The sequence below is a fragment of the Phaeobacter sp. S60 genome (assembly GCF_000826845.1).
Taxonomy (GTDB): Bacteria; Pseudomonadota; Alphaproteobacteria; order Rhodobacterales; family Rhodobacteraceae; genus Phaeobacter; species Phaeobacter piscinae.
In genome coordinates this window covers 1-57671 of the sequence record NZ_JSWJ01000024.1, presented here as the reverse complement: position 1 = coordinate 57671, position 57671 = coordinate 1, and the positions used below count along the sequence as shown (strand labels likewise).

At 61.0% G+C, this 57671-nt stretch carries 45 protein-coding genes and 5 pseudogenes (1 of these 50 running past the window's edge); 25 read left to right on the top strand and 25 right to left on the bottom strand.

What is annotated here, in order from left to right:
• The 4 genes from OO25_RS19450 to OO25_RS19435 all read right to left on the bottom strand — a co-directional run.
• Positions 1-903: the 5' portion of an ABC transporter ATP-binding protein gene (locus OO25_RS19450; protein ID WP_082035369.1), read on the bottom strand. The gene continues 183 nt to the left of window position 1, outside the view; only the first 903 of its 1086 coding nucleotides appear in the window; it begins with the start codon at positions 901-903; its stop codon lies off the left edge, out of view.
• Between the two features lie 6 nt (positions 904-909).
• Positions 910-1839 carry a carbohydrate ABC transporter permease gene (locus tag OO25_RS19445; protein WP_040171888.1) on the bottom strand — a complete coding sequence of 310 codons (930 nt, stop codon included), beginning with the start codon at positions 1837-1839 and terminating at the stop codon, positions 910-912.
• The gene (locus OO25_RS19440; RefSeq protein WP_040182189.1) at positions 1832-2764 is read right to left on the bottom strand and encodes a carbohydrate ABC transporter permease; all 933 of its coding nucleotides are present in this window, start codon (positions 2762-2764) and stop codon (positions 1832-1834) included. The genes OO25_RS19445 and OO25_RS19440 overlap by 8 nt, the downstream gene beginning before the upstream one ends.
• A gap of 92 nt (positions 2765-2856) precedes the next feature.
• Positions 2857-4086 (bottom strand): ABC transporter substrate-binding protein, encoded by a 1230-nt coding sequence (locus OO25_RS19435; protein ID WP_175304847.1) that lies wholly within the window; start codon positions 4084-4086, stop codon positions 2857-2859.
• A 150-nt stretch (positions 4087-4236) separates the two neighbouring features.
• Here OO25_RS19435 and OO25_RS19430 point away from each other — a divergent pair, with 150 nt between their 5' ends.
• The 4 genes from OO25_RS19430 to OO25_RS19415 all read left to right on the top strand — a co-directional run bounded on the left by OO25_RS19430 (position 4237) and on the right by OO25_RS19415 (position 9047).
• Positions 4237-5277 carry a LacI family transcriptional regulator gene (locus OO25_RS19430; RefSeq protein WP_040182186.1) on the top strand — a complete coding sequence of 347 codons (1041 nt, stop codon included), beginning with the start codon at positions 4237-4239 and terminating at the stop codon, positions 5275-5277.
• A 23-nt stretch (positions 5278-5300) separates the two neighbouring features.
• Positions 5301-6356, top strand: a complete 1056-nt coding sequence (locus OO25_RS19425) for a sugar phosphate isomerase/epimerase (protein ID WP_040182184.1) — start codon at positions 5301-5303, stop codon at positions 6354-6356.
• Positions 6353-7477 (top strand): Gfo/Idh/MocA family protein, encoded by a 1125-nt coding sequence (locus tag OO25_RS19420; protein WP_040182180.1) that lies wholly within the window; start codon positions 6353-6355, stop codon positions 7475-7477. Before OO25_RS19425 ends, OO25_RS19420 begins: the two co-directional genes overlap by 4 nt.
• 130 nt (positions 7478-7607) lie before the next feature.
• Entirely contained in the window at positions 7608-9047 is a 1440-nt protein-coding gene (locus OO25_RS19415; protein WP_040182177.1) for an aldehyde dehydrogenase family protein, read from the top strand.
• A 290-nt stretch (positions 9048-9337) separates the two neighbouring features.
• Here OO25_RS19415 and OO25_RS19410 read toward each other — a convergent pair.
• Positions 9338-9792 (bottom strand): annotated as a pseudogene (locus OO25_RS19410) (recombinase family protein); the annotation flags it as partial.
• Between the two features lie 44 nt (positions 9793-9836).
• Here OO25_RS19410 and OO25_RS23480 point away from each other — a divergent pair.
• Positions 9837-10199 (top strand): annotated as a pseudogene (locus tag OO25_RS23480) (DUF4158 domain-containing protein); the annotation flags it as partial.
• Positions 10200-10424: 225 nt separating this feature from the next.
• On the top strand, positions 10425-10928 hold the full coding sequence (locus OO25_RS23475; protein WP_040182172.1) for a Tn3 family transposase: 504 nt from the start codon (positions 10425-10427) through the stop codon (positions 10926-10928).
• 270 nt (positions 10929-11198) lie between these two features.
• Here OO25_RS23475 and OO25_RS19395 read toward each other — a convergent pair whose 3' ends face one another.
• Positions 11199-12182, bottom strand: coding sequence for a GlxA family transcriptional regulator (locus tag OO25_RS19395; RefSeq protein ID WP_040182169.1), 984 nt, complete (start codon positions 12180-12182; stop codon positions 11199-11201).
• Between the two features lie 63 nt (positions 12183-12245).
• On the opposite strand from OO25_RS19395, the gene OO25_RS22635 reads away from it, so the two are divergent.
• Positions 12246-12515 (top strand): DUF1272 domain-containing protein, encoded by a 270-nt coding sequence (locus OO25_RS22635; RefSeq protein ID WP_082035370.1) that lies wholly within the window; start codon positions 12246-12248, stop codon positions 12513-12515.
• A gap of 160 nt (positions 12516-12675) precedes the next feature.
• Here the strand turns inward: OO25_RS22635 and OO25_RS19390 are convergent, their stop codons facing one another.
• The gene (locus OO25_RS19390; protein WP_040182166.1) at positions 12676-12897 is read right to left on the bottom strand and encodes a helix-turn-helix domain-containing protein; all 222 of its coding nucleotides are present in this window, start codon (positions 12895-12897) and stop codon (positions 12676-12678) included.
• A 139-nt stretch (positions 12898-13036) separates the two neighbouring features.
• Here OO25_RS19390 and OO25_RS19385 point away from each other — a divergent pair, with 139 nt between their 5' ends.
• The 3 genes from OO25_RS19385 to OO25_RS22855 all read left to right on the top strand — a co-directional run bounded on the left by OO25_RS19385 (position 13037) and on the right by OO25_RS22855 (position 15268).
• Positions 13037-13969, top strand: a complete 933-nt coding sequence (locus tag OO25_RS19385) for a DMT family transporter (protein WP_071233291.1) — start codon at positions 13037-13039, stop codon at positions 13967-13969.
• Between the two features lie 81 nt (positions 13970-14050).
• Complete coding sequence (locus OO25_RS19380) at positions 14051-14896, top strand: alpha/beta fold hydrolase (RefSeq protein WP_139044804.1); 846 nt, start codon at positions 14051-14053, stop codon at positions 14894-14896.
• 42 nt (positions 14897-14938) lie between these two features.
• Positions 14939-15268 (top strand): hypothetical protein, encoded by a 330-nt coding sequence (locus OO25_RS22855; RefSeq protein WP_139044803.1) that lies wholly within the window; start codon positions 14939-14941, stop codon positions 15266-15268.
• A gap of 374 nt (positions 15269-15642) precedes the next feature.
• On the opposite strand, the pseudogene OO25_RS19375 reads toward OO25_RS22855, so the two are convergent.
• A pseudogene (locus tag OO25_RS19375) lies at positions 15643-16825 on the bottom strand (IS91 family transposase).
• A 24-nt stretch (positions 16826-16849) separates the two neighbouring features.
• Positions 16850-17248 (bottom strand): annotated as a pseudogene (locus OO25_RS23285) (tyrosine-type recombinase/integrase).
• Positions 17249-17702: 454 nt separating this feature from the next.
• On the opposite strand from OO25_RS23285, the gene OO25_RS19365 reads away from it, so the two are divergent.
• Positions 17703-18920 (top strand): MFS transporter, encoded by a 1218-nt coding sequence (locus OO25_RS19365; protein WP_040182242.1) that lies wholly within the window; start codon positions 17703-17705, stop codon positions 18918-18920.
• A gap of 49 nt (positions 18921-18969) precedes the next feature.
• Here the strand turns inward: OO25_RS19365 and OO25_RS19360 are convergent, their stop codons facing one another.
• The 8 genes from OO25_RS19360 to hmpA all read right to left on the bottom strand — a co-directional run bounded on the left by OO25_RS19360 (position 18970) and on the right by hmpA (position 28859).
• A complete protein-coding gene (locus tag OO25_RS19360) occupies positions 18970-20229 on the bottom strand; it encodes an aminotransferase class I/II-fold pyridoxal phosphate-dependent enzyme (protein WP_052465727.1) in 1260 nt (419 codons plus the stop codon).
• A gap of 57 nt (positions 20230-20286) precedes the next feature.
• Positions 20287-21198, bottom strand: a complete 912-nt coding sequence (locus OO25_RS19355; RefSeq protein ID WP_052465726.1) for an acetaldehyde dehydrogenase (acetylating) — start codon at positions 21196-21198, stop codon at positions 20287-20289.
• Positions 21195-22235 (bottom strand): 4-hydroxy-2-oxovalerate aldolase, encoded by a 1041-nt coding sequence (gene dmpG, locus OO25_RS19350; RefSeq protein WP_040171852.1) that lies wholly within the window; start codon positions 22233-22235, stop codon positions 21195-21197. Before dmpG ends, OO25_RS19355 begins: the two co-directional genes overlap by 4 nt.
• Positions 22236-22306: 71 nt before the next feature.
• Entirely contained in the window at positions 22307-23494 is a 1188-nt protein-coding gene (locus OO25_RS19345; protein ID WP_175304845.1) for an ATP-grasp domain-containing protein, read from the bottom strand.
• Positions 23487-24569, bottom strand: coding sequence for an AbrB family transcriptional regulator (locus OO25_RS19340; RefSeq protein ID WP_071233290.1), 1083 nt, complete (start codon positions 24567-24569; stop codon positions 23487-23489). Before OO25_RS19340 ends, OO25_RS19345 begins: the two co-directional genes overlap by 8 nt.
• Positions 24569-25990: an FAD/NAD(P)-binding protein gene (locus OO25_RS19335; RefSeq protein WP_175304844.1), complete on the bottom strand. Its 1422-nt coding sequence runs from the start codon at positions 25988-25990 to the stop codon at positions 24569-24571. The genes OO25_RS19340 and OO25_RS19335 overlap by 1 nt, the downstream gene beginning before the upstream one ends.
• A gap of 46 nt (positions 25991-26036) precedes the next feature.
• Positions 26037-27164 carry an acetyl-CoA carboxylase biotin carboxylase subunit family protein gene (locus OO25_RS19330; protein WP_241770570.1) on the bottom strand — a complete coding sequence of 376 codons (1128 nt, stop codon included), beginning with the start codon at positions 27162-27164 and terminating at the stop codon, positions 26037-26039.
• Positions 27165-27668: 504 nt separating this feature from the next.
• Positions 27669-28859, bottom strand: coding sequence for an NO-inducible flavohemoprotein (hmpA, locus tag OO25_RS19320; RefSeq protein ID WP_040182154.1), 1191 nt, complete (start codon positions 28857-28859; stop codon positions 27669-27671).
• Positions 28860-29007: 148 nt separating this feature from the next.
• Between hmpA and OO25_RS19315 the strand changes: the two genes are divergently transcribed.
• Positions 29008-29457, top strand: a complete 450-nt coding sequence (locus OO25_RS19315; RefSeq protein WP_040182151.1) for an Rrf2 family transcriptional regulator — start codon at positions 29008-29010, stop codon at positions 29455-29457.
• A 211-nt stretch (positions 29458-29668) separates the two neighbouring features.
• Here OO25_RS19315 and katG read toward each other — a convergent pair whose 3' ends face one another.
• Positions 29669-31837, bottom strand: coding sequence for a catalase/peroxidase HPI (gene katG / locus OO25_RS19310; protein WP_040182149.1), 2169 nt, complete (start codon positions 31835-31837; stop codon positions 29669-29671).
• Positions 31838-32097: 260 nt separating this feature from the next.
• On the opposite strand from katG, the gene OO25_RS19305 reads away from it, so the two are divergent.
• Together OO25_RS19305 and OO25_RS19300 are read left to right on the top strand one after the other, a co-directional pair.
• Positions 32098-33033: a hydrogen peroxide-inducible genes activator gene (locus OO25_RS19305; protein WP_040182148.1), complete on the top strand. Its 936-nt coding sequence runs from the start codon at positions 32098-32100 to the stop codon at positions 33031-33033.
• 131 nt (positions 33034-33164) lie between these two features.
• A complete protein-coding gene (locus OO25_RS19300) occupies positions 33165-34628 on the top strand; it encodes a multicopper oxidase family protein (RefSeq protein ID WP_040182146.1) in 1464 nt (487 codons plus the stop codon).
• 72 nt (positions 34629-34700) lie between these two features.
• On the opposite strand, the gene OO25_RS19295 is transcribed toward OO25_RS19300, so the two are convergent.
• Positions 34701-35978, bottom strand: a complete 1278-nt coding sequence (locus tag OO25_RS19295; protein WP_040182230.1) for a replication initiation protein — start codon at positions 35976-35978, stop codon at positions 34701-34703.
• 807 nt (positions 35979-36785) lie between these two features.
• On the opposite strand from OO25_RS19295, the gene OO25_RS19290 reads away from it, so the two are divergent.
• The 5 genes from OO25_RS19290 to OO25_RS19270 all read left to right on the top strand — a co-directional run bounded on the left by OO25_RS19290 (position 36786) and on the right by OO25_RS19270 (position 43701).
• Complete coding sequence (locus tag OO25_RS19290) at positions 36786-38156, top strand: AAA family ATPase (protein WP_014876591.1); 1371 nt, start codon at positions 36786-36788, stop codon at positions 38154-38156.
• A gap of 1 nt (position 38157) precedes the next feature.
• Complete coding sequence (locus tag OO25_RS19285) at positions 38158-39240, top strand: ParB N-terminal domain-containing protein (protein WP_040182144.1); 1083 nt, start codon at positions 38158-38160, stop codon at positions 39238-39240.
• A 151-nt stretch (positions 39241-39391) separates the two neighbouring features.
• Positions 39392-40261, top strand: coding sequence for a PRC-barrel domain-containing protein (locus OO25_RS19280; protein WP_040171826.1), 870 nt, complete (start codon positions 39392-39394; stop codon positions 40259-40261).
• Positions 40262-40587: 326 nt separating this feature from the next.
• Positions 40588-42498: a transporter substrate-binding domain-containing protein gene (locus OO25_RS19275; protein WP_242407075.1), complete on the top strand. Its 1911-nt coding sequence runs from the start codon at positions 40588-40590 to the stop codon at positions 42496-42498.
• 279 nt (positions 42499-42777) lie between these two features.
• Positions 42778-43701, top strand: a complete 924-nt coding sequence (locus OO25_RS19270; protein ID WP_040171822.1) for a hypothetical protein — start codon at positions 42778-42780, stop codon at positions 43699-43701.
• A 60-nt stretch (positions 43702-43761) separates the two neighbouring features.
• On the opposite strand, the gene OO25_RS19265 is transcribed toward OO25_RS19270, so the two are convergent.
• Complete coding sequence (locus OO25_RS19265; RefSeq protein WP_040171820.1) at positions 43762-44175, bottom strand: SRPBCC domain-containing protein; 414 nt, start codon at positions 44173-44175, stop codon at positions 43762-43764.
• Positions 44172-44546 carry a helix-turn-helix transcriptional regulator gene (locus OO25_RS19260; RefSeq protein ID WP_052465725.1) on the bottom strand — a complete coding sequence of 125 codons (375 nt, stop codon included), beginning with the start codon at positions 44544-44546 and terminating at the stop codon, positions 44172-44174. Before OO25_RS19260 ends, OO25_RS19265 begins: the two co-directional genes overlap by 4 nt.
• Positions 44547-44840: 294 nt before the next feature.
• On the opposite strand from OO25_RS19260, the gene OO25_RS19255 reads away from it, so the two are divergent.
• The 4 genes from OO25_RS19255 to OO25_RS19240 all read left to right on the top strand — a co-directional run bounded on the left by OO25_RS19255 (position 44841) and on the right by OO25_RS19240 (position 50775).
• The gene (locus tag OO25_RS19255; RefSeq protein ID WP_242407074.1) at positions 44841-45407 is read left to right on the top strand and encodes a hypothetical protein; all 567 of its coding nucleotides are present in this window, start codon (positions 44841-44843) and stop codon (positions 45405-45407) included.
• A 209-nt stretch (positions 45408-45616) separates the two neighbouring features.
• Positions 45617-46369 carry a MipA/OmpV family protein gene (locus OO25_RS19250; protein ID WP_040182141.1) on the top strand — a complete coding sequence of 251 codons (753 nt, stop codon included), beginning with the start codon at positions 45617-45619 and terminating at the stop codon, positions 46367-46369.
• Positions 46370-46372: 3 nt separating this feature from the next.
• Positions 46373-47782 (top strand): efflux RND transporter periplasmic adaptor subunit, encoded by a 1410-nt coding sequence (locus tag OO25_RS19245; protein ID WP_040182140.1) that lies wholly within the window; start codon positions 46373-46375, stop codon positions 47780-47782.
• Positions 47779-50775, top strand: a complete 2997-nt coding sequence (locus OO25_RS19240; RefSeq protein WP_040182138.1) for an efflux RND transporter permease subunit — start codon at positions 47779-47781, stop codon at positions 50773-50775. The genes OO25_RS19245 and OO25_RS19240 overlap by 4 nt, the downstream gene beginning before the upstream one ends.
• A 66-nt stretch (positions 50776-50841) precedes the next feature.
• Here OO25_RS19240 and OO25_RS19235 read toward each other — a convergent pair whose 3' ends face one another.
• Together OO25_RS19235 and OO25_RS19230 are read right to left on the bottom strand one after the other, a co-directional pair.
• The gene (locus OO25_RS19235) at positions 50842-52044 is read right to left on the bottom strand and encodes an AraC family transcriptional regulator (RefSeq protein WP_040182135.1); all 1203 of its coding nucleotides are present in this window, start codon (positions 52042-52044) and stop codon (positions 50842-50844) included.
• A gap of 137 nt (positions 52045-52181) precedes the next feature.
• A complete protein-coding gene (locus tag OO25_RS19230; RefSeq protein WP_242407073.1) occupies positions 52182-52973 on the bottom strand; it encodes a LuxR family transcriptional regulator in 792 nt (263 codons plus the stop codon).
• Positions 52974-53451: 478 nt separating this feature from the next.
• On the opposite strand from OO25_RS19230, the gene OO25_RS19220 reads away from it, so the two are divergent.
• Entirely contained in the window at positions 53452-54558 is a 1107-nt protein-coding gene (locus tag OO25_RS19220) for a Fic family protein (RefSeq protein WP_040182128.1), read from the top strand.
• Between the two features lie 7 nt (positions 54559-54565).
• Here OO25_RS19220 and OO25_RS19215 read toward each other — a convergent pair whose 3' ends face one another.
• Positions 54566-54865: a DUF2218 domain-containing protein gene (locus OO25_RS19215; protein WP_040182125.1), complete on the bottom strand. Its 300-nt coding sequence runs from the start codon at positions 54863-54865 to the stop codon at positions 54566-54568.
• Positions 54866-55063: 198 nt separating this feature from the next.
• Positions 55064-57058, bottom strand: coding sequence for a TonB-dependent siderophore receptor (locus OO25_RS19210; protein ID WP_040182121.1), 1995 nt, complete (start codon positions 57056-57058; stop codon positions 55064-55066).
• Positions 57059-57327: 269 nt separating this feature from the next.
• Between OO25_RS19210 and OO25_RS19205 the strand changes: the two are divergent.
• Positions 57328-57671 (top strand): annotated as a pseudogene (locus OO25_RS19205) (iron ABC transporter substrate-binding protein); the annotation flags it as partial.

The window sequence follows — 57671 nt, the reverse complement described above, 5'->3', positions numbered from 1 at the left end:
CTCGGCGGTGGTATCCGCGCGGGTGATCTGCTCTCCAGTCAGGATATGTTCGGGGCGGATGCCGATCACGGCGGCGCCATGATGCGGCCCGTTCTGGTAGGCGTACCCCTGCATCGGCAGGGCGAGATCGCCGGCATGGAACACGCCGTCAATCAGCACCCCCTCAATCAGGTTCATGGCCGGGCTGCCGATAAACCCGGCGACATAGAGGTTCTGAGGCCGGTTATAAATCTCATCCGGGCTGCTCAGCTGCATGATCCGCCCGCCCTTCATGATGGCGATGCGGTCCGCCAGCGTCATCGCCTCGACCTGATCATGGGTCACGTAGATCATGGTATTCGCCAATTGCTGATGCAGCCGCTTCAGCTCCACCCGCAGATCGGCGCGCAGCTTGGCATCCAGATTGGACAGCGGTTCATCAAACAGGAACACATCCACATCGCGCACAAGCGCCCGCCCGATGGCGACGCGCTGGCGTTGCCCGCCCGACAACGCGGCGGGTTTGCGTTTCAGCAGCGGTTCGATCTGCAACACCTCGGCGGCGCGGGCCACGCGTTTGGCGATCTCCGGCTTTGGCAGGCGGGCGTTTTTCAGGCCAAAGGAAAGGTTCCCCTCCACCGTCATCTGCGGATAAAGCGCATAGGACTGGAACACCATGCCAATGCCGCGCTCCGACGGTTCCGCCCAGGTGACATTCTGGCCTTGAATGAAAATCTGCCCGTCGCTGATATCCAGCAGGCCCGCGATACAGTTCAGCAAGGTGGACTTGCCGCATCCGGATGAGCCGAGCAGCACCAGAAATTCGCCCTGTTCGATATCTAGGTTCAGCTGATGCAGCACCTGCAGCTCGCCGAAATGGAGGTCGAGGTCGCGGATCTCAACGGAGTGGGTCATAAGTGTCATGAGAGATCAGCCTTTCACGGCGCCAGCAGCAATGCCGCGCACAAACAGTTTGCCAGAGACGAGGTAGATCACCAGCGGCACCAACCCGGTGAGAAGGGTTGCGGCCATGTTGACGTTATATTCCTTCACCCCCTGGACGGAGTTGACGATATTGTTGAGCTGCACCGTCATCGGATAGGTTTCGGGCTTGGTGTAGATCACGCCAAACAGGAAATCGTTCCAGATTCCGGTGACTTGCAGGATCATGGCCACGACGAAGATCGGGATCGACATTGGCACCATGACCCGCAGATAGATGCCCCAGAACCCGGCGCCATCCACCCGCGCCGCCTTGAACAGCTCCTCCGGCAGGGAGGCAAAATAGTTGCGGAACAACAGTGTCAGGATCGGCATGCCAAAGATTGAATGCACCAGCACCAGCCCCCACAGCGATCCCATCAGCTTCAACTCGCGCAGGATGATCACAATCGGATAAAGCATGGTCTGATAAGGGATGAAGGCGCCGATGATCAGGATGGTGAAAAACGTCTCCGACCCTTTGAACCGCCAGTTTGCGAGCGCGTAGCCATTGACGCTGGCGATGGCGATGGACAGCGCCACTGACGGCACCAGGATCTTGATCGAATTGCCAAATCCCCGGCTCAGCCCGTCGCAATTGATGCCGGTGCAGGCCTCCGACCAGGCCTTGACCCAGGGCTGAAACGTGATCTCGACCGGCGGCGAAAAGATATTGCCGAGCCGGATTTCGGGCATCCCCTTGAGCGAGGTCACCACCATCACGTAGAGCGGCAGCAGATAGTAGAGCGCGATCAGCAGCAGCGTACCATAAAGCATGACATTTCGCCGCGAAACCTTCGCCTTTGGCTTGGTGCCGCGCGGGCCGTCCAGAATACGGACCGGGGTGGCCTTCGGGGTTTGTGGGGACAGATCAACCACGTTTCTTTCCTCCGAATTCCAGATAGGCCCAGGGCACAAGGATGATGATCACCGACAGCAGCATCATGGTGGAGGCGGCAAAGCCCTGACCCAGATTCTGGGCCTCAAACATGTAGTTGATCACGTATTTCGCAGGCACCTCGGATGAAATGCCGGGACCGCCATTGGTCTGGGCCACCACCAGATCGTAAAGCTTGATAATACCGCTAGCTATGATCACCAGCGCGGTGACAAACACCGGGCGCATCATCGGGATGATCACCCGGACATAGGTTTTGGTCACGCCGATCCCGTCAACGCGGGCGGCCTTCCAGATGTCCTCATCAATGCCGCGCAGCCCCGCCAGCATGATCACCATGACAAAGCCGCTGCCCTGCCACAGCCCGGCGATCAGCACGCCGAAAATCACCGTTTCCGGGTTGTTCAGCGGATCAAAGGCAAAGCTCTCCCAACCCCAGCTGCGCACCACATTCTGAATGCCGAAATCCGGGTTCAGGATCCATTGCCAGGCCAATCCGGTCACCACAAAAGACAGCGCAAACGGATAGAGAAAGATGGTGCGAAACGCGCCCTCAAAGCGGATCTTGCGATCCAGCAGCGCCGCCAGTGTGAAGCCGATCGCCATGGTCAGCACCAGCGAGCAGAGGCCATAGATCAGCAGGTTTTCGACCGAGATCAACCAACGATTGCTGGACCAGAGCCGCTCATATTGATCGAAACCGACGAATTTCCACTTCGGCAGCAGCCGCGATTTGGTGAAGGAATGCGCAACCGTCCAGGCGGTGCCGCCCATGAACACCACCAGCGCGGTGAGGATCATCGGCACGGAGGCGATTTTTGCATTGAGGTTGCGCAGCACGCGGGGCGGGCGCGGCCGGGCCGCGGGGTTGTGTCCGCTGCGGCCGGTTGGAGGGGTTAGTGTCATGATATGTCTCGTTCTGGATCAGCGCGCCGATCAGGGCAGACGGCAACGCCAACCGGGGCGCAAATCAAGGCGCGCCCCGACTGAAATGCGGCTCAGTCAGCGTCCGCGATAATCTCGGCATAGCGCGCCTGCGCATCCGCCGCCGCCATGTCAGAGGCCCAGAATTCCGCCATCAGATCCTGAATCTGCGCCTGGGTATCGGCGGAGAACGCCTGATCCATGCTGGGCAGCACATTGCCATCCGCCAGAATCGCGAGGCCTTTCTTCATGCAGTCATTGGCTGCTGACAGATCGACATCTCCGCGCACCGGCAGGGAGCCCTTGGTCAGGTTGAAATCGACCTGAACCTCCTTGGAGATCAGCACCGACGCCATATCCATCTGCGCCTGTTTGACCTCTGCATCTTCAATCACCGGGAAATAAAACGCATCACCGCTGGTGTCGATGATCTGGTTCAGCCCCATGCCGGGCAGGCAGCTGTAATCCTGTCCGGCCACCTGTTCGGCAAGGGTGAATTCCCCCTGCGCCCAATCGCCCATGATCTGCCCGCCGGCCTTGCCGGTGATGACCATATTGGTGGCCAGGTTCCAGTCCTGCACATTGCTGTTGCGCGCCAGTTCGCGGGCGTCGACCACCGCATCAAAAACCTTGGCATATTGCGGCCCGGCGGCGACCTCGGCGTTGCGCTCCAGCGAGACCTTGCGCCAGCTGTCCTGATCGACCAGCCCGACAGTCAGCGCCCCAAAGGCGATCCGCTGCTGCCAGCCCTGCTGCCCCATCGCCAGCGGCACGATACCGGCCTCGGCCAGCTTTGGCGCGGCGGCGACAAATTCATACCAATCCTGCGGCACGCTCATCCCCGCCTTGTCAAAGGCGTCATGGCTGAGCCAGAGCCACTGCGTGGAATGGATATTGACCGGCACACAGTAGATGCGCCCCTCGTAGGTGCAGCTGTCCAGCAGCGACGGCGGGTTGACGATATCGCGCCAGCCTTCCTTTTCCGCCAGTTCGGTGAGGTCGGTCATCAGCCCCGCCTCGATCAGCTCCTCGGCCTGACGACCATGGGTGAGCTGCGTTGCCGCCATCGGATCACCGCCCAGAATACGGCTGATAATGATCGGACGCGCAGTGGTACCGGATCCGGCGATGGCGCCATCAACCCAGTTATGCGCGGTCTGATCATTCACCGCATCGGCAAATTTCGTAACCGCCGCAGCCTCCCCGCCTGAGGTCCACCAATGGGTCACCTCCAGATCGGCGGACTGCGCGATGGTGGCGCTAACACTAAGGGCTGTCGTCATCAGCATAGATGTCAATTTCACGATTTATCCTCCCTGACTAAATCGTTATAGATCGACTTATAACGATTTAGATTGACCTCGCAAGATGTTTTCTGCAACACGAAGAACAGGACGTGGGGTCGCGGATCTGATAGAGATCCCAAACCCCGATATGAGCAACGCGAGGCGCCAATGGCCAAATCTACCCCCCCAAGCGACGGTCTGCCCCGCGATGGCAAGAAGCCGACGCTTAAAACCATCGCCAAGGCCAGCGGCATGGCCGTGCCCACGGTCTCGCGGGCGCTGTCCGATGCGCCCGATATCAGCGAGGCAACCAAGAAGAAGGTGCGCGAAATCGCCGATGCGCTTGGCTATGTGCCAAACCGCGCCGGCGTGCGGCTGCGCACCGGGCGCACCAATGTCATCAGTCTGGTGATGTCGGCAGAACGCGAGATGATGACCCAGACCGCCCGGTTGCTGACCTCGCTGGGGCTGGCGTTGCGCGAAACCCAGTATCACCTCAATGTCTCGCCGGTGTTTCCCGACGACGATCCGCTGCGCGCAGTGCGCTACATCGTGGAGAATCAGACCGCCGATTGCGTGATCTTCAATCAGGTCGAACCGGAGGATAAGCGCGCGGAATATCTGATTGAGCGGACGTTCCCATTTGCCACCCACGGGCGCACCAAATGGGCCGATCAGCACCCCTATTATGACTTCGATAATTTCGCCTTTTCCGAATTGTCGCTTGCCGAACTGGCGGCGCGTGGGCGCAGGAATATCGTGCTGCTGGCGCCGCCTCTGGCGCAGAACTATGCCAACGATATGGTGAACGGCGCCCGCCACGCCGCCAAGGCGCTGGGGATCCAGCTGCACGTGGCCCGTCAGGTCCAGAGCAACGGTCTCTATAAGGATCTGCGCAACTGGGCGGCGCAGAAACACCGCGAAGATCCAACAATCGACGGCTTTCTCTGCGCCTCGACCAACGCCACCATGTCCGTGGTTGCGGGTATGGAAAGCTGCGGCTGCACCGTCGGGCAGGAGTTCGACGTGGTCGCCAAGGAGGGGCTGCATATGCTGAAATTCGTGCGCCCCGAAATCATTGTCGTGCAGGAAGATATCGAAGCCACCGGCGTCTTCCTCGCCAAGGCAGCCCTTCAGGCGATCAAATCGCCGGAGCTGCCACCACAGCAGTTTCTGGAAGTACCAACCGAATTTGTCACCTGGGAATAACCCAGACCCGAGGGAGAGCAGACGTGACCACGCAGATCAAAGGCCCGGCCCTGTTCCTGGCGCAATTCGCCGGGGATGAGGCGCCGTTCAATTCACTGGAGGCAATCACAAAATGGGCCGCCAGCCTTGGCTATCGGGGGGTGCAGATCCCGACTTTCGACAGCCGCCTCTTTGATCTGGACCGCGCCGCCGAAAGCCAGACCTACTGCGACGAGGTAAAGGGCATCTGCGCCGATGCGGGCGTGGAGATCACCGAACTGTCGACGCATCTTCAGGGCCAGCTGGTGGCGGTGAACCCGGCCTATGATCTCGCGCTGGATGCTTTTGCCCCGGACCATTGCCGCGGAAATCCCGCCAAGCGGCAGGCTTGGGCGGTGGATCAGATGTACAAGGCCGCCACCGCCAGCCAGCGGCTGGGGCTGACGCATACGGTCAGCTTTACCGGCGCGCTCGCCTTTCCTTATCTCTATCCCTGGCCGCAGCGCCCGGAGGGGCTGATTGAGGAGACCTTCGCCGAGCTGGGCCGGCGCTGGACGCCGATCCTCAACCACTATGCCGACTGCGGGCAGGATATCGGCTTTGAACTCCACCCCGGCGAGGATGTCTTTGACGGGGCGACGTTTGAAATGTTTGTGGACGCCTGCGGTGGGCACGCGGCGGCGATGATCAACTACGATCCCAGCCATTTCCTGCTGCAACAGCTGGATTACCTCGCCTTCATCGACCTCTATCATGACCGGATCAACGCCTTTCATGTGAAGGACGCGGAGTTCAATCCCGACGGGCGGCAGGGGGTCTATTCCGGCTATCAGAGCTGGACCAACCGCGCCGGGCGCTTCCGATCACTGGGTGACGGGCAGGTTGATTTTTCAGCGATTTTTTCCAAGCTGACCCAATATGGCTATGACAGCTGGGCGGTGCTGGAATGGGAATGCTGCCTCAAATCACCCGCACAGGGCGCCGCCGAGGGCGCGCCCTTCATCAAACGCCACCTGATCGAGGTCACCGATAAGGCCTTTGACGATTTTGCCGGGGGCGAGCGCGACACTGACACAATCCGGGAGATGCTGGGACTATGACGACAGAGCGTAAGACACGCCTCAAACTGGGCATGGTCGGGGGTGGCCAGGGGGCCTTCATCGGGGCGGTGCATCGGATCGCCGCGCGGATGGACGACCGCTTTCAGCTGGTCGCCGGGGCGCTGTCCTCCGATCCCGCACGCGCCGCTGCCAGCGCCGCCGAACTGGGGATTGCCCCGGATCGCAGCTATGCCAGCTTTGAGGAGATGGCCCGGGCCGAGGCCGCCCGCGAAGATGGCATTGACGCGGTGGCAATCGTCACGCCCAACCATCTGCACGCCGGGCCCAGCATCGCCTTTCTCAATGCAGGCATTCATGTGATCTGCGACAAACCCCTTGCCGCCAGCGCGGCGGAGGCCGAGGCGATGAAACAGGCCGCCGCAACCAGCCGCGCGCGGTTTTTTCTGACCCATAACTACACCGGCTATCCGCTGCTGCGGCAGGCCCGTGCCATGGTTGCGCGCGGCGATCTGGGGCGGATCCGGCTGGTGCAGGCAGAATATGCGCAGGACTGGCTGACCGACGTGATCGAACAGGAAGGCCACAAACAGGCCGCCTGGCGCACCGACCCCGCACAATCCGGTGCCGGGGCGATTGGCGATATCGGCACCCATGCCTTCAATCTCGCTTGTTTTGTCAGCGGTCTGGCGCCACAGGCACTCTCGGCTGAGCTGCACAGTTTCGGGCCCGGACGTCAGGTCGATGACAACGCCCATATCCTGCTGCGCTATGCTGAGGGCGCGCGCGGTATGCTCTGGGCCAGCCAGATCGCGGTCGGCTGTGAAAACGACCTGCGCCTGCGCATCTATGGCGACAAGGGCGGTCTGGAGTGGGAGCATCAGGACCCCAATCAGATGCGCTTCACCCGTTTTGGGGAACCCAAACAGATCCTGACCCGCGGCGGCGCTGGTGTTGGTCCGGACTGGACCCGCGTTCCGCCTGGTCACCCGGAGGGATATCTGGAAGGCTTTGCAACGCTTTACACCGATATCGCCGAGGTGATCGAGACTGGCATCGACCATCCGATGCTGCCCGGTCTTCAGGCAGGGCTGGACGGGATGTGGTTCATCTCAGCCGCGCAGACCTCCTCTGCCGACGGGGGGGTCTGGATCCCTCGATAATCCCCAGGGCTCTCCTGATCCGATCAACCCGAAAAACCGCCATCCAAGGGGGACATCCCCTTGGATCCCGCGCCTGCGCGCGTCTGGCGCCCTGTCATCCCCCCATTCGCTCCAACCCGAGGTTTTTTCCATGAATTTTGCTCCCACCGACCTGACCCACAGCTATATTGATGGCCGCTGGACGCCCGTAACCGGCACCCGGCGCAGCCCTGTCATCAACCCCGCCACCGAGACCCCGGTGGCCATGTTGCATCACGCCGGTCCTGCGGATGTGGAGGCCGCCGTGGCAGCGGCGAAGCGCGCCCATCTGGCGGAAGCACTGGGTTGCAAGGACAACCGGATCGCCCTGCTGGAGCGGATCAGAGCCGGTTTCGGCAGCCGCCGGGACGACCTCGCGCAGGCGATCTCCATGGAGATGGGCGCGCCGATTGATCTGGCTCGCAACGCGCAGGCTGAAACCTTCCTGATCCAACTGGATGCCACCCTTGATGCCCTGCGTGGGTTTGACTTTGCCGAAACGCTGCACAACGGCGACCATCTGATCCGCCAGCCCACCGGCGTTGCCGGGCTGATCACCCCGTGGAACTGGCCGATCCACCAGATCAGCCTCAAGGTTTTTGCAGCCCTCGCAGCGGGCTGTCCTGTCGTGTTGAAACCCAGCGAGCATACACCGCTTAACGCCCGTATCTTTGCCGAGATTCTGGACGCCGCCGACCTGCCGCCCGGTGCCTTCAACCTGCTCAACGGCGATGGGGCCTCGGTCGGGGCGCAGCTCACCGATCATCCCGATGTGGCGGTGATGTCCTTCACCGGTTCCACCCGCGCCGGGCTTGAGATCGGCGCCAGCGCGGTCCGCCGTGGGGCCCGCTGCGCGCTGGAAATGGGCGGCAAATCCCCCTGTCTGGTGTTCGAAGATGCCGATCTGGATCAGGCAATGGAGAAAATCCTGGCCAAGACCTTTCCCAACTCCGGGCAGAACTGCAACGCGCCAACCCGCATCCTGATTGAGGCCAGCGCCTATCCCGCCGCCAAAGAGGCCGCACAGCGCGCCGCCGCCATCTGGACGCTGGGCGATCCCGCCCGGCCCGGCGATCACCTCGGGCCGGTCGCCAATGGCCGACAGTTCGACCATATCCAGACGCTGTTGCACAGCCCGATTGCCGCCGGGGCCACAGTGCTTTGCGGTGGGGCGGGGCGCCCCGACGACAGGGAAACCGGCTATTTCGTCAAACCGACGATTCTGGCGGATGTGGCGCGCAACGCCGAGGTTGTGCAGCAGGAAATCTTTGGCCCGGTGATCGTGCTGCAACCGTTTGAGGACCTCAACGACGCCATCGCCATGGCCAATGACAGTGAATTCGGGCTCGCCGGCTATGTCTATTCCAACACCCCCGCTATCCAGTCCGCAGTGATCCGGCGGCTGGACTGCGGCATGGTCTTCGTCAACGGCGCCGACCTCGCCCCCGGCAGCCCCTTCGGCGGCACCAAGAAATCCGGCATCGGCCGCGAGGGCGGCCCCTATGGCATCGAGGAATTTCTGGAACTGAAACTGGTGGCCCGCCCCGCATGACGCGGAGGGCCCGTGATGCAGCGCCGTACTGTAATGCGGATTATGTAAAAAAATTACAGCACGCGACACTTGCTTTGACCGCAGGCCGACCTCACCGAGGAATAACCATCAGGTGGGCGGCCTGCACGGGTGAGCCACTCACGCGCCAGCGAAATTTCTGGCGGCTGACGGGTACCGCATCACCGTTGCTCGTCTCACAGACATAGGCGCTGCCGCTGGACGAGATCTGACGGCAGTGTTTGAGACGCACCCAGTGGGGGGTCCATTGCGGTACGGGGTGAAATGACACTCTAAGCGTTTTCGCAATGCCGTTTGACGATGCTGAGCACGGTATTCTTGCTGATGCCGAGGTTGCGTGCAATCCAGCGAGAACTACGACTTTCTTCAACCGCGGCAAGAACATCCGGAGCAAGTAGGTCTGATTTTGGACGCCGTCCCGGCTAACGTCCAAGTTTTTTGCCACGCACTCTGGCGGCAGCCAGGCCGGATTTCACACGCTCGCTGATCAGGTCTCGCTCAAACTGCGTGATCCCAGCCAGCATCGTTGCCATCATGCGCCCGTGTGGCGTGTCCAGCGGGATAGTTCGGTGACCAGCACAGCGTCGACACTCCGGGCATGGGCCAGCTCCATGACTTTTGATCACTCCACGCGGTCCGACTTGGTGCCAGACGCGGTTTCCTTAAAAACGCCCATCACTGCATAACCGCCACGCTCCGCAAATCCGGCCAACTCGCGCAACTGGCGTGCCTATTGGCGCAAACAGACACTTGTTCAATGGGTACATTTTAATGCCCCGCCGCAATCTTCTGACCGAACGACAACGTGCATCGTTATTTGAGCTTCCCTCTGATGAACCCTCGCTTCTGCGGCTCTACACTTTGCCTGACGAAGACTTGGAGCAGATCAATCAGCGCCGCCGCCCGAAAAACAGACTGGGGATTGCGCTTCAGCTATGCGCGCTGAAATATCCAGGACGAGCGCTGACATCGGGCGAACTGATCTCTCATGATGTGCTTGCCTTCATGGGAGATCAGTTGGGTCTCACCGGTGAGGCGTTGCTTTTATATGCCGCACGACGGCAAACCCGGCAGGAACACATCGAAGCACTGCGTAGCTCGTACGGCTATCGGGCATTTTCAGGCCGCGGTGCCCGCGAATCGCCTTTGGGAAGTGACCACGTGTATTCATCTGCGGGATGCCTTTCGATCAGGCGATGTGTGGCCAAAGCAATCTCGACCCTATGGTGACCTGAAACAGGTTTTGATCCCAATAACGGTGGCAGCGAAGAATGGCGCGATTCCGGGCGACGCGATCAAGGATGGCGTTCTCAGCCTGAGCCGTTTGCCAACAAAGCACCTTCTGACGCAGCCGCTCCCTTGTTCGATCTATACAAGCGCTTTCCAGACACACGGATCACCGACATCATGCTGGCGGTGGATGAGGCGACCGGGATCACCGATGCGTTCACCCACCTGCGCACCGGTTCACCGCCGAAAGACAAGATCAGCCTGATGAATGTGCTCTTGGCCGAGAGGCTGAACCTCGGGTTGAGCAAGATGGCCGAAGAAGCGGTGATGGTCACTACCGACATACGCTGCACCACGCTTGAACGCGAAAGACGCGGGACTCACCCGCCTTTCGCTGGTGCGGACATTGCTTGTGCAGATAACCCTTGCGATTATGGCGAGGCCGTTTCGGCAACGCAGCGGACTTCCCCAAAACGGTGGTTCAACGCGCCGAACTCGGCGATTTTCAAATCTACCCTTTGTCGCAATCCGACTCCACAATTGAGGAGTGGTCAGTGCGGTTGTCCGCCGCGCTTGCACCAATGTTGGTCGCCACATACGCAGGTTATTGCAATTTTTGTCACGTCTATTTGAACTTTGCATCCATGTTGGGTTTTGGTCTTCGGTGAAATGCCCGACGGCCATAGGGTAGTCAGTATTGCTCCGACCATTCTGGCGGACGGTTGGTTGCAACGACGGGCAAAGGAAACGAAGCGCTTTAAACACGGTCAGGATCGTGGACAGTCGACCCAAGCGCAGCCAATATTGACCGCAAGGGGATACCGTTTGGCAAACCCAGGTCGAGGCGGATGTTGTCGTCGTCATTGAATAGCATCCGGGAAGCTTCGCCCGACTGGAACGATTTCAGTTGGAGGAATTGAACCTCTCACGATATTCATTTGGCGAAACATGCAGGCTTCTGTGCAAGGCGCGCCGCATACGTTCTTCATCACCAAATCCAGTCTTTAAGGCGATCGTTTTAACCGGCAATCCACTGCCCTCCAGTAGCCGGCGCGCGGCATCCACACGCATCGTCTCGACGGCTTTGGCGGGAGATTGACCGGTTTTCCGTTTGTAGACGCGTGAAAAATTTCTGGCGCTCATTTTTGCGATTGTCGCAAGTTTCTCAACACTGATCCGCGACGCAAGGTTGTTCTCGATCCAGGTATGCAACTCATCAAACTGACCCATCGTATCTTTCGACTGGTTGGTCAGAACCGCACTAAACTGAGACTGCCCTCCAGGTCGCACCATGTAGGCAACCAGTGACCGCGCCAGCGCCAGCGAAACGTGTTTTCCGCAATCCTCGGCAACCATCGCGAGCGCCATGTCGATGCCCGCTGTGACGCCAGCGGAGGACCAAAAACAGCCGTCGTTTATGTAGATCGGATCCATTTCAACGCATACATGCGGGAAATCGGATTGCAACTGCGCGCAGTCGTTCCAATGGGTCACAACCCTGCGGCCCTCCAACAATCCGGTCGCTGACAGAACATAGGCACCAGTGCAAACCGAACCCACTCGCCGGCTACGTGCGGCCAGATACCTGATGCAATCCAGTAAATCCGGATTTTGTGATGCAGCGTACGCACCTTCACCGCCTGAGATGATCAACGTATCGATGACAAGCGCACGGCAGTCTTCGAGTGCGCGGGTTGCGACCGGCAAGACCGTATCGGTAAGCGTGTCGCCGCCCCCCGATGAAGCGACAACAACTTCGTAGCAATTTTCTATCTCGTCGTTGGCATCCGAGAAGACCTGTAGCGGACCGGCGATATCGAGAAGTTTCACCTGTGGGAAAACGACAAACAGAACCGTCTTCGGAGTTTTGGCATTTTTAGAGGGCATATTGTCATTTATGCCAAGCTTCAGTTCGATAGTCTAGACATGCCCTACAGAAAGGTCGCTGGTATGCTGGCTCTCAAACCGAATTGTGAATGTTGCGGCGTAAACCTGCCGCCAGAGACCGAAAATGCCCGCATTTGCACCTTTGAATGCACATTTTGTGCCGAGTGCAGCGATACATTTTTTCAAGGGGTTTGCCCGAACTGTGGCGGTGATCAGGTGCAGCGGCCGATCCGGCCACCGAGATTCCTGAGAGACAACCCCCCGTCTGACAAGCGGTTCATTAACAGCAATGCGTCTTGGTATAAGACCCTTTTCCCGGACGCGACCAAATGATCAATTCATCAGCCCTTGGTCGCCTTGTCCGACTTTTTCTCCGATCATTCAGCGTGCCAACACACTACGCGATCCGAGCAAACGTCAGCGACACTTTCGCCATGCTTACATTTCAATTCCCTGATGTGCAAAAAAGACCGCAGTCATGCAGGAAAACCCGTCAATGATTGGTTCCAGTTTTCTTGCGCGAGCCCTGGATTTGCTTTCCGGGACGCTGCGCCGGGCGCGCGCGATATTCGCTAGGTGGGATGCCGCAAGCCGCAGAGAAAACCGAATTGAATTGACGAATGCTGCCGAACCCGGCCTGAAAGGCAATATCGGATGTCTTTGTAGCCCCGCCGTCCAGCAGCCGCGCGGCTTCACATTCGTCGAAACTCAACATGTTCCCAAGCCAACATCCGCCAGCAGGCTTGTCGAAGCTTGTCAGATTTCACGGTCCGGAATCCGCCAGTGTGCCTTGCCAGATTGTGGAATGAAGAAATGAGGATTTGTGGCCGCTTCAAGACAGGACTTCACTCAATATGAAACGGAATATCGAACATACCGCGATGGTGGCTGTTGCGGGGTCCGGCGTAGTCTGGGGGATTTATTGGATCCCTTTGCGTGCCCTGACCGACGCAGGTGTCTCGGGCGCCTGGGCCGTGTTTCTGTTCTATCTAATCCCCACACTGCTCCTGCTTCCGATCTACTTCTTGCGATGGCGGAACCTGATGCGAGGTGGGTTGCCACTGAATTTTTCCGGTATGCTGGCGGGAGCATCGCTGGTGCTCTATGCCGGGGCGCTTATCTTCACCGATGTGGTGCAGGCGCTGCTGCTGTATTACCTAACCCCCCTCTGGAGCACCTTGCTGGCACGCGTGACGATCGGCGAGACCATCTCAGCCACGCGATGGGTTACGATCGGGTTGGGCCTGGTTGGATTGATGATCGTTTTGGAACTTGATGCCGGGTTTTATTGGACCTTCAACGTCGGAGATGTGATGGGGTTGGCGGCAGGTATCGTCTGGGCCTTGGCTGCGGTACGAATGCGATCCGATGACAAGAACAACGGGCTGGATTTTACCCTGTCGTACTTTGCTTGGGGCAGTTTCGCCGCGCTTCTGCTGACATCCCTTCCGCAGGCAGGAACATATTCTGCCCCCGATTGGCAAACCGTTGTCAATGTACTGCCCTGGTTGGTGCCGGTAGTGGGCTTTCTTGTGGTCCCGCCGGCATTCGCTGTGATGTGGGGCGCAACCTTGCTCAGCCCCGGTTTGCTCGGGATTTTGTTCATGACCGAGATCAGCGCGGGTGTCGTGACTGCCGCCATCTGGGCGGGAGAACTTTTTGGGCTGCGCGAGATCACAGGCATAGGAGTAATATCATTAGCCGGATTGTGGGAACCAGTCATCGGGCTGGTCAAAGCAAGCCCCTGGACAAAGAACCTCACCGCTGGATGCGATAGGCGAAGTTGAAAGCGGAATACGAACCACGCCTGAAGAAAGAAAGATTGGTGCATCATTGATAAGACAGACTGGCAGCACGAATTTGCGGATGTGACCGGGATTAGCCTCCACTATGTCAGACAGGGGCATGGCCGCCCATTAGTTCTTCTGCACGGGTGGCCGGAGTTCTGGTACACATGGCATAAAATCATTCCCGGGCTAAGCACCGCGTTTGACGTGATCGCACCCGATCTGCGCGGCTTTGGCCAGAGTGAGAAACCCGCCGCGCCTGCTGACAAGGCTTATACGCTTGATTGCCACCTGACCGACTTCGTATGCCTGCTCGATGCACTTGGGCTGGAGAAAGTCGGTATTGTCAGCCACGATATTGGGGCGACCATAGCTCATTCGTTTGCGCGACAGTTTCCTGATCGTGTCGACGGGCTGTTTTTCTTCAACATCCCCTATGCCGGTATTGGCGCAAGGCAGATCGCACCAGAGAATTTCAACGAGATCTGGTACCAGGGCTTTCATCAGCAAAAATGGGCCGCTGAGCTTATCGGATCGAGGCGCGAAACGGTTCGTATCTACTTGAAAAATCTGCTTGCACACTGGGCTCAGGATCCGAACGTCTTTGACGATGACCTGGAAGTCTGGGTGGACAACTTCCTTCAGCCAGGCAATCTGCAAGGAGGCTTCAACTGGTACGCCGCATTCCACCCACTTCGCCTAGCCATGATGAAAGGCGAAGCACCGCCAGTTCCCTCAATCGATACACCGACATGTGTACGTTGGGGAGCAGACGAGCCATTCCTGAAAGTCGAATATGCAGACAAACTAGATGAGTATTTTTCGAACTTGGACTTTAAGCCAGTCCCAAATGCCGGCCACTTTGTGCACTATCAACGGCCATCCTATTCGGAACAGGAGATTAAACACTTTTTTGGCTCTCTATAGACCGATAAATTGATCCATGTCCTGTTGAAGTAATTTCGGTTCATGCCGATTGAAACCATTAGAATTGTAGGATCCCTAGCTCCGGTCTTTCTCGACCGCAAAGCAACGACAAAGAAAAATATCAAGACAATCGGGCGAGCTGCAGACAAAGGCGCACATCTGGTTGCGCTCGGTGAAACACTTTTACCCGCATATCCTTTGTGGTTGACGCGCGCTGATGCTGCTCGATTTGATTCCGGCATTCAAAAAGACTTGCATGCGCTTTATCTCGCGCAATCGGTCTCAATTCCGGACGGACACCTGTCGCCGATCTGCAGGACCGCAGACCAACGTAAGATCGCGGTTGTGCCAAATCGCAGAACGCACCGCTGACCGTGGCAATTACACGAATTGTTGCTCTTGCGTTTTCATTAACGCCGACGGTCAAATTGCGTCGGTTCATCACAAGCTGATGCCGACATACGAAGAACGACTCAGTTGGGGAATTGGTGGAAGCCGCGGGACGCCAGCGCCGTGCTATGGGGAAAGCGCGGGCTCCGGTCCCTGATACAGGTTGGAGTTCTGCGGGTTTTTCTGAGTTTGGAGGCTCAGCGTCGGGTTTTTTGACATAGGGTTGAGCATTCTCGTGTGCTGTGTCGCAATAGCCCTGCTCCCGCCGCGACGCATTGATGACATTGAGCCAAAGCTTGTATTTGACCGGCATGTTGCGTGTCGGATCAGAGGATGCTCAGAAGATTTGCGATTCATCATGCGGCCTGCTTTCTTGGTGGCGCTCGGGTTTGAGGTAACTGCCCACGCTGGAAGGTCTCGATGATGCGCATTGGCCCACCGCAGTCAGGGCATGACTCGCGCAACGTGAGGGGCGATGGCGGTTGGTATGGTTCAACGGATTTGATGTCCCCGAGCAACGCGCGGATCTGAGCGACGTTCTCGTTGCGCCCGCTGCCCGCGAGGAAGCCGTAGTGGCGGATGCGGTGGAAGCGGTCTGGCAGCACAGGCCTCAGAAAGCGGCGGATGAACTCGTCGGGCGGCAGGCGTATCACCTTCTTCCCGTCCCCGCGCTTGATCCGGTAGTCCTTCCATTTAAACGCCACGGTGTCGGCGTCAGCGCTGACGAGCCGATGGGTTGAGCTGGCGACGCGATGTGTGTACCGGCTCATGCAGGCAAGCACTGCCTCTGGCCCGCCGAAGAGTGGCCTGGCATAGACCACCCAATCCACTTTGCACAGCGGGGCCAGCCATTTAGCGAAAGCGTTGGCGTCCGTCAAATCGATGAGATCGCGGATTACCTTCAGCGGTCCGAAACTGTGCAAGGCCATCAGCCCTTCGACACACAACCGCCGGAACAGCCGCGACAGCACGGGTACATGCAGAAAGAACCCCGGCTTGCGCGCGACCCATCGGCGGCCGCCCCACGACAGCCTACCCCCTGGGACGATCAGGTGGATGTCGGGTGATGGGTCAACGCTGATCGCCAGATGTGCAGCCCGCTGGTCATGCCAACGCGGGCGCCGAGGCGTTTGGGGTCGGCAGCGATGGTCGCCACTGTCTCCGCCGACGCCTTGAACAGGAGGCCGTAGACCGCGCGCTTGTTCCAATGCGCAATGCGTGCAATCTCCGCCGGGAGCGTGAAGACCACGTGGAAATACGCGACGGGCAACAGGTCTTCGGCACGTGCTGCCATCCAGTCGCGGGCCGCAGGTGCCTGGCACTTTGGACAATGCCGACTCTTGCAGCTGGTATAAGCGATATGCGGATGGTTGCACTTGCTGCAGGCGGCTACATGCCCGCCGAGCGCTTCTGTGCGGCAGGCCTCAATCGCTGACATGACGCGCAGTTGGCTCAGGTTCAGAAGCCAGCATTGGCCCGCTGATAGGCAGGACCATGAGTGCGAAAGATGTCAGCAACCTCCAGCTTCGGGCGCGGCAACGTCTCAACCCGTCACTCCACCCTTCAGCCTTGAAGTTGCACCAGCAACTCGTAGGGGCTGGCGGTGTCGCGGATCAGCTTGGCTGCAGCATGGGTGAAGCGCGCCGTCGTGCTCAGTTTGGCGTGTGTGAGCAAAACCTGGATCACGCGGACGTCTGTCCCCGCTTCAAGAAGATCGGTCGCAAAGCTCTGACGCGCGACGCCCGGTGCCAGAGGAAATGCTGAGCGCAGCCCGACACGTCACGCGTTATAAGTCGATGGCGTGACGGGCGTGTCCATCATATGAAGTTGGTAGGCGCGCAAGTCTTCGAACACCGCAGCATCCGGCGCCCGCCCAAGGTACTCGGCAAGATACCGAACCGCACTGATATGCGCTTTCTGCAAGCCTTCGCCCAGCCCTTTGATACGCATATCTTCGATCATCCGCACACGCAGCGAGATTTTGACACCTCCGCTCAGGGCTCTCTCCTTGAGTCCGCCGCGCCGTGTGTGAGTGGAGGCTTTGCCAAAATCCCTTAGAGTGTCATTTCGCTCCGTCTCGCAATGGACCCCAAAAGGAGCGATGGCATTGGACCCCCTTCAGTGGCCCGAGTCTTTCGACGCGATCAGAAAATTTCAGCAGGACAATACCGCGATTGAGGCGATCCTGTTCGGACTTTATATCACCCCCAGGGTAACCCTGCTCGGTATGCTCTTTCCGTGGATCATGGTGCGCATCACCACCGTTGCTCAGCCATTGCCAGCCGGTCGGGCGCCTCAAGCAGCCGGATCATCCCGTGACCTTGCCGGGCCGCCAATGCTGGTCATGCGGCCCCGCCCCGTGACAGCCCGGCAAGCAGGCGCTAGCATCAGACCAACTGCACAACCGGAGGCACCGATGGCCGCCCCTCTTCTGCTCAGAAATCGCAATTATCGCCTGTTGTTCACGGCCGGGGCGCTGACCAATCTGGGCGATGGGTTCATCCTGTTGGCGCTGCCCTGGCTGGCCACGCTGATGACCCGTGATCCGGTGGCCATCGCCGCTGTGGCCGCCGCCGGGCGGCTGCCGTGGTTGTTCTTTGCGCTGCCTGCCGGGGTGATTGCGGATATGACCGACCGGCGCAAGCTGATCGCCCGCGCCGATTTGTTGCGCGCGGTGATCGTGCTGGCGATCCTGATGCTGGCACTCAGCGAGCCAGTGCCGGGGGCAATCTGGGCGCTGGCCGGGCTGGCCTTTGTCTTGGGGGCGGCGGAGGTGATCCGCGACAATGCCGCCCAGACCATCCTCCCCGATATTGTCGCCGCCACCGATCTTGAGGCGGCGAATGGCCAGATGTGGACGGCCGAGCAACTGACCGGCCAGTTCATCGGCCCGCCTCTGGCAGGTCTGCTGATTGCATCCGGCATTGCCATCCCCTTTGGGCTTGATGTGGTGGCGCTGGTGCTGGCGGCCGGCTTTGTCTGGTTGATCAGCCTGTCGCCCCGTGCCCCGGTCCAGCAAGGGTTTCGCACGGCGCTGATGCAGGGCATCCGCTTCATGCGCAGCGACACCCTGCTGCTGCGTCTTGCCATCGTGCTGGGCATCGCCAATTTCCTCGCCACTGCAACCATCACCGTTCAGGTGCTCTTTGCGCAGGAGGTGCTCGACCTCAGCGCGACGGAATACGGGTTTGTCCTGTCAGTTGCCGCTCTGGGGGCCGTGACGGGCAGCCTGATTGCACCGCGCCTCAGCCGTCTGATCGGGGTGCAGCCCTGTCTATATCTGTCAATTGCAGGCTGGGCGGTCGGCTATGCGCTGATCGGGATCAGCAGCAACGGTGTTGTCATGGCGCTGGCGATGTTTGGTGTGATGGCGGCAGCCATGGTCTGGAATGTGATCACCGTGTCCTGGCGCCAGCGGCGCATCCCCTCCGAGCTGCTGGGCCGGGTGAACAGCATCTACCGCTGCTTTGGCTGGGGGTCTATGCCATTGGGCGCGCTGGCCGGTGGCACTGTGGTGGCGCTGCTGGAGCATGACCTGGGCCGTGACATCGCCCTGCGCGCTCCGTTTGTACTATCGGCAACCTGCTGTCTTCTACTGTTGGCCTATGCCACCTTCCGGCTGCGGCTGGACTGACCAGGCGGGACGAGAGCGGGCAGGCAGAAACCTGCCCGCCACATCTCTGTCAGGACACCGTTTCCATCGCCGCAACCCCTGCCGTCGGCGGGGTAGGAGACGAGCGCGGAGCTTTGGGTCTTTCCTTCAGCTCAGCCAGGCACCGCAAGATCTGGCTCGCTCCCTGCCGCACCTGATCCACATCAATCGCATAAGACAGGCGGATATTGTCCGGTGCCCCAAAGTGGCGCCCGGGAACAGCTGCAACCCCATAGCTGTCCAGCAGCAGATTGCAAAGATCCTCATCGGTGCTGATCATCTGCGTCCCATGCATGGACCCGAACACCCGGGAGATGTCAGGAAAAAGGTAAAAGGCCCCCCCGGGGCGGGCGCAACGGATCTGCGGTGCGCTGTCAAAGGCAGTCAACAACAGGTCACGTCGAGCCCGGTAGCCAGACGTCATCCGCTGCGAAAACCCCTGGTCGCCACCCAGCGCCTCCGCTGCCGCGGCAGCAACCATGGGCGGCATATTTGAGATCGAATTGCTGTTCAGCACCGTCACAGCCTCCGCCACTTCTGGCGCCGCCGCCAGCAGCCCCGCGCGCCAGCCCGGCATCCCATACAGCTTTGAGATACTGTCCACCTTGATGATCCGCGGCGCCAGATCCGGGGCAATATCCAGCAGATGCGGACACTGCTCATCCGTATAGACAAATCGCTGATAGACATCATCGCTGATAATCCAGACATCGTGGCGGCGCAGCACTGCGGCCAAAGCCGCCAACTCTGCCCGGCTGTACAGTGCACCGGTGGGGTTGGATGGGTTGTTCAGCACCAGCGCCACGACCCGTCCACCCAACGCCGCCTCCAACGTTGCCGGATCCAACTTATAGCCCTGTTGCAACCCGCAGTATGGCGTGCGCACCGCCACTCCACTCAGCCGCGCGATGTCAAAATATGTCGGCCAGCAGGGCGCGGGAATAACCACGGTATCACCGGGTTCGAACAGCACCTGAAACAGAGAATAGAGCAAGTGTTTACCCCCCTGCCCCACGGCGATGCTCTCCGGACCGAATTGATCCTGCCCCAGCTGGGTTAAATAATGCAGATACGCGGCGATCAGTCCCGCCTCCCCGCGACTGGGGCCATACCGGCACTGATCCGCATGGATGGCCGCGATGGCGGCGTCATAGACCCGCTGCGGCGGCGTGAAATTGGGCACACCGATCGAGAAATCGACCACGGGCTTGCCGCGCGCCTGAATGCGGCCCGCCAACTCAAGGATCGGGCAAAAGGGTGTATTGCGATGGTCCGTGGCCAGGTCAGGCATGGTGGCCTCGCTCAACAAAGGGAAAGACCATAGCCGTGTTGGTATCCAGATGAGCCATCACGCCACGCTTTCCATCGCCAATGCCTCCGCCGGAGCTGGCCCCCGCTCGCCCCGATCACGGGCGACCGCTTCGGCCATCTTCGTGGCCGCAGCCGTGATGATGTCCAGATTGCCCGCAGACGGATCCAGATAATCCCCGGCCCCTGTCACCCGCACCATCGTGAACAGCCGATCCCCGGTGACATGTGGCTCGACAATCACGTCATAGCCTGGAACAGCTGCCCGCAGCCGCGCCACGGCCCTGGCGATGGCCGCCTCGGTCACTGCTAGATCATGCTGCGCCGCCAGTGCCGAAATCGCAGTCTGCATATAAACATTGGGCTTGGCCGGGTTGATGTTCAGGATCGCTTTGACGTTGCAGCAGCCAGTGAACTGTCTCAAAGCGCTCTCGGTGGTCTCGATGTAGTGATTGAGGTTCAGCCGTGTCGCTGGTCCAGCACTTTCCGCGCTGATTGAGGAGACCACCTCAAGGTAATGAATATCCGGGTTGGCCTCCGTCATCGCCTGCGCAATCGGGATCGAGGCCTGACCTCCACAGGTGATCATATTGATGTTGCGCGCCGCCAGCAGATCATCGCCATTCAGAGACGGCACGCAAAGCGCGCCATTGGGGGCCGGCGTCAGATTGATCACCACCTTCCCTGCCGCCTCCAGCATTGGCGCATGGGATTGATGCGCGGCCGAGGATGTGGCGTCGAACACCAGATCAAATGTGTCGAGTGCAGCAAACAGCCCCTCCGCGCCGCGATCCGTCACCGCAACACCCCGTTCACGGGCCAATGCCAGCCCCGGTGAGGCTGCATTGCGCCCTGCGAAAAGCGTACACTCCAGCAGCTCCGAGCGCTGTACTTTGCACAACACGTCGCAGCCAATGTTGCCGCTGCCGATAATGGCGGTTTTTAGGGTCATGTCGTCACTCCTTCACGGGGATGCGTCGGTGTTTGAGGTGCAGATTTCGACAGGCGCGCCGCTGCTGAGATGATCAGGTCTTCCTGCCCGGCAACAGCGTTGCAGCGCGACAGTTCCTCATAGATAAACCGGGGGGCGACGCCAAAATCCTGCGCCGCGCGGGTCACGTGTTTTTCAAATCCTGCGCAGACGCCGTAGATGCCACTGATCAGGTTGGAGGTTCCCACGATCGTACGGCGCTGCACCGGAGGCAGATCCGGCAGCGCCTCCACCGCTTCGCAGAGCGCAAACACATCGGTGCCGGTCTCAAACCCATAGCGTTCCAGCACAGCGCAGAGCACCTCCAGCTGGGTATTGCCGGCACCAGCCCCAAACCCGCGCAGGGTGCCATCCAATATGGTCGCCCCAGCTTCGGCGGCAGCAACGGAATTGGCAATCGCTAGACCCAGATTATTGTGCGCGTGAAAGCCAACTGGAACCCCCAGTTCAGCGGCCAGCAAACCAATCTTCACGCGGGTGTCACGCGGGTCGTAATTGCCTGCGGAATCCATCAGGACAATGGCGTTTGCACCATAGGAAACCTGACGCTGTGCCTGCGCCAGCAGCACGTCCGCAGGGGCCATATGCGTCATCATCAGCACCCCTTGCACATATTTGTCCTGACTGCGGGCGTATTCGATATAGCTCTGGGTCAGATCGCCCTCGGTACAATGTGAGGCGATGCGGAACACATCAACGCCGATATCAATCGCTGCCTTGATATCGGAAATCTTGGCAAAACCCGGGATCGCATGAATGCCCAGTTTGGTACGGGTCAAATTTGCGCGGGCGGTGTTCAGCATCTCGCGGTCCGCATGGCGCGCCATCCCGAGCTGTAAGGAGGACGCCCCCAGACCATTGCCATGTCCGACTTCAACCACATCCAGCCCGCAGTCATCAACGGTCTGGCAATAGGCGGCGATATCATCAAGGCTGAGCGTGTGGGCAATGGCGTGATTACCGTCGCGCAGAGTCGGGTCGTGGATGGCAATGGCCATGGTCTGGCTCCTTGTCATGGATCAGGGATGAATGATGAAAGTAAAAAGGGGGGCTGCGCGATCCTGCCGGATTACCTCAGCTCAATCTGGGCTACGGCTGCCTCGGTATGAGCGAGGGCCTGCTCCCGGCTGTCACCGCGGGCCAGCACATAGGCCACCCGCGATGCAGCAGACAACACGGTATCATAGCGGGTTCCGGGTTCGGCAGAGGAATGCACGCGCGTTACGCCTTCTGCTCGCGCGGCGAGGTCCAGTCCTGTGATCGCGTCCAACACCCGGTCCTGCGCGAATATATATCGGATCGCCATCGCCTGCGCGGCGGCGGGGGGCGCACTATAGTCCAGCCCCAAGATTGCGGCAAACGTCTCCTTGAAGACATCGGCACCGGTGGTCTCCAGGGTCAGCTCCCAGATCTGATCACCGCCATTGCGAGTCTGTGTCTCGATCACATAGACTTCCCCGTCACTCACCTTCACCTCGGTATGGGCAGGTCCGGTCCGGTAGCCGACCGCATCCAGCAATATGCGGACCCGCTCACCGATGCAGGCTGCGTCCTCGTCGCTCAATGCGGCGGGCTGAACATGGCCGCTTTCGATAAAGTAGGGCGCGCCGCTGGTGGATTTTTCGGTGATGGTCAGAATGCGGTGCTCGCCCTCCACCGACATAGTCTCGACGCTATATTCCGCGCCGGGAATAAAGGCTTCGGCCATCAGTTCCTCACGGCCCACCTGCAATGCATGGGACAGCGCAGTGCTGATATCCGTCGTGGCATCGACAAAATAGACGCCTTCGCTGCCTCCGCCCTCCGCTGGTTTGATGACACAGTCACCATGGCGGGCGGCGAAAGTGGCGATCTCTTCCGCAGTCCCTATTCGGGCAAAGGGCACATCCCCAATGCCGCAGGCGCGCAGCGCCTCCCGCATCCGCAACTTGTTGCGGGTCAGCTGTACCGTCGCCACCTGGCAGTTGCTGGGCAGATCCAGCGCCTCAGCGATATGCGCAGCCGTGAGAAAACCATATTCGGCAAAGGAGAATACCGCATCAAATGGCGTTTTACGGTGCAGCGCCTCTGCCAGTGCCACACTGCTGTCGATATCCTCATATTCTGTCACCACGACGGTTTCGGCATGATCCAGGAGGTGATCGGTCAGATGGGCACGGGTTTGAAGTGCGCTGTAGCGCAGCCCCATTTCGCCAATCCGGAAAAAGGTATGGTCACGCCCGCCGACCATCAGGATGTTCTGCATGGGCTTAGACATGACGCCCCCTCTCATCTGTAGTTTTTTCGATGCCCTGTGGGTCGGGGCGGAAGAAATCGCGGCTCATGAACATCGGCGCGATATGCAGAACCGACATGCGCAGCACATGGTTCAGCATTACAAAAGCAGGCTCCAATCCCAACGCGAGCGCTGTCGCAACCATGACCTCGACACCGCCGGGCACCCAGGACATGAACAACACCAGAAACGGCTGACCGGTCAGCAGGCTAAACCCGAACGCCATAGCGATTGTGATGCCAAAAGTGATTGAGGTGACGATCAGCCCGGCCCGCAGGTAGCTGGCAATATCGTGACGGGTGATATCTTTCAGCCGGATGCCGATTAGCCCGCCAAGGAGCGCCATAGCAAACAGCACCAGCGGCTCCGGTACCACAATTGGGTCGCCCCCGAGCCAGAGGTTCACCCCCGCCGCCAGCATCAACCCGGTCACCATATAGGGTGCCGGCATGGCAAAACGTTCCAGCACTCGTCCGGCGATATAGGCGCCTGCTGCCAGCAGCAAGAAAGAGACATACCCGGCCCAAATTGCGGTGTTATCAGGCCCATCAGGCACCGCGGCTATCTCCAGCGTCTCCTCCTGCGGCCCGGCAATCAAAAACACCGCAACCAGTAGCGCAATCATCCGCACCATATGGGCGAAAACCATCTTGGCCGATGTCTTGCCCTCCTCCCCGGTCAAGGTCATTACCGCTGCCATGGCACCAGGCACCGCCCCGAGAAGACTCTCGGTGCGGGTCCATTTCTCGACCCGATATAGCCAGGTGAAACCAACCGCCAACTGCGCTGACATACAGATCAGCAGCCCCGCAAGGATGGTCAGATCCGCCATCCCCTGAAGCATTTCGGCATTGAGCAGCGCACCAACGCTGGCCCCCAGAATGAGCTGGATCACCACGATTGCCGCGGGAGGCGTCGCCAGCGCCAATCCCATCCGGCAGGCTATCAGAACCAGCGCCGCCGCCCCTAGAAGCTGTCCCAAGGGCAGCCCGCTCAGATAGCCGAGAGCTGACCCGGCGCAGGCCAACAGAAGGGTGATAGCAAAATTCCGCAGCATCAACCCACGCTCCGCAGGGTGTCAACCGGGGCCAGCGCAGAGCGGGTGGCGATCCGGGCCTGATGATGAATCACATCAATATTGTTGACCATGTAAAACGTTCCGCAGGTCAGCTGACCCAGCGCAAACAATCCCGGCGAAGGGCGTCCGTCACGGGTGGTGACCCGGCAATCCTCAAGCTGAACCTTGATACCGCCGGTTGCATCCCGTTCGGCGAACCCCTGATCCAACAGGCTGCGGATCAGCGGGTTGGCCTCATCCAGCCCCCGTTGCAGACCCGTCGCATTGACCACAGCGTCCACCTCAACAGTGCCATCGGCAAACTCCATGTGATAACATCCCTTACAGAAGGTGACATCGCGCAGACCACTGCGATGGCTCAGCGCACCGCTGGCTTGCAAGCCCGCAATGCGATCCGCATTGGTGCGCGAAATCGGCACCCGCATATTCGACCAGAGCCGATGGAAGTGGCGCAGAAACGCTGACTTTGCACGGTCGCTCAGACTGGCCCAAAGCTGCGGGATCAGCATATTCGTTTCGGCCAGGACGCTCGACACCAGATCATTGTCGGCGCTGTCGACCCCGCGCAGCAGGTCGGCAAAACTAACATCCACCCCCTGATGCTGCATCTCAGCTTCAAAGACTTCCATCACCGCCGAAAGTGAAACGCGCCCGCCGTCTGAGCCCTCCCGCAAGGCCGCCAGCCCCTCTGTAGTCAGATGGCCCAGCGTCACCGGACGGTAGGCAGTGACCGCTTTGGGCAGCCCGGCCCGGCGCGACGTTATCAGCATCTTGCGGCCGTCCACACCAAGCGCCACGTCGTAGGCGGTCAGACGGCAGCCCAATATGCCCACCCGCAACTGCTGCAGCGCCTGGAGCCGCGCCGCAGGGTAGGGCGAACGAAAGTAACCGGGGGTGCCGCTGAGCCCATAGGGGTCCGCTTCAAGATTGGTGCCAAGGCACAGATACACCATGTCATAATCGGACCCGCTGCCGTTCCAGGACAGCTGATAGAGCGCATCCGGGCGGCGGCTGGGGGCAATCGCCTCCACTTCGGTTCCGATGATGCGGATCCGCCCACCGGCACCGCGCACCATCCCGCACAGCTCGTCGAACCGGCTTTGCAGGAACCGTCCGAACATCGCCCGCTGCAGGAACCCATCCTCATCCGCCGCTGCCTCCCGGGCACCGGTCTGCACAAGCCAATCACGAAAATCATTGCGGCGCGACAGATACATCAGTTTCAGAGGCCGGTTGAGAAGATTGGTCTCGGCATCCTCCTGATAGGCCACACCGGGCCCGAAACTGCGGCTCTTGTCGAACACATCCAGTGATAGCACCGACAGGTCGGGCAGCGTGGCAACCAGATTTTCCAGCACCGAGACACCGGCATAACCCGCGCCTAGAACGGCGATTTTCATAAGGGACATCCTTTTTTGGGCTTCGTGGATGGGGCGGGTGGGCTGATCAGGCTGCCGCAGCAGTCTGCCACTGGCAGGCACTGTGAAACCAATCCTCCAACTGCCGCAGACGCGCGCGCAACTCGGCCTCATCCCGGCCTTCGACGATGGCATTCAGAATTTCAGCATTGGTGAAGGCCATCTGACCATAATGTCGCCCGACGACGCCGCTCATCCGATAGGCCCGCACAAAGTCAAACGGACAATTTTCCGGCACGGTTTGCAGCACACCTTCTCGTGGCGGCACGCAAAGCTGACCAACCAGCCGCTCCGGCTCCGCCATCATCTGTGGCCTCAGTGTCCGTTGAAAACCGGGATCCCTCATCGCCTTGAGGTAGGTCATGCGCGGATCGATACCCCAGGCCTCGGTCATTTCCTGATTGAAGAACACACCGCCCAGGCGCGAGGCGATCTCCCCCAAAATAATCCGCCCCTCTGGGCTGACGAACACCTCCAGGTGAAACAACAGCGTTGGCGGCGAGGGCATCACTTCTTCGATCAGGCGACGGGAATAGGCGACCAGCCGGTCGCGCAGTGGTGTTGTCGCCTCCAGCATATGCAGGTCATGTGACCGCCCACCAAGGAAATCCAGCGCCGAAGTCATGACTCGAACCGGCGAGACCAGGATCGGCTGCCCGGCCACATAAAGCCCGTTGACGATATAGTGGTCCCCCGCAACAAAGCATTCGATCATCGTGTTGTAGAAGGTGGAACTGGATTGCGTCGCCAGCCAGTCCGCCAGAGCCGCATCATCCCGGATCACGCAGACACCGTTGGAGCCGCGCCCGTCCCGGGGCTTCAGGACAACCGGATAACCCAGCCTGTCGACAAAGTGACGGATGTCCAGAGCACTGCGAACCACCGCCATTTCGCTGACTGGCAGACCTGCGTCCCGCGCCCGGATCTTCATTGCATGTTTGTCGCGGAACAACTCTAGCTGCGCCGCAGCATTCTCGGACACTCCAAGGTAGTCATTCACCCGCGCCGCCCGCAGTACGTCGATCTCAGCGAGCGCGACACACAGCGGGTCCGGCAGCGATCGCGCAATATCAATCGCCGCCAGTTCAACCTCTGGACTATCGTTGAAATTTTGAAAGAAGCGGATATCCAGCCCATCCTGGACGCTGCGCGTCAATGCCTCCTTGGCGCTGGCACAGGTTAATATCACACTCTGCGTGCCGATAGCGTCAATCCAATCCGTAACTCCATGTTGTAGAAGGATTTTTGGCGGTAAAAATAGAATAATATTCATGGCAGGACGGAGCCTTTGGTAATGATTCAATAGGCTTTGATGGAAAGTTTCGTTCGCCTATTACGTGTTTTTACGCAACTTACAGGATGTTTATTATCCGTCAAGCGGCAGTTTTGTGAAACTTACACAACGTAAAGGTGAGCGTTTTTCCGCCACCACGTCAGGCGGATTTCCCTTTTTCTGGGGCGTTCTTGCGCGGCCAATAAAGCCCGCATCCCATTGCATACAGCGACAAGGTGACCAGATGCCGCAACTGCACAACCACCTCGACAACCCCATAAAGAGGGTCTTCAAAGCATGATGGCCGCAGCGGTTTTCCGCCACGGCCATCGATATCTTTGAGCGACAGAGTCACCCAAAATGATTCACCCGTGATTCGGGCAACCCTCAGGCAACGCCCAGATCCTCCGCCGGACCGAAAAACTCGAAATGGATCCGATCCATATCGACATTCGCCGCCCGCAGCCCTGCGATGGCCATCGCCATGAACCCTTTGGGGCCGCAGATGTAGTAATCGGACATTGCCGTATTGGTATTGGCCGCCAGCCAATCCGGGGTGATCCGCCCCTCGACATCATAGCGCGCCGCTGCACGGTCTGCGTCACTCGGCGTTTCAAGGAAGATCACACTGCGCTTGGCCAAGGATTTGCTGAGCCCCTCCATCGCCAGATTGTCACCATCCACCGCCGCATGCAGGTAGGTGGCGCTGCGATCATTGGCCGCCAGCGTTTCCAGCATGGCGACCATCGGCGTCAGCCCGACACCGGCAGACAGCAACACCACTTCGCCCTCTGGTCGGTCCTTCAGCACAAAATCCCCCGCCGGGGCGGCCACCCGCAGCACGGTGCCCTCGGTCGCCACCTCATGCAGCCAGCCACTGATCACACCGCCTGGCTCTCGCTTGACGGAGATCCGGTAGTATTCGCCATTGGGCGCACAGGAGATCGAATAGTTGCGCCGCGCCTTGCCAGTGTCCGGGTGATCAAAATCAAAGGCCAGATACTGTCCCGGTTGATGCCGCAGAACCGGCCCGCCATCCACCGGGCGCAACACGAAAGATTTGACCGAGGCGCTTTCGCGCACAATCCCGGTGATCGCAAATTCGCGCCAGCCCTCCCAACCGCCTTCGGCATTGGCGATATCATCATACATCTTGCGCTCTGCCTCGATCAGCAGGTTTGCCAGGAACCAATAGGCCTCGCCCCAAGCCTCCAGCACCTCTGGGCTTGCCGCCTGCCCCAGCACCGCCTCGATTGCGCCCAGCAGTGCGGTGGCCACATGGGTGTAGTGTTCAGGCTTGATCTGCAGGCTGACATGTTTGTTGACGATCCGCTCCACCACGCTGCTCAGCGCGCCCAGATTGTCGATATTGCGGGCATAGCCCAGGATCGCGCTGGCCAGCGCCGCATGCTGGCTGGAGTCACCCTGCTGGTGCGACTGGTTGAACAGCGCCCGGATGTCCTCATCCGCCATCAGGCGGGTATACATCTCCGCCACGATGGCGCCGCCGTGGGCCTCCAGTGCGGGAACGGTTGCGGTCACAATCGCCTTGCTCTGCTCTGACAGGGGCTGTGCCATTGGTCTGATCCTTCTCTGCATTTGCCAAATCCGGGACGTCCGGGCGGCTTTAAAACATTCAACTAAAGTGAATGTATATTTGTGCTATACAAACATTCAACCAGAATGAATATTAAACCCCCGCAGACCCCGCCATCCGGAGCCAGAGATGAAGCTCAATCTGAAAACAGACTATGCCCTCAGGCTCCTTATTTTATTGGCTACACGGCCCGATCAGCAGTTTGAAATTGAGACATTGAGCCGCATGCACCAGCTGCCTGCCAGCTCGGTCATGAAGATCATCAGCGAGCTGGTCCGTCACGGCTATGTCCATAGCATTCGCGGCCGTTCCGGCGGGGTCCAAATCGGTCGGAAGCCGTCGGAGATTCGCGTCGGGGACGTTGTCCAAGCCATGAATGAACCGATGGAGATCGTCGATTGCAGCAGCTGCCTTCTGGTCGGAAACTGCCGTCTGAAAGGGGTCTTATGCGAGGCGGCGCAAGCGTTTACCGATGTGTTGATGGCCTATCATCTCAGTGACCTGATCGCCGCCCCTGCCCCGGTACTGACCCCGCTATTGGACGGTGGTGACGGCGCCGATCCAACGCCTCAGGTGTAACGAGGTGTACAGGGAGAGGCAGCGCGGGTTGCCTGTCATCAGATTGCGCCTCGCGGTGTCGCCGCCAGACCGGGCTGCCCATGCCGGGCCGCTCACCTAAGGGTTACGCGTCAGGGTCTCAGTCTATTCTCGGTGCCCGTGCTTTTTATTCCGGAATAAAAACCCCGCCCGGCATCAACTGCCGGACGGGGTTGCGTTGTGTCTGCGGCGATCAGTGCAGATCGAAGCGGTCGGCGGTCATCACCTTGGTCCAGGCGTCGATGAAATCCTCGACGAATTTCTCGCGGTTGTCGTCCTGGGCGTAGACCTCGGCATAGGCGCGCAGGATGGAATTGGAGCCGAACACCAGGTCCACATTGGTGGCGGTCCATTTCACATCGCCGCTCTGCCGGTCGGCCACCTCATAGACCTCATCGCCCGCCGCGCGCCAGACATTGCCCATGTCCAGCAGGTTGACGAAGAAATCGGTGCTCAGCGCGCCTTCGCGGTTGGTGAAAACCCCGTGCTTGCTGCCGCCATGGTTGACGCCCAGTACCCGCAATCCGCCCAGCAACACGGTCATCTCCTGCGCCGTCAGCCCCATCAAATGGGCCCGGTCCAGCATCATCTCCACCGCTGAGGCGGCGAAATCACCCTGCAACCAGTTGCGGAAGGCATCATGCACCGGTTCCAGCACCGCAAAGGAGGCGGCATCCGTCGCCTCGGCGCTGGCATCGCCACGACCGGGGGCAAAGGGCACCTCGCGGGCCACGCCTGCGGCCTCGGCCGCCGCTTCGATCGCCACGGCACCGCCCAGCACGATCACATCGGCAAGGCTGGCGCCGGTCTGCTCGGCAATCACCTCATAGGTTTTCAGCACCCGCTCCAGACGCGCCGGTTCATTGCCGACCCAGTCCTTCTGCGGCGCCAGGCGAATGCGCGCCCCATTGGCGCCACCGCGCAGATCCGAGCCACGGAAGGTGCGCGCACTGTCCCAGGCGGTCGCGATCATCTCAGCCTGCGGCAGGCCACAATCGCGCAGCAGCTGCTTGGTCGCGGCCACATCATAGGCTGTGCTGCCCGCAGGCACATTGTCCTGCCAGATCAGATCTTCCTGCGGTGATTCCGGGCCGATGTAACGCTCGCGCGGGCCCATATCGCGGTGCAGCAGCTTGAACCAGGCGCGGGCGAACACATCGGCGAAATAGGCCGGATCCTTGTAGAACCGTTCAGAAATCTTGCGATACTCCGGGTCCTTGATCATCGCCATATCCGCATCGGTCATGATCGGGTTGAGACGGATCGAGGGATCTTCCACATCAACCGGCTTGTCCTCTTCCTTGATGTTGACCGGCTCCCACTGCCAGGCGCCCGCCGGGCTTTTCTTCAGCTCCCAGTCATAGGTGAACAGCAGGTAGAAATAGCCGTTGTCCCATTTGGTCGGATTGGTGGTCCAGGCCCCTTCGATACCGCTGGACATGGTGTCACGCCCATGGCCGGTGCCGTTGCTGTTGCTCCAGCCAAGCCCCTGTTCGGCCAGACCGCCGCCTTCGGGATCAGCGCCAATCGCGTCGGCGCGGCCATTGCCATGCGCCTTGCCGATGGTGTGACCGCCTGCGGTCAATGCGACGGTTTCCTCGTCGTTCATCGCCATGCGTTCAAAGGTGATCCGCACATCCTGCGCCGTGCGCAGCGGATCCGGTTCCCCACCGACCCCTTCCGGGTTCACATAGATCAGGCCCATCTGCACCGCCGCCAACGGATTGGCGAGCGAGTCGCGATCCGCGCCGTCCTCATACCGCCCGGCAGCCAGCCATTCCTTTTCCGCGCCCCAATAGACGTCCTTCTCCGGCGACCAGATATCCTCGCGACCAAAGGAGAACCCATAGGTTGGCAGGCCAACGGATTCATAGGCAATATTGCCTGCCAGTGCGATCAGATCCGCCCATGACAGCGCGTTGCCGTATTTCTGCTTGATCGGCCACAACAGGCGGCGCGCCTTGTCGAGGTTGACGTTATCGGGCCAGGAATTCAGCGGTGCAAAGCGCTGGTTGCCGGTGGTCGCCCCACCCCGGCCATCCGCCGCGCGATAGGTGCCGGCCGAATGCCAGGCCATCCGCACCATCAGGCCGGCATAGGTGCCCCAATCCGCAGGCCACCAGCTCTGACTGTCGGTCATCAATGCGGTCAAATCGGCCTTAAGCGCCTCAACATCCAGCGATTTCACCGCCTCACGGTAATCAAACCCCTCTGCCATCGGATCGGTCATCCGGTCGTGCTGGTGCAGAATGTCGAGGTTCAGCGTATTGGGCCACCAATCCGCCACACCGGCGCTGGTATTGGTGTTGCTTCCGTGCAGAACCGGGCATTTTCCGCCTGTGTGTCCGTCACCTTGCTGCATGTTGTCTCTCCTGGGTCTTGGGTCATGATGAGCCGGTGGTCCCCCCTTTGCAGAGCGCTGGGACCGGATCTCTCGGGCAAAGGCTAACAGGGGGGTGTGATTATCAGAAATGATAAATCAGGATTTCTTATATAGAAAATAGCTATCACAGGTCTCGTCCTCAGCTGCGGATCATTCTGACACATGCCACCTCAGCCGGGGTGGAACCCTACGTGGGCACCGCTTGCCCGCCCCCGTAAAAACGGATTAAAAACCGCCCCATGATAGACGCACCCTATAACACCAGCCTCACATTACGGCAGCTGCGCTTCCTTGTGGCCGTTGCGGATGAGCTGAATTTCTCCCGCGCAGCGGAGAGATGCTATGTCAGCCAGCCCACCCTCAGCGTTGGTCTGCGGGAGCTGGAGGAGCGACTGGGCGTCACCCTGGCAGAGCGCACCAAACGCTCGGTCATCCTGACGCCGGTTGGCGCCCAGATCGCCGAACGCGCCCGCAAGCTGTTGCAGGACAGCCGCGAGATTGAGGAACTGGCCGCCGCCCAGGCCAGCCCGGAGGGCGGCACCCTGCGCATGGGGGCCATCCCCACAATCGGCCCCTTCCTGATCCCGCGCGCCATGCCTGCGCTGAAATCCAGCTTTCCCGATCTGCAACTCTATCTGCGCGAGGAAATGACCGGCCAGCTGCTGGAGGGGGTCCAAAGCGGGCGGCTGGATCTGGCGATCTATGCCGAACCCTATGCGCCCGCCGGGCTGGACACGCTGCACCTGTTTGACGATGGCTACCATCTGGCGGCCCCGCCAACCGATCCCGCACCACCACAGATCCCCGGCGCCACCATTCGCGGCGCGGATCTGGACGGGCGCCAGCTGATGCTGCTGGAACAGGGGCATTGCCTGCACCGCCACGCGCTCAGCGCCTTTCCCGAACGGGATATTCAACAGGATGAGAGCTTTGCCGCCACCTCGCTCTCTACCCTGATTTCGATGGTGAGCGAGGGGCTGGGCATCACCCTGCTGCCCGATCTGGCCATTGATGCCGGGGTGGCAGCAGGTCAGGACGTGGTGATGACGCCGCTGGCCGATGCCTGCCCGCGCCGGGTCACCCTGGCCTGGCGGCCGACCAGCGTGCGCGCCGATCTGTTCCGCAAAATCGGGGCGGTTCTGCGCACCGCCCGCGGATCGCTCGTGGCCCCTTAGAAACCGGGGTATTCCGTCGCAGCCTGCGCGCCGGATCTTACCCCCGCCGGGCAAAGCCGCTAGCCTGCGCCCGACAGCCACGGCAGCCAATCCCCTGCCCCGCCAACACCCAAGCAACACCCGGTGATCTCATGACCTCAGCCCGTCGTTCCCCGCGCCTCAACCGTCGCCGCGCCCTGCAACTGGGCACCGCCGCCGGGGTGCTGGCCCCGCTTGGCCTCGCTGGGGCGCAGATCACCGCCTCGGCCCAGGCAAAGGCGCGCGCCAACACCAACCCCACGACCGCCCCCCTGCCCCTACCTATCCAGCAGGCCCGCTACACCATTGCCGACGCCCCGACGGAGGGGCTGATCTCCACCCGCCCTGATGGCCCGCCGCCGGTCATTCGCCTCAAACAAGGCCAGCCCTTTGCCGCGCGGGTCACCAATACGCTGCCCGATTACACGGCAATGCACTGGCATGGCATCCGGCTCGACAATGCCATGGACGGGGTGCCTTATCTGACCCAGTTTCCCATCGGACCGGGAGAGAGCTTTGACTACCACTTCACCCCGATGGACGCGGGCACATATTGGTATCATCCGCACTGCATGACCATGGATCAGATGGCCATGGGACTGACCGGCGTGCTGGTGGTGGAAGAGGCGGAAAACCCCGGATTTGACGCCGATGTCGCCCTGAACCTGCGGGATTTTCGCCTGCGCCCCAACGGCGACTGGCTGAAACTCTGGACCGCGCGGGGGGCGGCGCGCTCCGGCACCTTTGGCACCGTGATCACCGCCAATTGGGACAGTGACCCGATCTATGAGGCGCCCACCGGCGGGTTGCTGCGGTTGCGACTGGCGGCCACCGATACGGCGCGGATTTACAAACCCTATGTGACAGGCGCCAACGGTCAGGTGATCGCCGCTGATGGTCACCCGCTGCGCGAGGTCATTGACTGGCCCACCGATCAGGCCCCTGCCCTGCTGTCACCCGGCCAACGTCTGGATATCGCGCTGCAGATGCCCCGCATTGAGGGCGCCTATGTCGACGTCATGACCGCCTTTCCCGGCGGACCGCGACGGCTCGCCCGGATCCGCGCCACCGGGACAAACCTTGGTCGCGATCTGGCTGAGCTGCCCCCCCTGCCCGCCAATGATGTGCCGGAACCCGATCTGGCCAATGCACGGGTTGAGGATCTGATCTTTGGCTGGACGCCCGAAGGCGGCGCACCGCAAAACGGCTACTGCGGTTCGCTGGGCTATACGTTCTGGTCGATCAACCGCAAACCCTGGCCCGGCGATGCCGCCGATCCGGAGACCCCCGGTGCCGACCCGCTGGCGGTGTTCAATCGCGGCGAAAGCGTCATTTTGCGACTGCGCAATGAAAGCCCGAACGCCCATCCGATCCATCTGCATGGTCTGGTGTTCCGCCCGCTGCGCTCCAACAAGCGGACGCTGCCGTCGAACTGGACCGATACCGCGCTGCTGCTGAAGGACGAAATCATTGAGGTCGCGCTGGTCGCCGACAATCCCGGCGACTGGGCGTTCCATTGCCATGTGATCGAACATCAGAAAACCGGGCTGGCGGGCTATATCCGGGTGCTGGCCTGATTGGCCCTGTCAGCCGTCCTCCAGATAGGGGGACAGCAGCGGCTGCAGGTCGAAGCACCCACGACAGCCGGTCTAGCCGTCAAAAGCCTCCGGCTCCAACTCCTGCCAGAAGGCGATGATCGCACCGGCATTCAGCGCCGAACGCCAGCCGTGCTGGCGGAAATGCTCACGGTCCAGATCGCTGTCCAGCCCCGACAGGAACAGCCGCTTGTCCGCATCGCGCTGGGTCGGGTTTCGCCGCGAAACCAATGTTTCGACGATATCCAGATGGCGGGCGCGATCACGGCGGGCGGCGACGCGCGCGTCAAAGGCGGCGGCCTCGGCTGCGGCGTCGGCGTCACGGCGCGCCTGTGCCTCACGAATGCGGGCCTCTTCCTCGGCTGAAACCGGCGGCGTCACTGTGCCCTCCGGCGACAGGCTGTAATCGCCGTCAATCGCGGCGCGCAGATAGCCCAGCGGTGATTTCACCGCACCCTGCCCCGCCACATAGTCCAGCTTTTGCTGCACATAGTCGGCCCCGTGTTCGGTGATCCATTGCCGCGCCAGCCGGTCAGAGACCCCCTGCCCGCGCAGTGCCTTATAGACCGGTTGCTGGCGCAGCCCCTCGCTGTCGTCGATCTGGAACATCGCCATCTGCGGGTTTTCGCGGATCAGAAAGCGGATTTCGCTGACCGCGCGGCCCTTCTTGCGGGTCTGCGGTTCGATAATGATGTCGGAGGATTTATTGACCTCGGCCACCGCCGGTTTGATGATCTTGGCATTGAGATGTTTGAAACTCTCGTAATAGGCGGAGCCATCCACCCCCATCAGCTTGCGAAAGATGTCCAGCCCCCACCAGCCGGTGGAGCCAGTGCGCACAAACCGGTAGCAATTCTCATAGAGCGCCAGCCCGTGGCCGGAACTGAAGTTGCGCTGAATCTTGACGTTGATCAGGGCAAAGATTTTCGGGTCATGCAGTTTCTTGGCCAGCTCCGGCGAATAGGCGTATTCGCAAACACCGTTTTTCAGCTTGGCAAAGCTGAGCAGCGAAGAGACGCCCCATTCCTGATGGCCCTGCTCATCCAGCATATCCCACTCCGCGACGGTTTCCGCCAGTGCCCGCAGGCTGGCGCGCAGGCTGTCGATATCGTTGGAATTGTACCCCACCATCATCGCCAAAGTGCGCGCGTCGATGGTATGGCTGCGCGCGGAGGTCAGCGTGTCATAGGCGTTGAGCAGCAGCACATTTGACAGCTTGCGCTGCAGCAGCGTCAGCTTGCCGCTGATATGGATCGCAGCCACGTTTTTCTTCACCGTTTCGCGGGTCAACGCGCCGGTCAGCCGCTCTTCGTCAAAGCTGGGCTCTGCCATGGAATCACTGCCTGTCATCATCGCTCTCTTTTGCGCCATACCCTGCCACAAAAGGAACCCATACGACAACCGCGCATGGGTTCCTTTTGCGGGCAGCCTAGCCCGGCCTCAGCGCCCCCACTAAGCTGGCCCCTGTGGCAGGTGTCGTCTAAAAGGTACCCGTTCACGGGACGCCCGCTGATTGAGGCGCCGATCTTGCGAATCGCGGCACCGGCCCAGCATCGCATGATTCCGCCGGGTGTTGCGCCGCAGAGGCACAGAGCGCGCGCCCAGTGCGCACCACATATTTTGCCCGATCAGTGTCAAAAATAGCGCATCAGGCTCTGTATCACGACCGTATGGCGATCTATCATGGGACGTCATCAGGGTGGTTTGCGCGGCAGGACGGGCCCAATCGACAAAGATCACTATCCTGAGAATCGGCGCCTTTTGCCCCGCGTTCAGGCCCCTTTTATCCTGCTGATGGGTCCCTTTGATCCTGTATCTGGGTGCCCTTGAACCCGAAGCCGGGTCCCCATACTGGGGTAAGTGACTGTAATCAGGTATATAATCCATACCAAAGACTCTAAAGATTCTAAAAAATATAAACGTTTAGCTGTGATCTATTTTTGAGTTTTTGAGGGAAAACAGGAACGTTTCGCCGCGAAACCTCCCTTTGCGCGGATAAGGCACCCGGAAAAATCCCCGTGATGGGTCCATACCACCTATGCAGCACCGGAGATGTTCCCTATTCTCTGGCATATAAGCGAAAACAGAAAACACGCGCATAGACCCAGCATAAATTATGCACAGAGATCGAGCAGCTTCATGACCTCTCCCACCTTGCCTCCCTATTTCAATCTGGACCCGGAGCAGGCCGCCGCCAAGCTGCCGGATCCGATCCAGACCACCCGTTTTGCCAAGGCGGCTGCCATGTGCAGCAAGGGCCGCGAAGATCTGGCCCGGCGCGGATATGCCCCCGATGGCGAAAAGCGGTTGCGCAAATTTTCCACCTGGGAGATCACCCGCTATCTGATCCCGGTGGCGCCACAGCATCTGCGCCGGGTGTTGAAGAACCATCCCGACCTGCCGCAGGGCGAAGGCGAAGGCGGTTCCAAATGGTTCACGCTGGAGGAGGTTCTGGCGCTGCGACAGCATTTCGCCTCCGAAGGGATCTCAACCAAGGAATACCTGCCCTACCGCCCCAAAGGCGTGCCTGCCAAGGTAACGGCGGTCGCCAACTTCAAAGGCGGCGTTGGCAAAACCTCCACCGCTGCGCATCTGGCGATGTCCGCCGCGCTGGATGGTTACAAGGTGCTGGTGATTGATCTGGATTCCCAAGGCTCGATGACCTCCATCCTCGGCGGCACGGTGGAGGATGAATGGTCCACCGTCTTTCCGCTGATCGCCAAGGACTATGCCAAATCGGTGGTGGCGGAAAACGCCGTGCGCGCAGCCGCCGGGGAGCCGGAACTGCCGCTGGATGAGACATTGAATGAGGCGCTGCGGGTTTCGTCGCGAAACGTCATTCAGAAAACCCATTGGTCCAACATTGATCTGATTGGTGCGCAGCTCAATCTCTATTGGGCGGAATTTCAGATTCCGGTGTGGCGGATGGGTCTGCGCAGTTGGCCGCTGTGGGATGCGCTGAGCAACTTTTTGGAGCAGGAGGGCATTCTGGATGACTACGATATCGTCTTCCTCGACACGCCCCCGGCGCTTGGCTATCTGACCATCAATGCGTTGGCGGCGGCGGATATTCTGCTGGTGCCGCTGGGCGCGTCGTTCCTTGAGTTCGACTCCACCGGGCGGTTTTTCGATATGCTCTATTCCACCTTTGCCTCCATCGAGGAGGGGGAGAATATGGCACAGCGCGCGGCTGGTTTGCCGGAAATTAAATTTGAATGGGATGTAGTAAGGGCGCTGATCACGCGCTTTGACGCCAGTCAGCAGACGGATATGGCGAATGTGATCCAGGCCTATTTCGGAGATTTCATGAACGCCTACCGTCAGGATGTCACCGCCCTTGTTGGGCAGGCGGGAGAACAGGTGAATGGGATCTACGAAGCAGACTATCGCGACTTCAACCGCGATACCTATGTCCGCGGTCGCGAGACCTTTGATCGGACCTATGCGGAATTCAAAGAGCTGCTCATCGGCAGCTGGTGGCGCGACACCCAGATGGAAGAGGCGGAGTAATATGGCAAAACGCAGACGGCTGAGCGCCCCCGACGCATCCGAGATCGAAGCCATCGAGGAGGGTTTCGCGACGAAACCCGGCATCAATCCTTTTGATCCGGCGCCCGGTGGTGTCGCGGCCAGCGCGCCGCCCATCGCCAAAGTCTCGGCTGAGGCGGCGCAGTTGCATGGCATGGCATCGGTTGCGGACCGGGTGGAAATGGCCCGCGACAAGGCGGACGCCGAGCGCTGGCGCGCCGCCGAGGATGCGGGCGAAACCGTGCTGCGCATCCCGCTGGCGGAGATCGACCGCGACTATCTGCGCCGGGATCGAATGCAGATGGACGAGGAGGAGCTGGACGAGCTGACCGCGTCGATCCGCACCCATGGTTTGCGCAGCCCGGTTGAGGTGATCGCGCTGGAGGAGGGCTACGGTCTGGTCTCCGGCTTCCGCCGTCTGGAGGCCTATGCGCGGCTGAACCGGAGCGAGGACGGCTTTGCCGCGATCCCGGCCTTCCTGCGGCGCGGGGCTGACAGTGCTGGCGCCTATGTGGCGATGATCGAAGAAAACGAGCTGCGCGCCAATCTGACGCCCTATGAACGCGGGCGCATCGCGGTGCTGGTGGCGGGGCAGGGGGTGTTTGCCTCGGTCGAGGCGGCGGTGGATGCGTTGTTCGGCGCGGCCTCCAAGGCGAAACGCTCCAAGGTGCGCAGCTTTGCTGCCGTGCATGAGGGGCTGGGCGATCTGTTGCGCTACCCCAATGCGCTGTCGGAGAAGGCCGGGCTGAAACTGGCGGCGGCGCTGCGCTCGGGCGGGCAGGGGGCGTTGCGCTCTGCTTTGGCCGGGGCGGATCCCACGGATGAGCGGGCCGAGTGGCGGTTGCTGGAGGCGGTACTGGCAGATGCGGGGCCGACATCTGAGGTTAAACCCCGTGGTGGACGCCCGCGTCAGGTCACCCGTCTGGCGGCGCGGAAGCTGTCTTCTGGCGGCGATCTATCGGCAGAAGTGGCCCCCGCGGCGGTACGGATCGATCTCAAAGGGCGCAGCCTTGATCCCGATGAGGTGGAGGCGCTGCTGGTGCTGATTGAGGATCGGCTGGGGTAGGAGATTGAATTTCCGGGCATCGCCAGACCACGTGGAAAAATCACAATGCCCCCCAGAAAAAATTTGAAACCATGGAACCATATTTGAACTGGTCGAGTTATCCCACCAGTAACAGCAAGCATTACGCTGACAGAACAAGAGGATGAAAAAAATGAAGAATCTGCTTCTCTCTACCGCGATTGCCCTGACACCTGCGACTGCCGTTCTGGCTGACGGTCACGGCGATATGTTCCGCGCTGAGGTTGATCCGATGGCGATCCATGCGTCCGAATTCATTGGTATGCGCGTTTACCGCGCCGAAAATGGTCAGGAAGCGACCGAATACGCTGGCGTACAGAAAGAGTGGGACGACATTGGTGAAATCAACGATGTGGTGCTGAATCGCGACGGCACCGTGGATTCCGTTCTGGTTGATATCGGCGGCTTCCTCGGCATGGGCGAAAATCAAGTCGCCGTGGATATGAAATCGGTGAAATTTGTCGCCGACAGTTCCACTGCCGAAGACCTGAACGACTTCTTCCTGGTGATGGAGGCTTCGGCCGATGCGCTGAAAGAGGCGCCGACCTATGATTGGACCCGCCAGGTGAGCGCGGACGTCGAGGAGATGAAGCAGGAGACCACTGCGGCTGCCGGCGAAATCAAGGACGACGCGGATGCATTGGTAGACGATGCCGAGCAGACAGCTGAATCCGCTTTTGACGCGACCAAGGATCCCTTCACCCGAGAGGGCTTCGTGACGGCATCCACAACAGATCTGACCAGCGAGCAGCTGACCGGTGCACCGCTCTATGACAGCAAGGATGAGTGGATCGGTGAGGTTTCGCAAATCAATCTGACCAGCGACGGCAAGGTGAAGTCGGTTGTTGCGGACATCGGTGGCTTCTTGGGGCTGGGTGAAAAACCCGTAGAGCTGGAGCTGAGCAAGATGGACATTCTGCGCGCCGATGACGGCGACGACCTGCGCGCCTATGTGTCGATGAGCAAGGACGAGCTGGAACAGCTGCCTGATTACGAGAAGTAATCCCAATATGAACCATCGTCAGCGGCGATCTGCCGCTGGCGGTCACTCTTTCGGGGCGTGGTGCTGATGCATCGCGCCCATTATTTCGTCAAGTTCTTCCATATCGACCACTTTTTTTGCGCTAATTAATGACTAAAACTATACCGAACGCCCAACTTTAACGGTCAGTTCAGCATTTCTTGGCCAGATGGGCGTCACTTTCGGCACCGACGACTGGACGGAATTTGCAGGCTCTTTACATCTCCATGATCAGGCAGATCTTGCCAGTGATACTATCAGGCATCTTTTTGTCCCTCGCGAGTACGGCGACAGCGGAGCCGATCCGAATGACCTACGAGGAATTCCACCCGTATTCCTTTACTGACGCGGCGGGGCAGCCGCAGGGTATGTCCATTGATATCATGCGCCGGATTGCCGATACGGCCGGGCGCAAGGTGGTGTTCCTGCCCAATCGCAACCCGGCAGGCATGCTGGAGGAACTGCGCAGCGGGGCAGCGGAAGTGACCTCGTTGCTGGCGCTGACCCCGGAACGGCTGGCGGCGGGACTGGCAACACAGAAGTTGGGCGCCTTTGAATTACAGGTGTTTGTGCGGGGTAGTGGCTCCATTCAAAATCTTGGCGATCTGACCGGAACCACTGTCGGCGTGGTGCGAGGCAGTTTCGCGATTTCCGGTGCGCGATTGATCCCCTTCGCAAATCTGGTGGAATTTGAGACGACTGACGATCTGATCCTGCCCTTGCTGACGGGCGAGATTGACGCCGTGGTGTCGGCGCATAATAGCTTTCTGATGCGGCTGCGCATGGCCGAAGTTGAAGATCGGATTGCGCCGCTGTCACCCCCGCTGGTGACCAGCGCATACGGGTTTGTGGTCGCGGCGGACAATGAGCCGCTGCGCGCGCAGCTGAATGCGGCGATCGATAGCAGCATATCGGCTGAGTTCCTGGCCAAGCTGGAGCAGACTTGGTTTGGCCGGTCGCGCACGCTTTGGGATAATGTGCTGGTGCGTTGGGGATTGCTGATTTCGGCGGCAATGCTGGCTGCGATCCTGGTGCTGGGCTACTGGTTTTTCTACTATAGAAACCAATCGGCTGAGCTGACGCGGGACCGGGCCAGTGATCAGCTGTTGATCGGTGCATTGGATGAGGTGGCGGCGGCGATCGTTATCTTTGATAGCGATCTCAAGGCGATCCATTGGAACCACGGGTTCGAAGTTATCTTTCCCAGCATGGTACCATCGTTAAAAAAAGGCGCAACGATGCGCCAGATGATCCTTCAATCCTATTTTGATGGCACTATTCAGAATGATCTGAGCGACGCTGAGATCCTGAAAAAGGTGGACGGCATCATTGAAGCGCTGCACCGCGGCCAGAGTGAAATGCGCAAAGTGAGGACCCAGGATGGACGGGTGTTTCAGGCGCGCGATGTCAGATTGGGCGCGGGACATTTCGCGTCTTTGCGGGTGGATGTGACCCAGTTGCAGCACCAGCAGGACACCATTGCGCAGCAGGCGGTTTCGCTCGAGGTGGCGAATGAAGAGCTGCGCACCTTTTCCGCCATCGCGGCGCATGATCTGAAGGCGCCGCTGTTCAGCCTGCTCAATCTGATCGAGTTCATGGCCGAAGATATGGAGGAGGCAGGCATCACCCTGCCGCAGGATGTTGAGGCCAATTGGTTGCAGATGGAACGGCTGTCCCATCGGATGATGCGGCTGGTTCAGGATCTTCTGGTCTATACAACCACCCAAAGCGAAAGCCACCGGTCCGAAGTGATCGAGCCGTCGCCGCGCCTCCAGGAGGTGCTGGATCTGGCGGGCCCGCGCGAAGGGATCGAGGTGATCATCGAGGCCAACATGCCCCATCTGCGGGTCAATCCCATCGCCTTTGACATGGTGATGCGCAATCTGATCGTGAATGCGTTGCAGCACCATGACCGGAACCGCGGCACCATTATTCTCAGCGCGCAGAGCGACGGTGACGTGGTAACACTGTCGCTGCAGGATGACGGCCCGGGCATCCCGGAAGAGCATCGTGAGCAGATTTTTGCACCGTTCCACCGGTTGTCTGCCTCGACCGAGGGCAGCGGGCTTGGGCTCGCCTTTGTTAAGAAAACGGTGGAGAGCTGGGGTGGCAATGTGCAGGTCCGGCCGGCACAGCCACGCGGGGCGGTATTCGAGGTGAGTTTTCCGCGCTCTGCGATGCAAAGTGAAACTGTAGACCTGCGGCAAACAGCGGGCTAGGGCGATACGGCACTGCGGCGCTCGCCGGCGGGGGCTGCGATCGGCCAGGGATCGCCGATCCTGTGAGCGGGGCGTGCGGGGGTCGGGTCGGTGCATTGACTCTTCTTCCGGGCGCTCGCTACAGAAAGGACAAAATTGGGACAAAACTAAGACAAACACCGCGGCAATTCTGCGGGGTGGGTCTCCCGGTTTGGGGATCGGGATCGCCGGTTACAGTTTCGGCTGTGGCGACGGATCCGGTGCCACCTATCACGCAACATCCCCGGGGCGGAGTTGGATATGACAGAACAGCAGAGCTTCTCGACCGCGCCCGCGCAAGGGTCGGAAGAGCTGACCGTTGCGCTGCATATCGGCGCGCCGTTCACCGATGAGGATCAGCTGGTCTGGTCCCTGCGCAAGGATGCAGGGCGGCTGCTGAAGGAGGGTGTGCTGGTGCGGCGTCCGGGCACCTATCTGAAGGAGCTGACCGATCTGAAAGGGCGTGCTGCAAAGGAAGGTGTGGGCGAACTGGAATGTGAGGCATTTCTCGATGGGGTGCTGCGCGAGGCGGATGTGTCGCGGGTGGTGTTGTCGATGTCGAGCGTTCTGGGCGTACCGGCCTGGATGCTGAACGGCGGGCGCCTGTACAAGAACGCCGGGGCCAATACCGCCGCGCTGCGCGCGGTGTTTCCGCAGACACGCTGTGAGTTTTTCCTGGGCCTGTGCAATCCGGCGACACTGGTGCCCACCGCCTTTGGTGCGCAGTCGCAGAAGGACTGGTACGGGTTTGCCGGGGATACGGATCTGATGGAGCTGCGCTGGTCCGAGGTGGTCGGCGATATCCTGAGCGCCAATCCCGATTGCGGCATCACCGTCTGGTGCAACGAAGAAACCCCGGTGGTGTGGCCGCGGGTGTTGGGGCAGATCACCGGGCAGGGGGCGGGCTACCGCTTTGCCGGTGAGACGGATATTCTGCGGCAGGCGATGACCGAAGAAGGCACCCGGCGGCTGGAGGCCTATCTGACCGCACGCCCGCAGCTGAGCGAGGCACAGCGCGATCAGGTTCGGGAGCTGTTCCTGTCCTATTTTCACTCCGAAGATGCGGTAGAGGAAGAAATCGACCTGCCCGGCTGGTCGCAGGGTTTTGTCGATACGATGACGGATCGCTACTTCGAGGATGTCGAGTTGATCCGCAACATTCCCGGTGTCACGGTGATCGGCTGATCCACCCCCGGCGCCGCTGATCCGCGTGCCGGGAGCAGAGCGCCCTATGTCACTCTCTGGTCAGTCTTCGTGGGCGGAGGTCCGCATGCGGGCCAGATGTTCGTCCCATCCCTTATCCAGCGCCAGCAACAGATCGAAGGCCTCAACCCCCTGCGGCAGCCCGGTGTGGCTAAGCGATAGATTGGTGCCGCCGGGCACCTCTGTCAGGGTCCAGGAGACGGTGCTGGTCTGATCGCCCATTGGCGCGATGGTGAAACTATACTCAAGCCGGGTGTACGGCTCGGCCAGATGCACCTCACCCCACATCAGCCTCTTGCCGCTTTCGGTGCCGAACATTTCATAGGGGCCTTCGACCAGCGGGGTCTTGGGCTTGTGAAACCAGATCGCCAGTTTCTCCGGTTCGGTCAGATAGGCCCAGACCTGGGCCGGGGCGGCCCGCAGATAGATGGATTTGCGCAGGATCGTATCGGTCATTGGATGTCCTTTTCGATTTCGGATTTCAGCGTCGCAAGGCGGTCGTCCCAGAAGGCATCGAAGAAGCCGAACCAGTCGAACACCTGTCGCAGCCCGTCCGTATTGAGGCGATTGAGGCGGGCGCGCCCTTCGGTACGGACCGAGATCAGATTGCCCTCGTCCAGAATGGTGAGATGTTTTTTCACTGCTGCACGGGTCATCTGAAAATTCTCGGCCACCTCGGCGATGGTCAGACTGTCCTGTGCCAGAAGCCGCAGAATCTGGCGACGGGTCGGATCGGCGAGAGCGCGAAAGGCCATCTGCTCAGTCAATTGTTCTGGCGGCTTATCGGGCGGGTGTGTCGGCGATGGGTGCGGTGGCGCCTGGGTCATAGCGGTCTTTGCTCCCTTTTGTGATACCTAATGGTATCTTTTTATATGAAACCGTTTGGTTCTATGTCAAGCGAGTCGGTAGCGGATCTGCGCTGAGATGGCCGATCTGAAGGCGAAAATTCCCTGTCCGGCGTCCTGTCCTGCCGGGACGGGCAGGGTTCACGTCCTGTCCGGCCCGGTTGGACGACAGGGGCGCGAGGGTCTGTCACAGCTGTGTCCAAGGTGGCCGATGCGCTGCCCCGATGACCCGCTGTTGTCGCCCACCCCGATATCTGGCCAGAGAGAGACCGCGCCATGCTCAGACCTTCTTTTCATCCCCGTCACCTGACCGCAGCCCTGCGACAGTATCGGCGCACTGTGCCCCTGCTGCCGGTGGTGGTCTGCATCGCGCTGGGGCTTGCCATCGGGGTGTCACCCGCGACCCGTGCCGGCGCCGGTGCTGATGATATCCAGCCGCGCGATGGTCATTGGCTGGCGCTGATGCAGTTCCGCTCGGTCAGTGGCTGTTCAGCCACCCTGCGGCGCGAGATTGAGGCCGATGCCGAGGATGAGGTGCTGTATTCCAAGCCGCTGGCCTTTTCCACGCCGTTGGACCTCAACCATCTTAATGCGGCCTGGGAGGTCGATATCGACTGGACCCGCACCAGCCCCAACCGCTGGGAAGGGGTGATGACAGAGGTTGAGCGCACCCTGTTTGGCAAGGTCACAACGGTGACCGCGCTGAAGACACGGGTGATTTCGGAGGGGCTGATTGATCAGAAGGCGGTGGCCACGATCACCTTTCCGCCGCGCATCGCCCGGCAGATCGGCTCTGCGGAGCCCTGTGTGGTGCACGCCGATATCACCCATCGGCGGCGCTGATCCGCGCCGGAACGGCTGTCCGTTGTCCGGATGTGTCCGCACGGACAGGGATCTGCGCCCGCGCCTGACGGTTGAGACGATCCCTATCTGGCGCCTGATCTAAAGACGCCGAATACCATGCTTTCATTCGCCCCGACGCTTGCTGCGGAACACGCGCAGCGGGGGGCAAATCACAGATACCCAACCAAGACCTGAAAAAGGATACGACAATGAAACTTCAACGCAGCGCCGCTCTCGTGACCGCGTGTTTTCTGGCGGGCGCATCAGGCGCCGCCGCTGAGGGGCTGTTTGCCAACGGGCAGTTCACCCTTGGGCTGGGGGCGTTTGCGGCCTCCGATCAGTATAAAGGCGAAGGCACAGAGGCCGCCGCGCTGCCGTTTGTGTCTTATGACAGTGATCGGTTGCATATCGGCTGGGACGGGGTCGCCTATCATTTCCTGAACAGTGAGGATCTGGAGGTCTCGGTGCGTGTGGGCGCAGGTGAGAAACCGGATTTCCCGGAGAACAAGCCGCTGTTTGCCGGGTTGAAGCGCAGCACCCCGATTGAGGCCGGGTTTGATGTCACCTATCGGTTTGACGGTTTCTATGTGGCCGGTAGCGCGATGGCAGATGTCTCCAACGAGCATGACGGCTATCACGTCGAGGCCAAGTTCGGGACCGAGTTCCAGATGGGCCAGCTGGGGGTCGATATCGGCGCTGGGGCGCGGATGCGGGACGGCAAGCTGAACAACTTCCTTTACGGAGTGTCCGCGAGCGAGGCAAACGCGCAGCGCGCCGCCTATGATGTCGGCTCCACCACTGAACCCTTTGTCGATATGACCGTGATCTATCCAATCAGCGACACAGTCTCGGTGCTGGGTACGGTGGATTATCAACTGGTCGACAAGAAGGTGCACGACAGCCCGCTGACCAACAACAAGGATCGCTATTCGGTTGGGCTTGGCCTGATCTACAGCTTCTGATCCATGGCCACCCCGCGTTATGCGAACCAGCAGGGTAGGGCAGAGGGGGCGCGGCGTGACACCGCGTCTCCGGCAGGCTCTGCTGCCGCTGTGCCACCGATCTCTGCCGTGAACGAGACGTCCCCAACGTCGCAGGCTGCTGCTGAGACGCCCGCCCCGACTGTACCCCCAGCGGCGCCGGACCCTCAGGTGATCCGGCCTGCAACGGCATCTGTGGCACAGCCCGCCTCAGCCCCGCAGCTCCCCGGCTGCGCGGGCGGGGCGGATCCTGCGGGGTTGGAATTTGTCAGCGACCCGGAGGCCAAATGGCCGCCGCGCCTGGCGGCGCTGATTTGCGCCGGGCTGGTGATCTGGATGGCGGCGGGTCTGGTTTGGCCCGCCGCCCCTGTGGCAGGCGGCGGTGAGACGAAAACTCCCACAATAGAACCTGTTTCGGTTGCGGTGCGCCTGTCACAGGCCGCCCCGGTGATCCGGATGCTGCGTGTCGAAGGGGTCAGCAAACCCGACCGGGACGCGACCCTGAGGGCGGAGATGTCCGGCCATGTGGCCCGCGTTGCGGTGACCAAGGGCGCGCGGGTAGAGGCGGGGCAGCTCCTGGCCAGCTTGCAGCCTGCGCAGCGCACAGCGTCGCTGGCGCGGGCGGAGGCGTCGGTGCTGCGGGCCGAACGCGATCATACCCGCGCCGCCGCGCTGCATCAGCGCGGGTCCAGCACGGAACAGCGGCTGAGCGAGGCGCGCGAGGCGCTGGCCGTGGCCAAGGCGGATCTGGCCGCCGCCCGTCAGAGCCTTGCAGAGACGCGCATCACCGCACCCTTTGCCGGTCATCTGGAGGCGTTCGACCTCACCCCCGGTGCCTATGTGCAGGAGGGGGCGGCAGTGGCGCGGGTGGTGGCGCTGGATCCGCTAAGGGTGAGTTTTCAGGTGCCGCAACACCAGCGGGGATCCTTGCGTGCGGGGGCCGTGGCGCAGGTGCGGTTTTTGAACGGGAACAGCGCCGAGGGGCGTCTGAGTTTTCTGGGGCAAAGCGCGCAGGCCGATACCCGCAGCTTCGCCGCTGAGGTGGTGCTGAACAATCCGCCCCAATCCAATGCGCCCCCGATCCCGGCGGGGATCAGCGCCCGGATTGCGGTGCCGCTGGACGTTGTGCAGGCGCATTTTCTGTCTCCCGCGCTGCTCTCTCTGGATATGGCCGGGGTGCTGGGCATCAAGAGCGTCGATGACGCGGATCGCGTGGTCTTTACCCCGGTGGAGATCGTCCAGTCCGAACGGGATGGCGTCTGGGTCAGCGGGCTGCCGGATCAGCTGCGGCTGATCACGGTGGGGCAGGGATTTGTCACCGCAGGCGAGGTGGTGCGCCCCCGAGAGGCGGCGGCCACCACGGGACAGGCTGCAAGCGCGGAGGCGCGGCGATGAGGGGGTGTCTCGCGGTGATATTTGCCCGCAGCCGGGCGGTGATCCTGATCTTTGCGGCGCTGCTGTGCGGTGGCGCCTATGCCTACGTCAGTATTCCGAAGGAAAGCAATCCGGATATTCCGATCCCCTTTGTCTATGTCAGCACCAGCCTGTCGGGCATCTCGCCGGAGGACAGCGAGCGGCTGCTGGTGAAGCCGCTGGAAACCGGGCTGAGCGGGCTGGCGGATCTGAAGGAGATGAAGGGCCATGCCTATGAGGGCTATGCCAGCGTGACGCTGGAATTTGAGGCGGGCGCCGATGTGGCCGAGGCGCTGGACCGGGTGCGCGTGGCGGTGGATCAGGCCCGCCCCGACCTGCCGGAGGCCGCGACCGAGCCGGTGGTGGTGGAGATCAACACGGCGCTGTTTCCGGTGCTGACCACGGTGCTGTCCGGTCCGGTACCGGAGCGCAGCCTGAACCGCATGGCGCGGGAGCTGGAAACCCGGCTGGAGGCGCTGACCGGCGTGCTGGAGGTTGATATCGGTGGCGGGCGGTCGGATCTGCTGGAGGTGCTGATCGATCCGGTTGCCTTTGCCACCTATGGGCTGTCGTTTGAGGCGCTGGTGGGTCAGATCAACCGCAACAATGCGATGATTGCTGCCGGGGCCATCGACGGGGCCGCCGGGCGCTTTGTGCTGAAGGTGCCGGGGCTGGTTGATGGGGCGGCAGATCTGATGCAGATGCCGGTGAAGGTGGAGGGCGGCGCGGTGGTGACGCTTGGCGATATCGCGGTGGTGCGGCGCCGGTTTGAGGACCCCCGCAGCTTTGCCCGGATCAACGGTCAGCCCGCGCTGACGCTGGATATCACCAAACGCAGCGGCGCCAATATCATCGAGACTGTGGCGGCGGCAAAGGCGGTGATTGCCGCCGCGCAGCAGGACTGGCCGCAGAGCGTCCATATCGATTATCTGCTGGATGAGAGCCGCGAGGTGGAGACCATGCTGGGCGATCTGGAGGCCAATGTGGTGGCGGCCATCGTGCTGGTGATGCTGGTGGTGATCTATGCGTTGGGGTTACGGCCGGCGCTGCTGGTCGGGCTGTCGATCCCCGGTGCGTTTCTGGCCGGTGTGGCGCTGCTTTGGGCGATGGGGATCACCATGAACATCGTGGTGCTGTTTTCGCTGATTCTGGTGGTCGGAATGCTGGTGGATGGCGCCATTGTCACCACGGAGCTGGCCGACCGCTACCTGCAGGAGGGCCGGACAGCGGCCGAGGCCTACCGCGCGGCGGCGGGGCGTATGGCGGGGCCGTTGCTGTCCTCCACCGCAACCACGCTCAGCGTGTTTGTGCCGCTGCTGTTCTGGACCGGTACCACCGGTGAGTTCATGAAATTCCTGCCGATCACCGTGATCGTGACACTTGCCGCATCGCTGTTGATGGCGCTGGTGTTCATTCCGGTGCTGGGCGGGGTGATCGCGCGTCGGTCCCCGCAAACTGCGGCGGCAAAACAGGCACTCCATGCGGCGGAACATGGCGATCCGCGTCTGGGGCGCGGGATGGCCGGGATCTATGCGCGGATGTTGCAGCGGGCGCTGCTGTTTCCCGGCACCACCGTGCTGTTGAGCCTTGCGCTGTTGCTGGGGACGTTTGGGCTTTATGGGAAATACGGGGCGGGGCTGACGTTTTTCCCCGAAATAGAGCCTGATTTCATGCAGGTGCAGCTGCGCGCGCGGGACAATTTTTCAATCCATGAGCGTGATGCGCTGGTGCGCGTGGTGGAGGATCAGCTGTTGCAGACCGAGGGCATCACCAGCGTTTACGCGGTGGCCTCGCTTGGCGGGGGCGATGATCTGGACCTGATCGGCACCATCCAGCTGGAGCTGGACCCCTGGGACCAGCGCCCGCCCGCCGCTGAAATTGGCGCGGGGATCCGTGCCGAGGTGGCGGATCTGCCGGGGGTAGAGGTACGAGTGGAGACCGAGGACGACGGGCCAAGCGGCGACAAGCCACTGGATCTGCACATCACTGCCCGTGACCCCTCCGTGGCGGAGGCTGCGGTGGCACAGATCCGCGAGATCATGACCGGGATCGGTGGTTTCACCGATGTGGCCGACAGTCGGGCGCTGCCGGGGGTGGAATGGCGGATCGAGATCGACCGCGCCGAGGCCGCGCGCTATGGCGCCGACCTCAATCTTCTGGGCCAGACGGTGCAATTGCTGACCCATGGCGTCATGGTGACCAGTTTTCGTCCCGACGATGTGGCGGAGTCGGTGGATGTGCGGGTGCTGACGCTGTCGGCCAATGTGGCGCCGGGGCTGCTGGCGGATGCGCAGATCGAACGGCTGCGCCAGGCGATGGCGGTGGCGGATCTGCCCGACGGGGCCAGCTGGCGGTTCAAGGGCGAGGCAGAGGAACAGGATGCGGCGATGCGGTTTCTCATCCTTGCGTTTGTGACGGCGGTTGTGCTGATGGCGGTGATCCTGATTGCGCAGTTCAACAGCTTCTATCAGGCGGCGGTGGTGATGTCGGCGATCATCTTCTCCATCGCGGGGGTGCTGTTGGGGCTGCTGGTGGCAGGGCGGCCGTTTGGTGTGGTGATGGGGGGCATCGGGGTGATTGCGCTGGCGGGCATCGTGGTGAACACCAATATCGTGCTGATCGACACCTATAACGCACAGCGCCGCGCCGGGCAGTCCCCTTGTGAGGCGGCGCTGCGGGCGGGGGCGCTGCGGCTCAGGCCGGTGGTGCTGACCTCGCTGACAACGGTGCTGGGGCTGATGCCGATGGTGCTGGGGATGAAGCTGGATCTGCTGACCGGCAGCATGGTGTTTGGCGCGCCCTCCAGCCAGTGGTGGACCGAACTGTCGACGACCATTGCGGGCGGGCTGGTGGCGGCGACGCTGCTGACGCTGCTGGTCACCCCGGCGATGCTGGTGCTGGGCGCGCGCGGTCAGCAACGGCGGGCACGTCGTCGGGCGGCACGGCGAGGACTTGGTGCTGAGGCCACGGCATGAACGGGCCTGTCTGCACCGCACCACCGGCGGGGCGGGGCGCTTATGGTACCGCCCCGGCGCGCGCCATCACCGCCCCGGATCTGCGGCGGCGCGGCTGGCTCTGAGGGCAGAGGGGGTGGTGTTCATCTCGCGTTTGAAGGCGTTGTAGAAGGACGAGCGAGAATTGAAGCCGACATCATGCGCAATCACCAGAATGGTTTCATCGGTGTCATGCAGCTGCGTCACCGCGTCCTGAATGCGCCATTTGTTGACGTAGTCGAAGAAATTCGACTGCAGCGTCATATTCAGCGTCTGCGACACGTAGTTCGAGGTCACGCTGATATGTTTGGCCAGATCCCAGAGCGACAGGTTGGGATCACGGTAGAGCATATCCCTGGTCATGGCGCGTTCGATCTTGGTGGCGATGCGGGCCGCGTGATCATCGGTGAGGGCGGAGCGCTCGTATTTTGCGGCGGCCAGCTCCCGGTCGGTGGCGGGCGGCGTGTCGCCACCGGGTTTGGGCATCAGACCTGGCTGTTGCCGCACCCCCCAGATGCCGATCACCCAGGTGATGGCAAGGCTGGTCAGCCCATTGGTCAGGTCGGAGGCGTCGCTGAACAGCTGGAACATCTCAATTTCGAAGAGGTCGGCGAGGATCTCGGCGATGCTGATCAGAAGATAGGCGCCGACGGTGGTGGTGATCCACCAGACCCAGGTCAGCTCGCGATCCTCGGTGGTGGCAAACAGATCCTTCAGCCGTGCGCGATATCGCGACAGCATTTTCATGATCAATATCAGATAGAGCGTCACCTGAATGTAGAACAAGATCTCGACCAGTTGGAAGTAGATCAGGATCGCTTGGATGTATTGGCTGAGGTCGGCGAACTCCAGATCGTTCTGGGCGAACAGGGATTTCGGAATGGTCCAGAACAGCACCACCATGCTGATCGCCAGTAGGATGGGCACCGCATGCCAGAGTCTTTGGCGGATCGGCGGGCCGTCATCCTCCGATGTGAGGGCGCGGACATAAAGCCACAGCAACAGCGGCTGAGCAAAGACAGCGGGCACATGCAGGCTGTTGAACCGAGAAATCAGATAATCATAGGCCTCATCGGCGACCACCAAATCCACGATGACAAGTATTTCGCTGACCGATTGGGTCACGAAGAACAGCGCCAGCGGTACATAGACGCGCTGGTGGCGTTGATGCAGCAGCAGTTGATTGGTGCAGAACAGCGCCATGCCAAGGTGAAACGCCGACAAGGCCAGCAGATATTTATCGTCGACCATCGCGCGCCCGATCCTCAAAATCCCTCTCAGGGCTTTAGCAGTGGGCGGCGGCAAGGGACAGATCTGCGGGCGGTATCCCTGTCCTTGCCAGCAGGGAAGAACGCCGGACAGGGGCGAAGATGGGTCTTGGCGGCGGGCTAGAGCGGGGCGTCGTGGTCCGGGGTACGCTCTGCCGCAGCGAGCACGCGGATCGCCTCGACCCGGTTGCGGACGTTCAGTTTGCGGTAGATGGAATTGGCGTATTCCGACACGGTATGCGGTGAAATCTTGCAGACCGCCGCGCATTCCTTGGAGGTGAGGCCCTGGCTGAACAGATATAGCACCTCCCGTTCTCGCGGGCTGAGCCGGGTTAGGGCGGCCGGGGGCGGCGCGATCAAGGATCGGTCAAATCCGGCGGCCTCCGCATCCGGTTCGGCTGGATGAGGGGTGGGGGTGCTCTGGCGCAGCTCCTCCATACGGCGGTGAATGATCAGGCAGAGAAACCGCAGGCTGTCAGTCTTGCCCGCCACATGCGCGATGAAGCTGTCGCGCGTCCGCGCGGTGCCGAGGTTGAAACCGCCAAACCGATCTGACCCCTGCAGCCGCACCGGGATGGCAATGCCGGCGCGAAACCCGGTCTTGACCGAGGCCTCTTGGATGAAGGCCCTTTCCTCGGACCCCAGATAGGGGTGGTCGGAGAGGAATTCCGTGCCGGTGAACTGTGGCTCATAGCTGTTGCAGCAATGATCCAGAAACGGATCCTGATGGCTCGGCAGCTGTTCATAGATCTGTGGCAGGTTGGTGTGGATATGGGGATGGCTGCGATCGCCCTCCACGGTGAGGTAGATGGCATAGTCAAAGCCCATGGTGGCAAAGATCCGCAAGGCCTGCGCCCACAGCGCATCGGTGCTGTTGCAGCGTTCCAGACTGTCGATGTCGGTCCAATCCACAGAGATACCCCCTAATGTTAAGGGATAACACCTGCCCCGCGCCATTGCTAGCTTGGCCAAGGTGTTGCGTGTACCTCGCGCCGATTCTCGGACTGCTTCGGCTGAGGGCGCACGCGGTTCTGGTGACCTGCTGTGAGTGGCGGGGCATCCTTTTGTTTTTGTTAGACCGTGCTTTTGGTGTGAGGCCGGTGCGCGGCGGGGCAAAGACAGCAAAGCCTGATGGGCCTGTCCAGACGTCGCATTTCCGCATGGCGTATGGTCGGGGGAGGCGCAGGGGAGGGGCGAATTTAGCGGCCTTCACCACTGCCAGGGCCGTGGCATCGCTCGCCGGGGGGCAGGCCACGGCCAATTGGCGGCAGTTTTCCAGTGTTGGCAGTCTCCCCGCGTGCCCCCTTCCTCGCTACGGTGACTTGATTAGAGAGCGTATTCAGATCATATTGATGTCAATATTGATTTGAATAAGGGCGCCAATCTCCTCATGTCACAGATCTGGCAAACGTCGTCCTGGCCGCGATTTGGCTATGACCACGCACGTATTGAACCGGAACTGGCCCGCGCCGCCGAAGCGGTGGGCGAGGTGACGGGCCTTGTGCATGGGCTTGCGCCGCAGGAACAAGAGGATCTGCTGTTGCGCCAGATCGTGCAGGAGGCGATGGCCTCCTTCGGGATCGAAGGGGTGGCGCTGGATGCCAGCGAGATCGAGGCCTCGGTTGTGGCCTCGCTGCGCCATCGCGACCGGGCGGCGATCTCGCGGCGCTCGGATGCGGTGGCTGAACTGATGCTGACGGCGCGCAAGGCCGATCAGCCGCTGGACGGCGCCCGGATTCTGACCTGGCACCGTCTGTTGTTCACCGGCCTGGAGGTGGAGGATCTGGGCCGCTGGCGGCGGTTCGAAATGGAGATCGTGCGGTCCGCCACGGCGGGGCCGGGCGACGTTCTCTATAAGGCACCACCGCCGGAGCGGCTGGAGGCAGAGATGGCGCAGTTCCTTGATTGGCTGAATGCCGATCAGGGGGTGCCGGTGGCGGTGAAGGCGGCGCTGGCGCATCTGTGGTTTGAATCCATTCACCCGCTGTCAGATGGCAATGGCCGCATTGGGCGCGCCCTGATCGAACATGTGTTTGCCCGCAACCGCGCATTGCCGTTTTCGCTGTCGCGGCAGGTGGAGCGGGACAAGAAGGCCTATTACGAGGCGTTGCAGGCTGGGCGCAGAGAGCGGGCCGGGGGCAATCCGGACACTGGCGCGGCTGAAATTGACGCCACCGAATTTGTGCTGTGGTTTCTGCGTACGCTGACGCGGGCCGCGGCCTCAGCGCGGCAGGAGGCGGCGTTCATCCTGCGCCGCAACCAGTTCTTTCTGCGTTATGCACCGGTGCTGAACGAACGTCAGGCCCATGCGCTGCGCCTGCTGTTTGAGCAGGGGCCGGAGCGGCTGGCGGTCGGCTTAAGCGCCAAATCCTATCGCAAGATCACCAAGACCTCTCCGGCCACCGCCACCCGCGATCTGCGCGCGCTGGAAGCGGCCGGTGTGGTGACGCGGATGGAGGCCGGCGGGCGCTCCACCGCGTATGCGGTTCAGTTCTGATCTGTGGTCAGGCAGGGGCAACAGCAGAGGCCCAGGTCATCGCCTCAAAATCTTCGCGAAAGGCGAAGCGCTTCAGGTGGTTGTCGATGATCTGACGGGCATGATCCAGCTCTTCGGCAGTGGGGGCGGTGACCTCGGCGCGGAGCTGTTGATCCTCGGCGGTCAGGGTCGCAGGCCCCATGCCCAGGGCCACGGTGCCTGTGGTCTCGTGATGGGTGACGGCCACCTTATGGGCGAAATGTTTGCACAGCTGTTGCAGGTATTTGGAGGCATTGGGCGTGTCGAAATGGCCGCTATCCGTGAGCATCTGGCATAATCCTTAGTTTTTCTATCAGATTTGAAAGATAAGGTTTCGCCCACGCGGTGCAAGCCAATTTTCAGAAGGGCATGCGCGGTGCCGGGGACAGGCCAGCATCATCTACAGGATGTATTCTTGCTGACGCGGGCGCGCCCATAGAAAAGGCGCGCCCGCAGGTTATAGAGCGCAGGCGATCAGGCCGCTGCCTCAGAAGGAGACATTGGCCACCAGCGAGACGGAACGGCCCGGCTCTTTCAGTGTGGCAAAGCCGGGGTAATCGCCGCCATAGGTGGCGCGGTCGGCGTATTGACGGTCAAAGACGTTGTTGATCTCGGCGCGGATCGTCACGTTGTCGTAGGCCGCCGGGCGGTATTCGGCAAACAGGTTCAGCACCTCGTAGCCTTCCAGCTTGGTTGTGGCGTCAGCCTCATTCAGCTGCTGGTCGTAGTCGAAGGCCGCATCAATATGGCCACCAACAACCAGGTCCCATTGTGGCAGTTCCTGCTGCACCTCAAGCGCCAGCACCTGACCGATCGGGGCGCCGGAATCCAGCACGTAATAGCTGGAGGTGGCGGCGCCGTTGACGCGGGTTTCGCTGTCGGTGAAGGTCAGCCGCGCAAAGCCGCTGTCCCAGCCATAGGTGGCACCCAGATTGTAGCCCCGGCTTTCAAAATCATAGCTGGTCACTGTCGGGCCTGCGACATCGCGGGTGTCGTCGATCTTGGTCTGGAACACTTCGCCGCCGAGGGTCCAGTTGCCGCTTTGCCAGTCGGCACCGACCACCACATTGCTGGCACGGCGCGGTTTCAGGGCGGAGTAATCCCAGTCGCGGTAGAACAGGAAGTTATCCTCAATCCCGATGCCGCCAAAGACGTTGGAATAGCCGGCCCGCAGCGACAGTGCATCATTGACGTCATAGACGATGGAGAGATTGCCGCTCAGCCCGGAGCTGTCCTGCTCATAGGGGCGGCCGCTCTGGCCAAAATCCTGACCAGTGAAGGCGTTCCAGTCATAACGCAGACCGGCGGAGACCTTCAGCCGGTCACTGGGTTCCAGGCGGGCCTGTGCAAAGACGCCGATGGTCTGGCTGGTCTCGGAGGGGCGGTTGGTGCCCCAATAGTCGCCACTGGCGGAGCTTTTCTGGTCCTGGAAATCGATCCCGGCGGTGATGGTGTCGCTTTCTGACAGGTGGAAACGGTTCTGGAAGGTCGCGGAATAGGTCCGGGTCACACCCACGCTGGTCTCGGCGGTGCCAATGCTGCCGATCTCATTCTCGGAAAAGCCGATGGTCGCGGAGGGATCCCAGTTGCCGCCGCCATTCACGTTCTCATAACGCAGCGAATAGACGGTGCGTTTGGTATCATAGACGGTGTCCAGCGGGTTGAAGGAGGCGGTGCCGAAATTGGCGCGGCGGTTGCGCAGGGCGGTATCCTGCATCTGCTGGCCGGAGAATTCAAACCGGTGCCCGGTGTCGGTCTCATAGGCCAGTTTCAGCAGGCCGGCCGTCAGGTCGCTGCGGGTGCCGTTCACGATGTTGTCGGCACCGTCGGTGTAATCGTCACCGGTCATGCGCTTGCCATAAAGCAGGATTTCGAACCCGTTGGACTGCCCGGCCAGCGTCAGCGAGGTGCCGAAGGTATCGCCATTTTCGCCGTAGCTGAGGCGTGTTTTGCCGCCAATGGCCTGGCCTTCGGTCAGGATATCCTCGGCATCGATGGTTTCCATGACCACCCGGCCAGCCAGCGCGCCGGGGCCTGCATCGGCGGGGGCCACACCGGGATCAACCCGCACGGATTTCATCAGGCCGGGGTCAAAGGCATTGGCGCTGGCGTGGTGGAACACGCGGTTGTTCTGGCTGACGCCGTCCACCTGAACCGCCAGCTTCAGCATGTCGATCCCGTTGACATAGATTTTCTGTGCCACGGGAATGGCGCCGCCGACCGACACGGAGGCGATGCCCGCAAACAGATCCTTGAGATCGCCCATCGCGGCGCGCTCGATTTCAGCATCCGCGACATAGACGGCGGTGGCGCGGTCTGCGGCATCGCCATCGGCATCGCGCTGCTTCACGATGATCGGATCCAGCGACAGGACGCCGTCGTCCTCTGCGTGGCCTTTGGTTGCGGAAAACACCGTCAGGGCCGTGCTGCACAGCAGGCCGGTCAGGAGGATGGATGATTTTTGTGCTGTGGTATGTGCCATGGTAACCCGCGTGATAAACTGGTGTTAGCTGGGGGAACCTGGCTGCGCCCGCTTTGGGGCTGTCGGTCTCATAGTGAGCAATGCGGCCCCGTGCAAGCAGGGCGATAAAATTATTCTTCGGAGAGTGCCCGGACGCTGCGTCATCTGTCACGCGCGCCGGGGCGCGTGCGGGAATGGTCTCTGGACTTTTGCCGTCACCCGGCCTAACAAGCGGGCGATTTTGAGCCAGCCTGATTGCCAGCCGTTATCCATATGACGGGATTGAACAGATGGCAAAATGGACGCGATTGCAGCTGGCGGCTGCGCTGATGCTTGGACTGGCCGGTCCGGCCACGGCAGATCAGACCACAACAGAGACCGACCGCGCCACCGTGCCTGTCATGACGGCGTTGGGCCGGCGGGAGCTGCCTGCGCAGCCGCAGAAAATCGTGGTGCTGGACATCGCCGCCGTCGACACGCTGGCAGCGCTGGAGGTGCCCATCGCGGGGCTGCCGTCGCGGCTTTATGTGGATTATCTGGACAAGCAGCAGGCCGAGGCGGCGCCGATGGGGACGCTGTTTGAGCCGGATTTCGAGGCGATTGCAGGACTGGCGCCGGATCTGATCGTGGCGGG

Coding starts and splice junctions, on each gene's coding strand:
- OO25_RS19440 (WP_040182189.1), bottom strand. CDS start 2,764: ATGACACTAACCCCTCCAACCGGCCGCAGCGGACACAACCCCGCGGCC.
- OO25_RS19430 (WP_040182186.1), top strand. CDS start 4,237: ATGGCCAAATCTACCCCCCCAAGCGACGGTCTGCCCCGCGATGGCAAG.
- OO25_RS19420 (WP_040182180.1), top strand. CDS start 6,353: ATGACGACAGAGCGTAAGACACGCCTCAAACTGGGCATGGTCGGGGGT.
- OO25_RS19415 (WP_040182177.1), top strand. CDS start 7,608: ATGAATTTTGCTCCCACCGACCTGACCCACAGCTATATTGATGGCCGC.
- OO25_RS19395 (WP_040182169.1), bottom strand. CDS start 12,182: ATGCCCTCTAAAAATGCCAAAACTCCGAAGACGGTTCTGTTTGTCGTT.
- OO25_RS22635 (WP_082035370.1), top strand. CDS start 12,246: ATGCTGGCTCTCAAACCGAATTGTGAATGTTGCGGCGTAAACCTGCCG.
- OO25_RS19390 (WP_040182166.1), bottom strand. CDS start 12,897: ATGTTGAGTTTCGACGAATGTGAAGCCGCGCGGCTGCTGGACGGCGGG.
- OO25_RS19385 (WP_071233291.1), top strand. CDS start 13,037: ATGAAACGGAATATCGAACATACCGCGATGGTGGCTGTTGCGGGGTCC.
- OO25_RS22855 (WP_139044803.1), top strand. CDS start 14,939: ATGCCGATTGAAACCATTAGAATTGTAGGATCCCTAGCTCCGGTCTTT.
- OO25_RS19365 (WP_040182242.1), top strand. CDS start 17,703: ATGGCCGCCCCTCTTCTGCTCAGAAATCGCAATTATCGCCTGTTGTTC.
- OO25_RS19360 (WP_052465727.1), bottom strand. CDS start 20,229: ATGCCTGACCTGGCCACGGACCATCGCAATACACCCTTTTGCCCGATC.
- OO25_RS19355 (WP_052465726.1), bottom strand. CDS start 21,198: ATGACCCTAAAAACCGCCATTATCGGCAGCGGCAACATTGGCTGCGAC.
- dmpG (WP_040171852.1), bottom strand. CDS start 22,235: ATGGCCATTGCCATCCACGACCCGACTCTGCGCGACGGTAATCACGCC.
- OO25_RS19345 (WP_175304845.1), bottom strand. CDS start 23,494: ATGTCTAAGCCCATGCAGAACATCCTGATGGTCGGCGGGCGTGACCAT.
- OO25_RS19340 (WP_071233290.1), bottom strand. CDS start 24,569: ATGCTGCGGAATTTTGCTATCACCCTTCTGTTGGCCTGCGCCGGGTCA.
- OO25_RS19335 (WP_175304844.1), bottom strand. CDS start 25,990: ATGAAAATCGCCGTTCTAGGCGCGGGTTATGCCGGTGTCTCGGTGCTG.
- hmpA (WP_040182154.1), bottom strand. CDS start 28,859: ATGGCACAGCCCCTGTCAGAGCAGAGCAAGGCGATTGTGACCGCAACC.
- OO25_RS19315 (WP_040182151.1), top strand. CDS start 29,008: ATGAAGCTCAATCTGAAAACAGACTATGCCCTCAGGCTCCTTATTTTA.
- katG (WP_040182149.1), bottom strand. CDS start 31,837: ATGCAGCAAGGTGACGGACACACAGGCGGAAAATGCCCGGTTCTGCAC.
- OO25_RS19305 (WP_040182148.1), top strand. CDS start 32,098: ATGATAGACGCACCCTATAACACCAGCCTCACATTACGGCAGCTGCGC.
- OO25_RS19300 (WP_040182146.1), top strand. CDS start 33,165: ATGACCTCAGCCCGTCGTTCCCCGCGCCTCAACCGTCGCCGCGCCCTG.
- OO25_RS19295 (WP_040182230.1), bottom strand. CDS start 35,978: ATGGCAGAGCCCAGCTTTGACGAAGAGCGGCTGACCGGCGCGTTGACC.
- OO25_RS19290 (WP_014876591.1), top strand. CDS start 36,786: ATGACCTCTCCCACCTTGCCTCCCTATTTCAATCTGGACCCGGAGCAG.
- OO25_RS19285 (WP_040182144.1), top strand. CDS start 38,158: ATGGCAAAACGCAGACGGCTGAGCGCCCCCGACGCATCCGAGATCGAA.
- OO25_RS19280 (WP_040171826.1), top strand. CDS start 39,392: ATGAAGAATCTGCTTCTCTCTACCGCGATTGCCCTGACACCTGCGACT.
- OO25_RS19275 (WP_242407075.1), top strand. CDS start 40,588: ATGACCTACGAGGAATTCCACCCGTATTCCTTTACTGACGCGGCGGGG.
- OO25_RS19270 (WP_040171822.1), top strand. CDS start 42,778: ATGACAGAACAGCAGAGCTTCTCGACCGCGCCCGCGCAAGGGTCGGAA.
- OO25_RS19265 (WP_040171820.1), bottom strand. CDS start 44,175: ATGACCGATACGATCCTGCGCAAATCCATCTATCTGCGGGCCGCCCCG.
- OO25_RS19260 (WP_052465725.1), bottom strand. CDS start 44,546: ATGACCCAGGCGCCACCGCACCCATCGCCGACACACCCGCCCGATAAG.
- OO25_RS19255 (WP_242407074.1), top strand. CDS start 44,841: ATGCTCAGACCTTCTTTTCATCCCCGTCACCTGACCGCAGCCCTGCGA.
- OO25_RS19250 (WP_040182141.1), top strand. CDS start 45,617: ATGAAACTTCAACGCAGCGCCGCTCTCGTGACCGCGTGTTTTCTGGCG.
- OO25_RS19245 (WP_040182140.1), top strand. CDS start 46,373: ATGGCCACCCCGCGTTATGCGAACCAGCAGGGTAGGGCAGAGGGGGCG.
- OO25_RS19240 (WP_040182138.1), top strand. CDS start 47,779: ATGAGGGGGTGTCTCGCGGTGATATTTGCCCGCAGCCGGGCGGTGATC.
- OO25_RS19235 (WP_040182135.1), bottom strand. CDS start 52,044: ATGGTCGACGATAAATATCTGCTGGCCTTGTCGGCGTTTCACCTTGGC.
- OO25_RS19220 (WP_040182128.1), top strand. CDS start 53,452: ATGTCACAGATCTGGCAAACGTCGTCCTGGCCGCGATTTGGCTATGAC.
- OO25_RS19215 (WP_040182125.1), bottom strand. CDS start 54,865: ATGCTCACGGATAGCGGCCATTTCGACACGCCCAATGCCTCCAAATAC.
- OO25_RS19210 (WP_040182121.1), bottom strand. CDS start 57,058: ATGGCACATACCACAGCACAAAAATCATCCATCCTCCTGACCGGCCTG.